Origin of the sequence: Spiroplasma kunkelii CR2-3x, assembly GCF_001274875.1 — a bacterium.
Lineage (GTDB): Bacteria > Bacillota_I > Bacilli_A > Mycoplasmatales > Mycoplasmataceae > Spiroplasma > Spiroplasma kunkelii.
The window spans coordinates 230,686-288,356 of the sequence record NZ_CP010899.1 but is presented as its reverse complement, the minus strand read 5'-3'; the positions used below and the strand labels follow the sequence as shown (position 1 = coordinate 288,356).

Sequence of the window (57,671 nt, the reverse complement as noted above, 5' to 3'; positions counted from 1 at the left end):
TATGTATCGTTATTATGATTTTAATTTTGGGATTTATAATTGACAAGAGATAAATAGCTGTGGTTTATTTCCGGATAAACAATGATGACAAGTGCAATATGTAACGCCAGAGGGTTGGTGAGATTTTGGTACTCATATTAAAAATGCTGTGATTTTAATTGTTAATACTATTCACGGTTTTAAACAAGTTAACGAATTAGCGAGCGGTGTTGGTAAGGTTTTTGAAACAGTATATAGTTTTTTTTAGTCAAATATTTGAGGTATGAAAATTTAATCCAGCATTGTATAGTACAATAACAAATATCTTTTTATTAATTATTTTTATGAAATTTGTGCGATTAATATAAAAAAGAACTGTTATTTAGTTCCTTTTTTGTTCTTTTCAGTCAGTAATTTCACCAGTATTTTGATTAATTGTTGGTATTTGTGGTTCATCAACTTCGTCTCAACTATATAGTGAATGAATATAAACATATCAACGATTATTAATTCTATGTCCTCCATGTTCTCCAACTTTTCAAATTAATTCACTTGAAAAATTAAATTTTATAATAGAAAAATTATCACTTTGCATTTGTTTAGCAATTAAAATATATCATTTATTATTTTTTCATTATTTTCTTTTACAAAATTATCTCTATTAATTAATTTTCAATTACTATTTTCTGGTGGTTGTTGCGGATTATATGATGGATCTGGTTGATTACTTGCCTCGTTTTCATTATTTTTTTCTTTATTACAACTGATTAATGTTGTTGTGCTTGTTGCGATTAATCCGATTGTTCCTATTATGCTAAGTCATTTTTTCATATATATTGTTTCTTTTTATTGTATAATTAATTTTATTATATATCAATTATTCGTATTAAATATTAAAAATTTTATAAGTTAATGAAAGATATATAAATGTTATGTATAGTCATTTAAGTTTTATGTATAAAGTTAAATTATAACAATTATTATTATTAAAAATTTTTTTAAAAAAGAATGGTAAACAAAATATTTCTGTAATTGCTAAATATTTTAATAGACATCCTAGTATGTTATAAACAATAATTTAATTGGGAAAATTAAAGGCGTAATAACTGACAGAGGAAAAGAATTTAGCAAATGACGAGAAATGGAAATCTTTGCTGAAACACAAGTGTATTTTTGTGACGCTGGTTAAACCACAACAAAAACCTTTAATTGAATATATGAATAGTGAATTAAGAAAATGGTTTCCTCCTGGAACTGATTTTAATAATGTTAGTCAACAAAAAATAAATTGAGTAGTTAATAATATAATAAATGATAAACTCCGATCGTGTTTAAATTGAATAAGTGCAAAAGAAATGTTTTTACAAAATATATAAACAATAAATATTTAAAAATGTATATTAAATTATAAAATATGTCATTAATATATTATTTAATTAATAAAGATTTGTTGCACTTCATTTTACATAATTCATTTATAAAAAATTTTTAAATTTAAGTATTTTCTACTATAATTATTAAAACTATAAAATTAATGTTTGATTAATATTTCTAAATAATATAATCATACAAATTTTAAGGAAAGAGAAAGGAACATAAGTAGATGAAAAAAGCAGTTTTTTCTGATTTGGATGGAACTTTATTAAAGGATAATCATCGGTTTAGTCGGTTAACAAAAAAAACAGTTAATTCAATTCAAAAAAAAGGAATCCCTTTTGTTGTTACAACAGGGCGCCTAGCTAATGATGCAATTCGTCAAGCGCGAAAACTAAAAGTTCATAAGTATGATGGTTATGTTTTGGCAAATAATGGAGCAAGTGCTTATTCTTTTAAGACTAATAGTTTTTTATGAATGATGATTTTTACAACAGCAGAAATTAAAACCATTTTTGATTTTACTTATAGCAAATATAAAGTTCATTTTTTTAGTAAAAATAGTACTTATGTTTACGAATATGGTGAAAATTCTTATTATTGATCAAAAATAATGCGAACAAAATATAAAATTATTACCAAGGTCACTGATATTACAGAAGATATTACACATGCTAGTGTTATTGTCCATCAATCCTTAGATGATAAGGGTGCTAGTGAATTAATGACAAAGTTACGGCAATTATTACCACAATTAGATATTACTCAATATAATAATCGTGTTTTTGAAATTGCTTGCAAGGGGATTTCAAAAGGTAGTGCCTTGCAATTTTTATCCCATCATATTGGAATTGATATTAGTCAAACTTATTCATTTGGTGATTCTTATAATGATCTTGAATTAATTCGCCAAGCTGGAATTGGTATTGCGGTTAGCAATGCGATTGATGAGTTAAAAACAATGGCAAATGAAGTAACATTATCAAATCGTGAAAATGGGCCAGCAAAATATTTGCAACAGTTTTTCTTAAAAAAATAGTACTTTTATGATATGATAAAAAAGAAAGAGAATTCAGTAAAGGAGAGAATTAAAATGGCTGTAAATGAAGTAAAAAATATTGATGAATTCGAAAAAAAAATTGGTGATGCAAAGTTAACTTTAGTTGATTTTTATGCTGATTGATGTGGACCATGTAAAATGATTGCTCCAATTATTAATGAATTAGCAAAAACGCGTAGTGATGTTAATTTTATTAAAGTTAATGTTGATTTTTTGCAAGATCTTGCTCAGCATTATGGAATTTTATCAATCCCAACATTAATTATCTTTCAAAATGGAAATGAATTAAAACGTAAAACAGGATTTGTAACTGCTAACGAAATTGAACAAGATTTATTAAGTTAAAAAAGTTTTTACTAATAATTTAAAAAGGAGAAGGTGAATAAAAAATGGCAATGTCAATGAAGAAACGTCGTCGTTTAATGGCAGAGAAAAAAGCGGCGAAAATCTTGGCTCGTAAAGAAGCTGCAAAAAAACAAAAAGAAGAAACAAAAGTTTCAAAGTAAGATATTTAATTTTTAATGGATAATGTTTAATTTAATGAAGATATAGTAATCAACTTTTTAAATCAAAAATTTATTAAATGATCAATTATAATCCTAATTTATCTAAGGATTTTTATAAAATTGAATTATGTAAAATGAAGTGCAACAAATCTTTAGTATTTATTTAATATTCTGTAAAAACATTTCTTTTGCACTTATTCAATTTAAACAGGACCGTATTTTTTCATTAATTACATCATTAACTACTCAATTTAATCCTTTCTGACTAACTTTATTAAAATCAATTCCAGGAATAAATCAATATCTTAATTCACTATTCATATATTCAATTAAAGGTTTTTGTTGTGGTTTACCAACATCACAAAAATACACTTGTGTTTCAGCAAAGATTTCCATTTCTCGTCATTTGCTAAATTCTTTTCCTCTGTCAGTTATTACGCCTTTAATTTTCCCAATTAAATTATTTACTTTAACTAATTCTTTAAACTTTTCAAAAACTTCATTAGCAGTATGATTTTATAATTTTATTGCAAAATATTTTCTACTTTATTGTTCTACTAAAACTAAAAAAGAAGATTGATGATTTTTACCAACAACAGTATCCATTTCAAATCATCCAACATTAGAAAGTTTATTTTCAATGTTTCAAATTGACTTAAAATTAGTTAATTGCCCACGATTTTCTTTTTTCCTTTTGTTTCAATTTTTTTACCACGATATCGTAAATTTTGTTTTAAAAATCCATAAAAACCTAAACAAATTCATTTATACAATGTTTTAACACAAACCGAAAATTTAACACCAAATTTTAAAAATAACGATAAATAAACTCTCTCGGAGAATCGGGATATTTATTAAGTCTAATTTTCATAAAATTAATCTGTTCTTCTGTAAATTACATCTTTTATTATTGTTTTTTTCTTATAAAACATTTTATCTGACTTATAAGCACTATATTCATCAATATTTTTAAACTTTTTAATTTCTCGTAAAATAGTACTACAATGTCTATTCAAACATTTAGCAATTACAGAAATATTTTGTTTACCATTCTTTTTTAAAAACATTTTTGATAATAATAATTGTTCTAATTTAACTTTATGCATAAAACTTAAATGACTATACATAACATTTATATACCTTTCGTTGTTTTAAATTTCATATCCATAATATAATCTCCTAACTATTTATTCATTTTATTTTTCATTATTAATTACTATTTTATTTACAATATTAATAACAATATCTTTTCCATACTTAATTACTAAGGACCGCAAAATAAAATAATGTTTCTTTTCAATAAAAAATCAACTCCTTTCTGAGTTGATTTGTTGCACTTCGATTACACGATGCAATTTTATAAAATTATTTATTTAATTAAAAATTATTTTTTTTAAAAAAGTTGAATTTTTTATAAATTTTGTTATCATTTAAGTCATAATCGAAACTTAATTTGTTTCTAATTACTTAATTTTATTAAAAACCTAAGAATAATGAATACTATAAAAAGAAAAAACTCTTCTTTTTTGAAGAGTTTTAAGGTTGATAAATTAAATTTATTTTTAACATAAATGTACCATTAGCGAATTGGCCAGTTGATGTTTTAACCTTAATATTCAATTCTTGTTGTGGATTATTTTCTGTTGGGAAATTAAATTGTTCAATAAATTCTTCTGATTCTGTATCATAAGATAATAATTCTCATAAAATATTTGGCTGTTGTCCTTTTAAACTTGGATTTTTTATGATTCCATCATATATGATCGCATTAACCATATTTTTTACTAATTCTTTTTTATCTGCTAATGTTCTTGGTAAACTACGAATAAAGATTGGCAAAATTGAACTTGTTAAATCAATATTAAACTTAATTAGGACATTTGGGGTTAAATTTAATTTAAGAGTAACTTGACCTGTAAAAATAGCATTATTTTTATATGAAAACTGAAACTCTAAAGGGATTTTATTATTACTACTTACATCATATTTATTAATCGCTTCATCTAATTGTTGACAAATTGACTTAAAGTAGTTTCAATCCGTTTGAATTTTAGAAAGCCCAAAAGTTGGTTCATCTTCAACAATAAATATTAGATTTTTAATAATATCGCCTCAAATTTGATGAGCTAAATATGGCACTTGGTTATCCGAACTACTTTGTTTTCTTGGCACAAATTGATAAGTTTTATAGGATAAATCAACTACGGGGTTTTCTTCAATTGGTTTATTAACCATTTTAATTTGACCGTGAACAGTAACTTTAAAATCACGACCAGCAACCTCTTGTTTTCCAGAAATATTCATTACATAAGTTTCTCATTTTCCACTTTTTTTAGTTTCTTTTAAAGCATTACTTAGTCTGTCTAGGTCTTGAGGTTCAAAATTCGCTAAATCACCTGATAAATGCGGATTCCATGCCTTATTATTAATCAGTTTATCTCATACTAAATCTAAAACTGAGTTTGTTGTGTGTTTATCATCTTCAGACAATAAAATTGGGTCTAATGCTAATAACCCGGGATCAATTCCTTGATTAATTAATGTTAATCTGATTGTAATATTACCTTTAAACATTGGGTCAGTGTTAAGATTAAGTGCCTGCAAAGTAACTTTTTCTCTTTGCCTAATATTAGGTCAATTCTTATTAAATATTGATTGTCAACTTGTGGTGTCAAAATTAGTTAATGCTGGACCACCATTAATGTTTGCTTCACACATTACTAATTTTCAAATTCAATCTTTATCAACATTTGGTCGTTCTTGTTGAGTTACAACAATTGGAATTGATAATTCTATTATTGGTGGTAATTCAATTTGATCTTTAAAAATGAATCCAACAACTCGCATATAATGATGAATGCTTTTATCAATTGGTGTTGCTAAAAAATTCAAATCTTTATTACCACCAATATTTGGTTTTGTTACAGTACTTCAATCAATTTGATAGTCATTATAATCACTTGAAACTTGCAAATCATCGTTAAACTGTTGTTTAACTTCTTTTCACACTAAGTCATATAACTTTGCTGGTTCTAAGTTATTATGCTGTAATTTCAAATTAACCATAGCACTATAACTAATAATACTTAATTTAATTGTAATTGTCCCACTAAAAAGACTTGTTGGCGTATTTGCTTTGCCATTATATTCAGCAAAAATTGTTACAGGCAATGCTTTGTTATAATCGCCTGGCAATTGAAAACCTGAGATATCATAAGTTTCTGCATCAATTGGAGTTTCTGGTTTAAAACTACCAACGGCCTTTTCTCAAATCTCATTATATAATTCCTCAACATTTTCATATTTTGTGACATCTCATATATTTTCTAAGTTAACATTTTGACTAATATCCATTGACAACTTTTTAACTAAATTAAAACGAACGGTAATTGAACCAATATATGGAATATCTTCATCGTGACGAATTGTTAAAACAACATATCCATTTTGTGGTGTATTAGCAGTAACCGGTTTTACCATTTTTTCCGAATCAGTAATTTCAAAAAAATCTAAAAGTAAATCTTGAGAAATCCTTCCTTCAATTTTTGCTTGATTAAAAATTGATTCTTCTACAGTAATATTATCATCAGTAACAATAACATTATTAGTTAAAGTGAATTCTGTTGAAATATTATCTCTTCCAGCAATTTTTGATGGAGAAGGCGTTCCGCATGATATAACACTAGCTATAGGAGCACTTGTAGTCAGAAATGTTGTTAGGAGTGTTAAAATTTTACGCATGTAAATCCCTTCCTTTTCAAACATTAATACTTATTATCATTATACACATTTTCATCTTTTATACATAAATTTTAAATATAATTAATATTAAAACGGAAAGTAATTGCTTGAAGGTGGTCTGGAACATTTTCTTTTGCTTTTAATTCTAATTTAATATCAAGAACAGTTAAATTACTATATCTTTCTTCACTGCTAATTTGCAATGCATAAAATCAATCATTAAAAGTAGCAGCACTATTATGATAATTATTTAAAGGTGTAAATGTGGTAATATCGTCTGCAATTCCATTAGCATAATCTATTTGTGATACATTATCACTAATGTTTAAATTTTTTCCTACCATTTGACTAATATTTTGTATAAATTCCCATGTACGATTAACAATTTGTTTTTGTAGTATTGCTTTAAATGAAGTTACATCATGTGGAATATTTCGAACATCAATATCAATGTAATTTAATGGTTTTTGTACTCCATATAAATTAGCACTTCAATATTTTGTAAATAAAATATTTCGTTTTTGTTTATCACTAATTAAATAGGCATCATGATCACCAGGATTAACTAAATTAGTAATTGAATGTAATGATGGTTGATCAATTATTACATAATTTGTTTTTACCAATTGATTTTTATTAAAACTAATTGTTAAATCACCATTTTCTTGAATCGTTCTTTTAACAACAATATAATCTGCTTTTTCAATTATTCCATATGATTGAAATGGTAAAATATTTCAATCATAAACTCATTTATATTTTGAACTATTAGGGTTACTCAAAACATCTTCTTGTAATTTTCTAATTGCTGTTGCTAATGAATATTTTCCATTTAAAACATCTTTAATTTGCTCTCCCAATCGATTTGCAATCACATTTTGAATTGTTTCACCTTGTGGTAAAAACATAAAGTAAAATTGCTCTGGTTGGTTAACATTTAAAGTTTTTGGTTTAAGATGTTGATATCAAAATTGTCATTCGGTTGGTACAAATTCTTTTGGTAAGACTAAGCCACGATTTTGTGATGTTTCTAAAATATTAATTAAAAAAATTAATAATTGTGGAATATATTTACCATTAATTTGAGTATCTGTTTTTGCAAAACTTTGCTCTGAATCACCCTTTTTATATGCTGACTGAATTACCCGATTAATATCAAGCATGTAATGCGTACTATCAATAGCAGCTCCTGGAAACAGTTGATCATTTTGACTAACACTTGAAATAACAAAATTACTATATGGGTTATAATCACCAATAAATTCTTTATCCTTTCCTTTATTTTCTGCATAAAAAGCAGCAAAACGTTCTTTATAGGCAGCATAAACTTGATCTGCTAACGCCAAACTATCATTAGTACCATTAATTATAATATTATTAGCTTGTTCACCTAGAACATTTGTTTGTTTTTCTCAAACTATTGGTTTTAAATCATCTTTGTTTCTTGTTTCTCCTAATTTAAAACTTAAAAAGTTTGATAAAAATCCTTGATTTCCAACAAATAGGGTGGGCATTCAAACCAAATTTTTTTGGATTACGTATTCATATTTGATTTTTAAAAATAATAAATTTTTCATCAAATTAAATTGGTTTTGTTGCACATCAGCAAGACTTAATTGTTGTGTTCCTAGTGGATCAGTATAAATATCTAAAATTTGAATTTTCTTAGGATCTTTGTATTTATTCTTAAAAAAGATATTTTTTGTAATGTATAAACTAGGTGCTTTTTCAAAAATTAAATTATAAGCATATTCTAATCGTAATGATCTCGCACGAGCACGAGTTTGTGCAACTTGCCCAGTATTAGGGTCGGGAGGAATTTCATAAGATTCAAAAACCGGAGTTGTTGTTGTATTATCGCGTAGTTTTGTTTTTGCAAAGTTAACTTCAAAATAATCCCCATAATTAACATCAGGCAAGGATCCATCAGTTTTAATTCCACCATAATTTAAAATATTTGCTAAAAATGACACACCAAAATAAGCAGAGGGAATTAAAGCACCAAGATATAACACAGCACAAATTGCGGCAAGTCACCCTTTTTTACGTGATGCTAAAGTAACATTCTTTGTTAAGTTATTAAGTTTATGTCAACTACCTGGTTTTCTTGCCATTGAAATCTCCTTTAGTGAGCTTAAAAATAGACCTATTGAATGGGTTTATTATAACAAAATTAATATTAAATGCAAAACAACCTTTTTGAACAAAATTAAGCTTTTTAATTGTTTTTTTAAAATAAAAAAAGTTACTTCTGTAAATTTAAATATGAATTGCATGGCCTTCTAAACCATTAGCACAACTTCCATAATAATTTCTTATAGGATTGGATATGGGTGAACTGTTTTTGCCAATTCATGAATTGTTCCTTCTGTTTCCATACAAGCAGTAATTCCATAAATCATATCTGTTGCTGTTGCAGCAACAATATGTACTCCTAAAATTTCGCCATATTTTGGGTCACATAAGATTTTAACAAAACCATCAGTTTCACCATAAGCTATTGCTTTACCATTTGCTGATAACAGAAACTTAAATGCTTTATAAGCAATTTTAGCTTTAATTGCTTGTTCTTCAGTAATTCCAACTGTTGCTACCTCTGGGAATGAGTAAATACACGAAGGAATTCGATTATAATTCATTTTTACATTTTTTCCTTTAATACTATCAATTACTAAAATTCCTTGTACTGAATCAACATGAGCCAGCATCGTACATCCTACAACATTTCCAATTGCATAAACACCTGGCAAGTTTGTTTTACATTGCTCATCAACTTCAATGTTTTTTCTTTCTCAGATTTTTAACCCAATGTTTTCAAAACAAGTTGTTACTGGTGTTTGACCAACTGAAACTAAACAATAATCTGATGTTAGTTTTACTTCTTTACCATCACTATTATCATAAACTACTGTTTTACCTTTAATTACTTTAATTTTCACTGAAGTCTCAATTTTTACCTTATTTTTAATCAACAATTTTGTTAATTCTTCGCGAATATCTTATCCAATAACTCTAAAATAGTGTCTAAACCTTGCAAAATTGTTACTTTGGTTCCTAAACGATGATATAAGCAAGCAAATTCAATGCCAATTACACCACCATCAATAATAATTAATTTTTTTGGAATTGCTGGTAATGCTAAAGCTTCTGTTATATATTAATTATTCGTATTAAATATTAATTTTATATATTTTTGATGATAAGTGTAAATTAATGAAATATATTATTAATAATTTTAATTTGTTTGATTTACAGGCAAAATTAAAGAATTTTTTAAATAAAAATTATAAAAATAAATATTATAAAAAAATAAAACAAAAAATATTTTCATATATTAATTTATGTAATGATTATTATGTTAATAGTGGTAAATTTTTATTGAAAGATTTAATTAAAAAATATTTTAAAAATAAATTTTCAACTTTTTATTATTGAGCAAATAAAATTTTAATTACATATAAAAATAATGATTTTGATGATTAAAATCAACGTTACCACATAATATTAATTATCAATATAGTAATCATATTCGCAAAAATATTTGTGATTTATATTTTGAATATTGTAATAAGTGTGCTGGTGGTGTTTTATCTTTGTTTTATAATTTAAAAAAGGAATTCATGGAGAAGAATTAAAAAATAAAGCACCAAAAAATTTAAAAACATTTTTTCGTTGACTTAAAAAAGATGAAAGATGATTAAAAATAAAAAAGAAAATTAAATAAATTAAAAAACAACATTCAAGATATGAAGTTAAAGAAATAGGTTTATTACAGATGGACGCTAAATATTTTGTACCAAGTAAATTTTCATTTGATAAAAAGTATTATGTTTATAATTTTATTGATGAAAAAAACAAAATTAGCATTAGGATATGTTTATGATAAATTAAGTATTGATAATGTTATTGCTGCTGTTAAAAAAGCAATTAGTGATTTTAAAAATATATTTGGTGTTAAAATAACATGAATTAGAACTGATAACGGTTCTGAATTTATTAATAATTATCAGAATAATCAAAAAATTAGTGTTAAAAAAAACTAATTTTACTCAATTTTTAGCAGATAAAAATATTTTTCATCAAACAACACCGTTTCGTTCTCCACAGTCAAACGGTAAGATTGAAAGATTTCATCAAAATTATACTAAATTATTTGTATTCGAAGAAAAAATATTTAATGCAATTAGTTTACAGAATAAATTAAATGATTATTATTATTTTTATAATTTTGAAAGAGTGCATAAGTCTTTAAATTTTCAGACACAATTTAACTTTTTGAATAGTTTAATTAAATAATTTTAAATTATTAAGTTTTTGTATTTAAACTAATTTTTAGTTTGTTTAATTTTATATTTTTTATTTATTTATTTTATGATATTTTTATAATTATAAATAAATTATAAATAAATATTTTTATTATTTTTATTATTTTACTGCCGCAATAATATCTGATGGTAAATCTAACACTGGTGTTCCTTGTGCTAAAAACTCATTAGTAATAAATAGCATAAATTCATCAATTGTAATATCATTTATTAATAATGATCGAACATTAGTTACTCATTCCGGAATTGATTTAATTCCTTTTGAAATAATTTTATCTTGACTAACATTTAAGTATTTTTGCATTTTACTTAAATCAACATCAAATAAAAATGTTCCATGTGTAGCAACCGATTTTTATACTTTATTTGTGCATTACCAGATATTTTTTTGCCATCAATTTCAATATCATTTTTACCAGCAAACTTATCATTTAAACCAAGTTTTTGTAAAACATTAATAATAGGTTATAAAATAATTTCATAATTTTGCGCAATTTTATCATTTTTATTAACAATAATGGAAAACACAAATTACCATCATCTTGATAAACAGCCCCACCACCTGTTATTCGACGAGCAACATTCACCTTATCAGTTTCAACCGCTTGTAAATTAATTTCTTCAATTGTATTTTGATTTCGACCAATAACAATTGTATTAAAATTTTTTAACAAAAAATGTTGTCTTTAATATCACTTTTTAAAAAGATACTCATCTAAAGCCAAATTAAAATAAACATCTGTAGAAGAATTTTTAAAACAAATTATTTTTCTTATTTTTTAAAGTAATTTAATCCTAATACTTCTAAGCCTGTTAAAGTAATAAAGTTATATGGCTTATTAAAATGTGGCAAGAAGAAAATATCAATTAATGGTAGTTCATCAATTGTAACTTCCTTCATAATTGCTAATGAAAACATATACATAACTTCGGTATGATTAGCCTCTGAAGCTATTTGTGCACCAATAATTTTTCTTGTTTTTTTGTCTCAAAGAATTTTAATTAAAACTTCTTGATATGTATCCATAAATTCTGGACGATCATTATCCATAAATGTAATTTGATCGTAATCAAATCCCAAATCTTTTGCCACCGTTTCTGTCATTCCTGTTGAAGCTAGCGCTCAACCAAAAACATTAATTGCATTTGAACCTTGGAATCCTGGTGATGCTAAACCTGCTGGTTTTAAAGCATTAATAGCTGCAATAACTCCTGTTCGGACAGCATTTGTTGCTAAAGCAATATATGCTGCCTGTTTCTTAGCATTATCATAAACTTCAACACAATCACCAATTGCAAAAATATTTGGGTCTGATGTTTGCATATATTGATCAACTTTAATGGCTGCATTTTTGTCTAAATCAATAACACCATTTAAAATTTCTGTTGCAGGTTTAAAACCAACTGACCAAATTACTAAATCAGCATCATATGAACCTTTATCTGTTACTACTTTTGTTACTTTATTATTGTTACCCTCAAATTTAATAACTTTTTCGCCACCACGTAAATTAACAACCGCTTTACGCATTGCTCCTTCAACTTTATCAGTAAAAGGTTTGTCGTAATAACGTTGCATAATGCGCTCTGAAATATCAACTAAAGTAACATTTTTTCCTTTTTGATGAAAAGCATAAACTAATTCAACGCCAATGTATCCTGCCCCACATACAACAACATTTTGAATATTTTTGTCATCATTTGCTTTTTTTACTAATTCCCCATGTTGAAATCATTTAACAATATGAACACCTTCCTGCTTAATTCCTTCAATTTGTGGAATAATTGGTCAAGAACCAATCGCTAAAATCAATTTATCATAATTATCATCAAATTCATTTCCTGATTTTAGATTTTTTACACGAATTTTTTGATTTTTATTATCAATTGATAATACTTCATGCTCCATGTTTACTTTAATACCTTCATTTTTTAATACTTCTGGTGAAGCATAAAATAAACCGTTTGGATCTTTTACCTCTCCTGAAACTCATAGTGCAATTCCGCATCCTAAAAATGAAATATTGTTGTTTTTATCATAAGTAACAATTTCTACTTTCGGATCTAAACGCCTTAAGGTTCTAACAGCAGTTGTACCTGCATGGTTAGTTCCAACTACAATAATCTTCATGTTATATTCTCCTTTTCTATTCTTAGTAGTATTAATAGTTCTTTCAATATAACTAAATGTGCCAATAGTTATTTTGTTATGGCATTTATTCCTGAAAATTAAATTATACCGTAATGTTATTATATACCTGTTACAAAAAAATAAAAAAGAAAAATCATAATTAAAAACAGAAAAAATTGTAAAAAATATAAAATTTTTTTAAAATTTTATATTTTTTACAATTAAATTAACCATTATTTTTCAAAATGTTTTAAAAATCAACGACCTTCAACAGATAACAAGCGTTGTGTTTGCTCATTAAGCAATGTTTTTTCTATTTCTTTATCAATACGATAAATTCGTGCATCTAAATTATCTAAAAATGATAAGATTTCTGCTTCTAATAAGTGTGGTTCAATAGGTGAACCATATTCCAATCGACCATGGCTAGATAAAATCATATGTTCTAATAAAACAATTTTTTCTGAATTTAAATTATTACTTTGGGCAAGATGATTTAATTCATTTGCCATAATTGAAATATGACCAAGTAATTTTCCTTCAAATGAAAAATCATTCGTAGCACCACTTGTAATTTCAATAACTTTTCCTAAATCATGTAAAATAACACCACAATATAATAGTTCCGCATCAATTAAACGATCATGATAAACATTGACAACATTTTTTGCCATTTGCAGCATAGTTAAACTATGCCAAATTAAACCTGATTTAATTTCATGATGATTACGAATAGCAGCTGGTCAAATTTTAAATTGCTCAGCATATTTTGCTAAAATTAAAGTCATAATTTCACGATATTCAGTTGTTTTCATTTTTTTTACTGTTGTAATAATTTCATCATACATTGCATCTGCTGGAAGCGGCGCAACTTCAATAAAATCATCTAGATTAATACTGGCATTATCAATAATATTATAACTATTAATTTTTGCTTGTAAAACTTTTCGATACTCAATAATATTAATATTTACTTTGTAACATTTACCTTTAATTCAACTTTCAATGTCAGCAGGACGAGCATCTCATAACCTTGCTTCAATTGTTCCAGTACGATCTTTCAAGGTTATTAATAAATAAGTGCTGCCATTAGATGCTGTCCCTTGGGTCACCTTATCAGCAATTACGATTAATTCTACATTATTAACTTCTTTTGTTAAATCTTTAATATTCATTTTTCCCCTCCTAGAAATAAAAAAGTGAGTAATAACTTTTTATCTTATAATAAAAGCCCTGGATTTGATAATAAATATGCAACATAATGGATAAATTTACTTGCTTCAGTAATATCAATTACAGCTTCATTATACCCCAATGTAATTACCATAATATCACGAATTGCAATATCATTTTTTTCAACCACAACAGGTTTTTTAAAAATAATACCCATTGCAATTCCGGCAACATTATCATATGGAATTGTAAATGTTCCCCGTGTTATTCCATATTCACCATAATTTATAATTGAGAATGAGGCATTTTGACAGTCCTTTTCTTTTAATTCATTATTAATACTTTTACTTATTAATTTTGTTACCTTTGAAGCAATTTCTTTAATTGAAACATTTTTTAAATTATATAAAACAGGCATTTTTACTGCAGTATAACTATCTACACTAAAAGCAATATTATAAAATCATTTTAATAAAATTTTATTTTTCTGACTAATAAAGGATGCATTTAAAACAGGGAATTTTTTTAATCCATCATAAACTGCTTTAACATAAAAAGGCAATAATGTTAATTCAATATCATTTTGTGAATATGCTTCACGCATAATTAACAATAAACTAACTAACTCACTAACATCAACTTCAACATCAATAAAACCATTAACAATATTTTTTTTACTTTCCATAATTTCTTTTGCACGAATAATTGCTTCTTGATTTAATTTTATCTTATCAACTTGCAAAGTTTGTGGATTTTCTTTTATTTTATGTTCTGAAGAAATAGAATGTTCCCTTGACGTTATATCTTCTGACTTATGCTTTTTAAGATGAGAGGAAACAGACGAATGAACCGTTGAATGTGACTTTGAATGTTCACCATGATGTCCCTTCGACTTATCCTCTACTGGCTTATGCTTTTCATAATGCGACGAAACAGACAAATGAACCGTCGAATGTGACTTTGAATGTTGGCTATGATGATCCTTCGGATTATTTTCCACTAATTTATCTTGTTCTAAATTTATAATAGGTTCGATTTTTGAATCATCAACATTATTTATACTTTGAGAAAAATTACTTTTTAATTCTTCTTTTGTATAATTTTCTTCTTTGTATTCTTCTCTATCAAAGGGTTGATGATGTAAGGGGTCTATTTTTTTATAATCAACTTGTTTTCTCGCAGCCATTCCTGCTGTAAATGATAAATCACGTTCTAAATTTTCAAGTTCTTCAATAACTTCTTCTTCTTCAATTCTTATTGTTGCTAAATCATCTTTAACAATTGCCAAATCTTCTTTTAAATCACCCAAATCTTTTTGCAATGTTTCAATATTTTCTTCACTAGGAATATTCTCAAGAACATTTTCAACTTTATTTTTAAACAGAAATGTCTTTGAATCATTATTCTGGCTAAAAAATGGGGTTGAATCTTGTACTATATTTTCTTCTGATAAATCAATTTCAATTGAATCTTCAAAATCATCTTGTGAATTTTCACCAGCTACTTCACGTGCTAATAATGTTTCAATTAATTCTTCGCGAAAAATTTCTGTTTCTGATTTTTTAACATCAATTGGTGGCCGATTTTGTACATTATATTTTCCAGAACCATTAAAATAAATAGTATTATAGGGTTGCTCAAAATTATTGTCATGTTCATTAAGGGTTGCCTCAAATGGCAATAAATTTAATAAAACATCACCACTATTAATAACTTTATTTTCATAAACAATAATATTTAACACTTCACCAGTAATTGGCGCTTTAATTTCATAAACTTTATTTTGTGTAATAATGTTAGAAAGTTTATCCCCCTTTTGGACAACTTGTTTATTTGTAACAAAAATTTTATCAACAATTCCTTTGCAATTATCATCCGCTTCAAAAATAATTTTTGTCATACCCAAACTTCCCCCTATTTTCTAACTATATATTAGCATAACTTTTATTCTTTTAAATAATTAGTTTCTAATTCTTGGTACATTGCTTCCATTTTTCTTTTTGCTTCTTCATTTGTTTTATCAACACAAACAAAATAGAATTTTATTTTTGGTTCTGTTCCACTTGCACGAACTGCAAATCAACTACCATCTGCAAAATAAAACTTTAGTAAGTCTTGGCCTGGCATTTCATATAAACCATACAAATAATCTTCTTTTTTAATACATTTAATTTTTTCTAAACTAGTAATTGTTTTTTGTCGTAATTTTTTTAACATATTATTAATAATTTTTTTACCATCAATTCCATCACGAACTAAATTAACTGTTTTACAATAAAAAAAACCAAATTTATTATATTGTTCAACTAAAACATCATATAATGTTTTTCCTTGATTATGATAATACCAACAAGCTTCTGCTAAGACTAATGATGATTGAATTCCATCTTTATCACGAGTTATGTCTTTTAAAACATAACCATATGCTTCTTCAAATCCAAATAAAAATTCTAGCCCTTTATCTGCTGCTTTGCTCATTTGATCCCCAATTCATTTAAAACCAGTTAATGTTTTAATAACTTGAACACCATAACTTTCAGCTACTTTATCTGATAAATTTCCAGTAACAAAAGTATTATACATAACCCCATTTTTAGGTAATGTTTTTTGACGTTGATAATGGGAAAATAAATATTCAATTAATACCGGAGCTGTTTCATTTCCAGTCATTAAATAATATTCATAATCTTTAATTTTAACACCAATTCCTAAACGATCAGCATCAGGGTCATTTAAAATGATAACGTCAGCATTAATTTTTTTCGCATATTTTAATGCTAAATCATAACATTCTGTTAATTCTGGATTCGGATTAGGGGCAAAAGTAAAATTAGGATCATTATCAAATTGCTCTTCTACAATCGTAACATCATAGCCACATTCTTTTAAAATTCGTGGGGTTCATTCTTTACTTGTTCCATGCAAATTAGAAAAAACAATCTTAATATTACGTTTTTGATTTGGATAAAAATGCATTGCTTTAACATCGCTGACATAATTATCCTCGACTTCTTTTGCAACATATGTAATTAAAGTTGAATCTGGATTTAAAGTTAAAGTAAAAACTTCTTCTTTAATTTTTAAGTAATTTTCACCAATGATATCAGTTGCGACTGGCAAAAACTGTGAACCATTATGATCATAAATTTTATAACCATTATATTCACGCGAATTATGACTTGCTGTAATAATAACACCCGCTAACGCTTTTATTTTTCGAATGGTATAAGAAACGATTGGCGTTGGGCGAAGGTCATTATTAGTAAATAAAATTGCTTTAATATTATTACTAGCAAAAATATTTGCTACTTCTTGTGCAAATTCAGCTGAAAAATGACGGTTATCATGCCCAATTACAATTCCTTTTGATTTTAAATCTGTCGCAGAATAAATTGTTCTTAAATATTGCATAAAAGCTAATGTTGCTCTTCGAATTGTATATAAATTCATTTTTCCGGTTCCTGGACCTAATAATCCTCGCAATCCAGCAGTTCCAAATTCTAAATCATCTGAAAAAGCAGCAATTAAATCTGCTTCAGACATTTGTTGAAATTCAGTGGCTAATGTTGGATCTAAATTTTTAGCATCTTTCCATAATTTTAAATTATCTAAATATGACATCTTAATTCTCCTCTTTTTTTAACAAGCAACAAAGTTTTTGGTTTTAACCATAAAACATTCTTGTTTGCTACAACCAATAATTCTACCTTATATAGTAAATTTTTCTATTTTGATTTTATCTATTTTATTGTCTTCATATTATTTAATGAGATATTTTCTCTATATAATTTTATAGATACTTAAATTAGCACTTATTACTATTGAAACAATAATTAAATACCAACTATAATTCAATATTATTTTCTTTTTTTTTTTTTTTTTGATTAAAACAATCTTTGTAAAGATTGTTAATTTGTTCATTTCCTATTAACAATTTCATTAAGTGTAATTCTTCATTTTTAACATTTCATTGTATTTATTACAAATTTTCATATCTTTTTGTAACCTTCTTTATTTTTTATATTCATTATAAATTATACTTTTATTTTTAACTATTTATCAATAAATTTAATTATATTAAATATAAAACTACAAGTAATAAAAATTCATTGATAATTTTGCATTAAAAATAATCTTCATTATGAAGACCATATTAAATTGGTAATTCAAAATCATAAATTTTTCCTTCAATAATATAAATTAATGTTTCGGCAATATTAATAATATGTGTTCCAGCCCGTTCAATTGAACGTAATTGTTGCATTGTTAAAGTAATAACTTTAATTTCTTCTTTTGATTTTGCTTCACGAATTTTTTCAATTAAAGCATCATTTTCAACTTTATAAATCTTGTCTAATTCAGTATCATATTTTAAAATATTATATGCTGACTCAATTCGTTCTTCCTCAAAAATATTTGATACTTCTGTTAGCATTTCAATGACTTTTGCAACTAATTTTTTTAAAAAATTAATTAACTTTGTTGAAGGTTTATATTTGATATAATAACGACAAATACTTTTTGCATAATCTGCAATACGTTCAACTTCTTTAACAATCAAAATGAAACCAACTATTCGTCGTAAATCTTTTGCAACCATTTGTTGTTTTGCAATTTTTCATAGTGAAACTTCAATGAAAGCCTCTTGCATTTTATTAATTGTTTCATCAGCGGAAATAACACTTTGAGCAAGCTCAACATCATTTGTTTCTAAACATTTAACCATATCATCATATTGATTTTTTGTCATTGCAATCATATCAATAATCATTTGTTTTGTTTGTGCTAAATCATTTTCAATTTTTATGCTCATATTTTGTCCCCCTCGTTTCATTATTCAAAACGCCCAGTAATATAATCTTCTGTTTTTTTATTAGCCGGACGAGAAAAAATAATCTTAGTTTTATTATATTCAATTAATTTCCCTTTTGCAAAAAAAGCAGTATAATCAGCAACTCGTGCGGCTTGTTGCATATGGTGGGTTACTAAAACAATTGTAAAATCTTTTTTTAGTTGGGTAATTAATTCCTCAATTTTTGATGTTGAAATTGGATCTAATGCACTGGTTGGTTCATCCATTAACAAAATTTTAGGTTTCATCGCAATTGCCCGGGCAATACATAAACGTTGTTGTTGTCCCCCCGATAATGCAAAAGCAGAATCTCGTAAATTATCTTTTACTTCATCTCATAATGCTGCTCGTTTTAAATTTTCAACAACAATACTATTAACTAATTTTCGATCACGAACCCCTTGATTCCGTGGTCCATAAGCAACATTATCATAAATTGACATTGGAAATGGTGAAGGTTTTTGAAATACCATCCCAATGTCTGTTCGTAATTTAACAATATCTGTTTCAGGACTATAAATATTCTTCCCATTAATTAAAATTTCACCTTTAAAAATTGACTTTGGCTCAACATCATTCATTCGATTAAATAAACGCAATAATGTTGATTTTCCTGATCCTGAGGAACCAATAAAAGCAGTAACAGTATGTTCTTTAATTTTCATTGAAATATTAAAAAGAGCCCTCTTGTTTCCTTTGTAAAAAAAGTCAACATTTTTTACTTTAATTAAATCTGGATTATTATCTGATGAATCAAATGTTGGATTCTTAATAATTACTTTTGGATCCATTATTTTTTTCCCTTCTTCTTCGTCTTATTTTCTTCATGGCGTTGTTTTTTCTTTGGTACAAATTTTTTTCAAAAATTATTAAAACTTTGCTTTTGATGAAGATAATTTTCTTTTGAAAAGAAAAATTTCAAGTTATTAATTCGATTTTTTCACTTCGCTTTAAATCCAATATTAACATAATTTGGTGCAAATTTCTTCCCTAAAATATGGGCCAAACTATTTGATAACCAAATTAAAACCATAATCGCAAAAGCTAATTCAAACATAATTCGAATTGCTCCTGCTGTTGTTCCTTCTTTTGAGAGCATTAGAATTTGTGTTGTCATACTTGCACCTGGTGACATAAATCCAGCAATTGGTAACCGTACCGCGGTTCCTAATGTTAAATAAACTGGCGCTGATTCACCAATAACACGTCCAATTGCTAAAATAATAGCAGTAATAATACCTGGCATCGCATTTGGTAAAACAACTTTCAGCGTTGTTGATGTTTTATTAGCTCCTAATGCTAATGAGGAATGTCGCAATGAGTTTTCAACACCTGATAAAGCATCCTCAATACTACGAATCATAATTGGTAAAATAACAATTGTTAAAGTTAAACCAGAGCTTAAAATGGATAATGGTAAATGACAAACACCAATAAAGAAAGCTAATCCAAAAGTTCCATAAATAATACTTGGTGTTGATGATAAAACATCAATTGCAAAACGCACCACTTTTACAAAAATGCTATTTGGACGAGCATATTCATTTAAATAAATGGCAACCATTAATGATAATGGTATCGCAAAAATTATTGAACAAATAACTAATAACAAAGTAACTAAAAATGTTGAAAGAATTCCTGCTCCGTCATCAAAGATTGATGTTGAAATTATATCACTTCATACCATTCCAAATAATCCTTTTCAAATAATTGTAGCTAAAATAACTAATGTAAATGATACAACAATTACAGTTGAAGAGATTAAAAAAAACATTCCGATTCCATCTTTAAACTTTTTCAAACCCCTTGTTTTTTCAATATGTTCATAAAATAACTTATTAATTTTATTAGCATTATATGATTTACTTAATCGTAAACCTTTTGTTGTTTTACGAGCATGATAGTTTCGTTTTCGATTATGAAATGCTTGTGATGAAATAATAAAAATATTAATAATACAGACGATAATAAATAATACTAGTCCAATTGCATATAATGCTGATTCATGCATTGGGCCTGAATTTTCCAACATTTCTAATCCAATTGTTGATGCTAAAGTTGCTATTGATAAAAAAATAAAATTAATAAAACCATTTCCAAGTTTTAAACCATCTGGTACGTTTCCAGCAATCATCATCACCGCCATTGTTTCTCCAATAATCCGTGCAACTCCCATCATAATAGCAGTAATAATTTTAAATCAAGCTGAACGTAAAACAATACGATAAGTTGTATGGGTTTTACTTAATCCTAATGCTAATGAACCAAAGCGATATGAATCAGGAACATTTTCTAAAGCATTGATTGATAATGAAATCATAATTGGTAAACCCATAAAAGCTAAAGTAATTGATGTTACTAATAAGTTTGAGGTTGAAGGAGCGCCCATTAACATGAAAAGCGGTCCTAAAATTGCTAAAGCAAATAATCCAAAAACAACAGATGGAATTCCAGCTAGCAATTGGATAATACCAATCACTTTACGTTTAATCCTTGGACTTAAATATTCTGAAATATATAATGATGAAAAAATAGTTAACGGAATTGCAAATATTAAAGCAATTAATAAGACAAAAAATGTTGAAATAATAATTCGTAAAATACCAAATTGATTATTATTAGCATTTCAAGTATTACCTGATAAAAAGCCTCAAAAACCACCAGGATAATGCTGGAAAAAATAAATTGATTTATAAATTATAAAACCAACTAAAGTTAATAAAATTAAAATTGTTAAAATCGCAAAACAATAAATAATAATTTTTGAAGTAAAATCAATAATTTGTTTTCGTCCACGAAAATTATTTGTAAAACGAATTTTTCATAATGTTATTTTTTGGGAAAACGGTTGTTTTTCTTTTATGACTTCTTTCTTGGCCATAGTTAATTCTCCATTCCGTTATATTCATATTCAGAATATGCTTGATATTTTTCGGGAAACTTTTTCACAATAATATCTCAAATACTTTGATAATCTGATTTAAAATTTCAAGCTACTTTTTCATTATAAGTTGTTCTTCCACTTTTTGCAAAAGTTGTATTATTATTATACTTTCGGAATAAAAAGTCATCAATTGATAATGGTTCTTCGCCTTCTTCCATATATCAATATGCAGGATCATGTGGACTTAACTTAAAATTTGGATCATAATAAGGATTATCTTTCCCATTCCGTAGTTTTGGTTTTGTTTTTGAATATGGTAATGGATTTAACATTCATGCAATAAAAGGTAAGGCATTATTGAATTGTTTTCCTTGATAATTAATAATTCCAGTAAAGGGTCTTGTTAAAGAATAAGCTGGATTAAATTCATAATTATTATTAATAACTTTATATGGTAATTCTGGTTCTGTAGTTCCTTTACTAATAACACTAGCAATTGCTTTTGATCCTAAATCTTCATTGCTAATAATTCTTTTAATATATGAAAAAGAAATATAACCAATTGACCCAGGAGTAGTTGAAATTGCTTGATACATTGAACCATTTGATGAAGCTACTTGATTTGTTTTATATTTTTTGCTTTTAATTACTGCTGATTCAAAAAAATCTCTTGTCCCACTTCCAGACTCACGTGTTAAAGTATAAAATTTATTGCTACCACTACTACAAACTAATTGAGAACCAAAAGCTTGTTGTCAAGTAAAATTTGGATCAGTATAAATCTTACGAATTAATTCAGTTCCTTCTCCACCAAAAAAACTTTGAAATTGTAACGAATCTTGGTGTAGTTTAATTTGACAACCATTTGGTAAATGATATACCAAGATAATATAATCACGGGCAAAAACAAAACGACCAGTATGATAATCTGATAATAGTTGTTGAACATTAGAGCGGTTATCCCCTGGTTTAGGTGTTGAATTAACATCTTTTGATAAAAAACCAAAAGCATAACTACCATTTTTTACACCAACTAAGGAAGCAGCACTTCCTAATGAATTATATAAAATATCTTCTTTGTTATCACGTTTATATTGTTCCGTAATATTTGCCATTACTTGGGTAACTGATGTACTCCCTCCAACAACAATTACATTACTTGCCGATGCAATTGTTCAAATAATAATTGATATTACTAATACCAAAGCATAACCAACTAAAGTAAACATTTTATGATGGCTAATCTCTCCTACTACACTCTTAAGAAAATGTTTTTTTTCTTTTTTTTCCTTAACAGCCTTAGTAGATTCGTTTGGCTTCATTTGTTAAGTTTCCTCCCCTTTATATGGTTTTATTTCTTTAAAACTTATTTATACTAATTGTATCAAAAAAATAAAAAATCATAAATAATTTATGCTTTTTTATTTTCAAGTTTATTCTCAAATTCTTTAATCATTTCAGCAGCTTGTTGTAATTTAATTCCAACAATTTTTGTAACTCCTTTTTGTTGCATTGTTGCCCCATATAATACATCACAATGTTCCATTGTTCCAACGCGATGGGTAACAACAATAAATTGAGTGGTATCAACAAAACTACGAATATACTTAGCAAATCGCTCAACATTTGCTGGATCTAATGGTGCTTCTGCTTCATCTAAAATTACTAATGGAATTGGTCGGACTTTTAAAATCGCAAAAAGAACTGATAAAGCAACCAATGATTTTTCTCCTCCAGATAATAAATTTAAATTAGCAATATTTTTTCCTGGTGGTGATACTTTAATATCAACTCCTGTTTCTAATAAATTTTCTGGTTCAGTATAAATAATTCTTGCTGAACCACCCCCAAATAATACTTCAAAAGTTGAAGGTAAATTCTCATTTACTTCTTTAATTATTTTATCAAACTGTTCTTTCATAATACTATCCATTTCATCAATTGACTTTAACAAGTTTTTAACCGAATCATTTGCATCGTTATATTCATTATTCATAAATTGAAAACGATCATTTTCCTCTTTATATTCTTCAATTGCTTCTAAATTAACATTGCCAATTTGAGATAAGTCACTTCGTAACTGTTTAATTTCATCACGAATTAAATCTTCATTATCAATTACTTTTAATTCCAATGTCTTAGCATGGTCATATGTCATTTGATATTCTTCTGTTAGTCTTGTTAGATTTTGCTGAATTTTAACATTAATAATCGATAAATCAGTATTCATTTTGCTAATTTGTTCTTGCAAAGCTGAAATATAATATCGTTTTTCTCCAATTTGATTATTAAGCTCATTGATTACTAATGACTGCTTATCTTTTAAATTACTGGCAACATTTAATTGTTGTTCAATTTTTGTTTTTAAAAGTTCTTTTTGTTTAATTTGATCTGTAATATTAAGCACTACTTCATTTTCAACTATTTTTGTTTCATTAATATTTTTTGATGTTAGTAACTGATATTCATTTTGCAACTTTGTTTGGTCATAAATAATAATTTCAATTTGTCGTTTCCCTGCCCCAATTGAAGCTTGATTTTCAGCAATAACTTCATTAATTTCATCTAATTGTCGTCGAAGCATATTTAATTGTTTTAAAATATTATGATATTCTTCAGTTTGCATTGCTAATTTTTCATTAAGAATTCTTAATTCTTTTTCTGGATTAACAATGGTCATCCGTGTTCGTCTAGAACCCCCTGTAACAGCTCCTTGCGGGCGAAGAATTTCGCCATCTAATGTAACAATATTATAACGATATTTTGTTAACTTTCCAATTTCTTGTGCACTATCAAAATTAGTACAAATCAAATAGCGACTTAGTAAATAATCAACTGCAATTCGAAATTCTTTTTTTACTTTAACTAAATTATTTCCTAAGCCTAAATATCCTCGCACTGATTTAATTACAAATTCTTCATCACTGTTAAGATAGAATGGCGATATTACATCTAACGGAATAAATGTTGCTCGTCCAGCACGGTTTTGTTTTAAATATGAAATTGCTCGTTTTGCACTATCAACATTTTTAACTAAAATATCTTGTAAACGCCCACTTAAAGCAGTCACAATTGCTTGCTCATATTTTTCATCAACATTAATAATATCTTGAACTAATCCCATAATTCCAGGCAAAACATTTTTATTATTAATAATATTTTTAACACCTTCATGTAAATTATCCTGATTTTCAAAATTATGTTGTGCACGTTCTAATTCACTTTCTAAACGAATAATTGTTTTATTAATTGCTCCTAATTGCTCATTTAGCCCAGCTTGCTTTGTATTAAAAGTTTCACGTTGAGCACGATATTCTTGTTGCTGTGTTTCTAATGTTGCCAATTTTTCACGTTCATTTTGAAAGTTAACAGTTAATTCATTATAATTATTAACCATATTAGTAATAGTAATATCATTATTAGACATTTTTAAAGCTGCTTCTTTATTATCTAATTCAATTTTATGTACTTTTAAATCACTAATTTCTGAAACTAAACTTTGAAATTCTTTAGTTAAAACATTAATTTTACTATCCAAATTAAAGTTTTCTTTGTTTAATTCATTATATTCAATTTCTTTATTTTTTAATTCTCGATCAGCATCTTGTTTTGTACTAATATTTTTTTTCTGCTGTAAGCGTAATTCTAATAATTTGTCATTAAAAAAAGTAATATCTTTTACTAAAACAGCTAATTCAATTTGATTTAATTTATCTTTTAATGTTTTATATTTGATTGCTTTTTCACTTTGCCGTTTCAAACTTGGTAATTTACGTTTGATTTCATTTAAAATATCTTTTAAACGTGCTAAATTCTCATTTGAACGGTCCAATTTTTTTAAAGCTTCTAATTTACGACGTTTATATTTTGCAACCCCAGCAGCTTCTTCAAATAAAGCACGTCGTTCTAATGGCTTTGCTTCTGCAAAAGCATTAATATTTCCTTGTGAAATAATTGCTAATGATGACTTTGTTAAACCACTATCCATTGCAAAATCCTGAATGTCTTTTAAACGAACTCGCTGTTTATTAATAAAATATTCATTTTCACCATTTCCTCGAAAAACACGACGAATAATTTCGATTTCATCATAGTCCATTGCAAAAATCCGGTTTGTATTATTAAAAATTAGTTTAACTTCTGCTATATTTAATCCTGGTTTTGTTTCTGACCCATTAAAAATAACATCTTCACTATTATTCCCACGAAGTGATTTAATTGATTGTTCACCTAAGCATCAACGAATTGCATCATTAATATTTGATTTTCCGCTTCCATTTGGTCCTACAATTCCTATCATTTCATGATCAAAATTGACTATTAATGGATCAGCAAAAGATTTAAAACCAAATGCCTCTATTTTTTTTAAAAATAACACTACTCATCACTTCCTTAAATCTCAAAATTAACAACCAATTTATTCTTTAATAATTATTCTATAAAAGTTTATTATTTGCAACTAAAATTAATAAAAACATTAAAATAAAGTTTACTAATGAAAAATGAAAGTAAAATTTATTCTTATTTTATTCTCATTTATAAATACTTACTTTTTCTTATTTTTTTCTCTTTTTTTACTATTTTTTATTCTTTTTGTGTTTTAATAAATAACTTTAATTTTTCTCATAATTGAAAACCATTATTTTGATGATCTGATAACAATAAATTTAAGAAAATTCCAGCAAATGCTACTAGTGCAACACCTGTAAATTGTAAATTACCAGTCCTTAAATTAAAATTAAAAACCACCCCTCCTAAGCCTAACATTAACATAATTGCTGTTACAAAAACATTTTTCATATTTGTTGTATAATCAATTTGATTATTAATTAACACTCAAATTCCGTTTGTAGCAATCAAACCAAACATAATCATACTAATCCCGCCCATTACTGGTGCTGGCAACATTTGTACTAATTGATTCACTGGAGCAATAAATGATAATCCAATTAAAAACAAGGCAGCCAATCCTGTTACTCATACCTAAGCAATTCGTGTCATCCCAACTACTGAATCATTTTCACCATATGTTGTATTTGCTAGTCCACCAACTAAACCATCAAAAATAATTGAAACTCCATCAGCAACTAATGTCCGATGCATTCCAAGGTCTTTAACAAAATTTTTTCCCATCATTTGCCCCATACTAAATATGATCACCAATATGTTCAGCAATCACAATAATTGACAAGGGACTAATTGCTAAAATAGCTGGCCCAATATTACTTGCTTTTAAATCTCAAATTTTTTTAAACGATGTATATCATCGTCATTGACTTGGGTCAATAATTTTTGATGTATCTAAAATTTGATATTCTGTTCCAATTGCTAAATGAAGAATTACACATAATAAATATCCTGCGACAACACCAATAATGACTAGAACTACCTTAGCAAATCCTTTACATTTCAAAGCGATAATTGCTGTTACTAAAAAGGTAAAAATAGCAATTCCAATCCCAATCCAATGTGAATAAGGTTGCTTTCAAGCAGTTGGATTAAAACCAGCATTATTAATTGCACTTGGGGCAAATGACATTCCAATAATAATTAATGGTCCAATAATTACTGCTATGAAAATTCGTTATATAAATTTATTACCAATAAAATATACTAATACTCCAAAAGTGATATAAATAATACCAACCATCATTACGGCAATAAAAACCGCATTGACATATAAAGGAAAACACACCCCCATTACTCCCATATATGCAAACGAACTTACCAGAATTTATTGGTCATACTTTTGCAGTGGTAATTGCAATATAAATTAATGTTCCAACCCCTGAACAAAAACAATGCCATTGCAATGTTCATAACTTCAACTCCAGCTGTTTGATTAATAATTAATGGTACTAACACCGTAGAACCAAACATAGCAAAAATATGCTGTAATGCTAAAATTGACCATTGCAAAAAGTTTTTTGGGCAATCATGTGGACCTAATAATAATTTAATATTATTTTCAATTAAAGTAGTTTATTATTTTTCCATTATTTTTTATCCTTCTTTTTTAAAATTGCATAAAAAACTAGTTTGTAAATTATTAATAACTAGTAAATTGCATTATTAACATTAATTATTGTTTTATTTTGTAGAATATTAAAGATATAAAAAACAATCTTCTTTTTTGTAAAAAACTTCAAATTTTTTCATCAAACCAATTTGCATTTTGTACCTCAACATTGCTGGAGATAATTATAACATTTTTTAATATTAATGTAAAAAATTACTAATATTTTTTTATTCCCATTCAATTGTTCCTGGTGGTTTTGATGTAATATCATAAGTAATTCGATTAATTCCATGAACTTCACTTACAATTCGAGCTGATACTTTTTCCAATAATTCAAATGGCAGCCGACTTCAATTTGCTGTCATAAAATCAGTTGTATCAACACTGCGCACAACAGCAGTATATCCATATGTTCGTACATCGCCCATTACACCAACTGACTGAACAGGTAATAAAACAACAAATGCTTGTGCAACTTGATCATATAAATTTGCCTGATATAATTCATCAATAAAAATTTGATCAGCTGCTTGTAATAAAGCTATTTTTTCTGCGGTAATTTCACCAATAATTCGGACTGCTAAACCTGGTCCTGGAAACGGATGCTTATACACAAATTTAAAATCAATGCCCAATGCTTCACCAGTTCGGCGAACTTCATCTTTAAATAATTCACGTAATGGTTCAATTAATTGAAATGGTAAATCCTTTGGTAATCCCCCAACATTATGATGCGATTTAATTGTGGCAGATGGTCCCTTCACTGAGACAGATTCAATCACATCTGGATAAATTGTTCCTTGTCCTAATCATTTAACATTTTGAATTTTTATTGCTTCTTCATTAAAAATTTCAATAAATAAATTCCCAATAATTTTTCGCTTTTCTTCTGGATTAGTAACTCCCTTTAAAGCAGTTAAAAATCTTTCTTGCGCATTAATTTTAATAATATTTAATTTAAATTTTTCTTGAAATTTTTGTAAATCATTTCATCCACTATTTTGGCGTAATAATCCGGTGTCAACAAAAATACATGTTAATTGTTTTCCAATTGCTTTATGTAATAAAACTGCACAAACACTAGAATCAACACCACCTGATAATGCTAAAACAACATTATCAGTTCCAACTTTATTCTTAATCTCAGTTATTGCTGCTGAAATAAACTCTGTAATTTTTCATTTTGGCTGACAACCACAAATGTTAAAAACAAAATTGCTTAATAATTGTTGTCCAATTAAAGTGTGGGTTACTTCTGGATGAAATTGTAAACCATAAATTTTTTTTTCTGAATGTTTAATTGCACTAATTGAATTTTCACTATGAGCAATTTGAATAAAATTTGTTGGCATGCCTTCAATATAATCGGCATGACTCATTCACACTTGTGATTTAACAGGGATGTTCGCAAATAAATCTTCTTGATTATCAATAATTAATTCTGAAAAACCAAATTCTTGTTTTGTTGCTCGTTGTACTGTCCCTTCATGTAAATGACTTATTATTTGCATTCCATAACAAATTCCTAAAACAGGAACTTTTAATTCAAACAATTGTTTATCAATTAAAAATGCATCTTCTTCATAAACAGAAGCAGGCCCACCTGATAAAATAATTCCTTTCATTGATGTTGTTTTAATTTTTTCTAATGCTGTATTATATGGTCATACTTCACAATATACTTCTAAGTCACGGATACGACGGGCAATTAATTGAGTGTATTGTGACCCAAAATCTAAAATAATAATTTTATTTGTTGTTTTCATTTATTCACCTCTCCATATGTATACATTTGGTAATTGTCGAAATTGGTCATTATAATCAAAACCATAACCAACAATAAACTCATTTGGAACAATAAATAGTGCATCATAGGGATAATTAAAATTTGGATGCATAGCAATTTTATCTGCTAAGCAAACTACTTGTAAACTATTTGGTTTTTTTGCTTGAATTTGTTCAATGACAGCCGATAAAGTTTTACCAGTATCAATCAAATCTTCAATTAATAAAACATCTTGTCCAGTAATATCTTTTGAAATATTCTTATGAATAGTAAGTTTATTTGTTGAATGAGTTCCAATGTAACTTGAAATACTCATTGTATCAATCACAATTTGAATTTTAAGTTGTTTTAACAAATCACTCATAAAAAATAATGCTCCATTTAGTAAACCAATACAATATAATGTTTTGCCTTCGTATAATTTATTTAATTTTTCCGCATAATCCTTAATTTTATTTTGAATTTTATCCTCTGGTAGATATAATTCTAATTTGTCTATTTGCACAATTGTTATTCTCCTTTACAAAATAAAAAAATAAAAGCATAAACTATCATTGCTAATGTGCAAAATAGGTTATGCAAATTATTTTTGTTAAATTTACTAAAATAAAACAAAAAAAATTATGCCATATAGTATCTTAATGACGATAAGATGTATAAACATTAGTCCATAATACTAATATATATCAGCATTTTATCTTTTTATCACACGTTAACTATAACTTATTCTTAAAATTAATGCAAGATAATTTATAAAACTTTAATGTGGAAACCATATACATTTAAGACCAGTTCTATCGTTAGATTAAAAGTATACTGCTTTTTTATTAATTTTTAAATCAACTAAATTAAATTTAAAAAATGACAAAGTACATTCAAATGCATTAGTAGCAGCCAATTTATTTCAGCCAGGACGTTCGTCTCTAATATTCGTTTTTTCGTAATTAAGACATTTATATAATTCATCATATAGGTAACCATATTTTTTTGTAACTATATCTTCACCATTAATATTTTTAGTAACAGTTAAATTTTTTGAAAAATATATTCTTCCAGAAGATAAAAAGCGTTTTATCGTAAAATGTCGATCAACTATTTTTCATCCTTTTTCACCCGTAACCAAAATCCAACTAATACTATTTTCAAAACTTTTTTCATCTCAATTATGATTAATAATTAATTTTCTCGAACAAAATCGTCTGCTGTTCGTGCATCATTCCCAATTCTATATTTTAAATTTTCTTTTAATTTATTGTATTTTAAAAATCAATCATTAACTTTATTTGCCATACTATAAACCTTTTTAGTCATATCTTTAAATTCAGTAGTTGAAATTGATTGTTCTTCTAAAATATAAATTTCAGTTTGAACATTATTTTTGTTTATTCTACCCCAACTAAAATTTGTACAGCATCGTCTTTTCCTTGAATACTACTATCTGCATAATAAGACCCAACAGCTATAAAACTAAATCAATATTTATTAATATCTTTTCATCAAAATTCAGTTGGATCAATTCATTCTGATAAAGAAAAACTTGGTTTTTCTGTTATATAAACTCTAATTTTTTACCCTTATAAATTTGTGTACAACAAATTGTAATTTTATCAGATTAAGCTCTAATTACATTTTTAACATTATTTCCTGTTAACGATAATAACGGATAAATTCAATAATCTTTTACTTCGGCTTCGTAATATATTAAATCATTGTAAATTTCCTCACGTGCCTTTAATTTATATGTAAAAGCTTCATTAAAATTTTAATTTAATTTTTTATCATTAATCATTGTCAATTTTTTCCTTTTCAATTGCCTTTTTGCTCATCATTTGAATCGATGAAGCAATATTCTTGTCAGTTGTTAAATCAATTGTTACTTTTACTTTTCATTTTGAAAAATCAATATCTTTAATATCATTTTTTTCTGAAATATTATATTAATTCAAAAACATTAAAAATTTTTTACCAAAATTCGACAAAAAATTTAAAAATAACATTTTTTCTCGTTCAATAGTTGGCCATGTTAAAAATTGTTTTGAATAAATTTCAGCTGTTATTTGTTCAGCGGATTTAATTTCATCAATATTAGGAATTCCTAAGTCTTCTTTTATTTCATTTAACATATCAATTCTAGTATTTCACATAGTTTGCATTATACTACGTGGTTGTCATGTGACAATTTGTTCTTATAACGTATTCGAATATTGATCAACAGCATTAGGTTTGATGTCGCTAAATTTTTTTAAAAGTAGTTTTTCCGGAAATTTATAATTCTGCTGAGTAACATTTTCTGGTAAAACATCTTTACCGTTTCGCATAATTCCCCCACGTTCTCAAAATGGCAAAAATACTAATGATTAATCATATGCTGTTAAAATAACTAATTTATTATCTATCGATATGTTTTGTTCGTGGTAAACCTTCTTTATTAATTTTTAAAATTTCTATTGGTAAAAATTTTTGATTTTTTTCATTTTTTTATAATTTTAAACTGTTAATTGTATCTAAAGTAAATATTTTTTTATATTTTTAGAATCAACTTGTTTATTATTGGTTAAATATCATATATTTCTTGTTATTGTTGTTTCATTTTGAAAGATAGAAACTATTTCATTTAAACTATAAATTAAATCTTCATAAGTAATTTTTTCTTTTGTTTCTAAGGTTTGATAAATTTTAAGTCAGCCCCCATCATATTTTAATGCAAAAAAAGTAAAACTTTACGCATATTAATTCCTTTCTATTTAATAATTATAATTTTCTTAATATAAGAAATATAACATTAACAGTTTTTACTTTTGTTATTTTTATTTATAATTAACATTATTTTTAACATAGCTTCACGAACAGGGCGATAAGTTTTACGATGCAATGATGTAATTCCAAATTCTTGTAATGCTAATAAATGTTTTTTGGTTCCGTACCCTTTATTATTTTTAAAATCATATTGTGGATAATCTTGATTAAATTTGAGCATTAAATTATATCTTGTTACTTTTGCTAAAATTGAAGCTGCCGCAATTGATTCTGAAAGACTATCTCCTTTAATAATTGCTTGGTGATGTCAGTTAAAATTATATCTGGTTTAATCATTAAATTATCAATTGCTTGTTGCATACCAATAATACTTTCTTGCTTAGGATTAAAATTTTCAACCATTGCAACAGAAATAATCTCAATCGTATAACTAATTGCAATAGACATAATTTCATCTGCTAATTTATTTTGTTACTTTACTCTTAATTTTTTACTATCCTTAATTTCATCGTTAACATAATTTAGCGGTAAAATAACAGCGCTAACAACTAAAGGACCTGCCAAACACCCACGGCCAGCTTCATCAGTTCTTTCCATAATTGTTGTATTAGGATATGACATTAAAATCTCTTGTTAAAATTTATTCATAATTAATTGTTCGTTTTCCAGGTGGAAACTCAAAAGACATTAAACCAAACTTATTATTTCATAAATTATTTAAAAAATCAGTAACAATATTATTAACATTATCTTCATCAACTTTATGAAAACGATTTTTTTGCATTACTAATAATAATTCAAAAAGTTTTTGTTCATCTGTTACATCAAAATTATCACTTGGTAAAAGATGATATTGCTTCACTAACAAAGAAAAATAATATTTATGCATTCATTTTATTGCAGCTAAGCAAATTTCTTCTTTTGGTAAAATATCTTCTTTGATTGACCGTATAAAAGCTAAATTTATTGCTACTTGTGGGTCATTAATTTTAGGCCATAAAATTCCCGGAGTATCAACTAAATCAATTTGATGATTTAATTTTAATCATTGTTGGCCTTTTGTTACACCTGGTTTATTGCCAACTCGAGTTGAATTTCGTTTTATTAAAGCATTAATAAAAGTAGATTTTCCAACATTAGGAATACCAATTACCATTACTTTTAGTTTTGGTGATTTAATTCCTCTATTTTGATTACGTTCAATTTTACCAGCTAAAACAAAATAAATTTTTTCAATAATTAATTTTGTAATATTGCCATGCTTACTATCCAATGGTAAAACAGCAATCTGTTGCGATTGGTAATATTTAAATCATGCCTTGATGGCAACTGGGTCCGCTAAATCTTTTTTATTTAAAATAATTAACTTTGGTTTTAAACCACGTAAGTTATCAACCAATGGGTTTGAAGAGGAAAACGGAATTCGACTATCAACAATTTCAATTATCAAATCAATTAATTTACTTTGCTCATCAATTTGTTTAATTGCCTTTGCCATATGGCCAGGAAACCAATGAATATTTGTTGTCATTTTATTTTCCTCCTTTTAATCTTTTTTTAATAATTTTTATCATTTTAAATAAAAATTATTTAACATAATCTTAAACTCATTCCAATGAAATTGCGGGAATTTTCTTCCCTTTTTTAATATCTTCTAAAAATTTAGCACATAGAAGTAAATTATCAATTATTTCACTATCAGGTAAAGATAAATTTGTTGTCATTAATTTAATAAATTCTTTAACAATTTGTTTTACTGATGATTTTGGTTGAATTTGAACACTATATGCTGTTTCTAATTTTTTTTTAATATTTTGTTAATAACAATTGGAATGCTTTAATTGCTACTATTTATGTATTATCCTCTATTTTAAATAAATTCAACATTATTATAACGATAATTTTTTTCACGGGTAAAAATATTCCTCTTCCTTTTTCAAATGTTTCATTATTATCAAATATTTTTTCTAATAAAAGTTATTTATTACTATATGGTAAACTAATAAATAATATCTTCTTATTAGCATACTTTTTTAAAAGTTTCTTAAAATTGGCTAAACACCGCTGATATTCTTTACTAGTTTTCTCTTCATGACATAATAACATTTGACAATAAATTTCTTTGCTATGATAATATTCCATTCATTTTTTTGTTTGCTCAACATCAGATTTTTGTGTATTTGAAAATAAAATTATTCTTTTCACATCATTTAATTTCACATAATTTAAAAGATTAGCACCAGAATGTGCAATTCTTGCATCAACTACTTCAATAATAACATCAGCTGTTTCAGCAAGTTTATAAACCCTCTTATTATTTTTAATAAATTTTTTGGGAATTGAAAATTTCTTATCACACATAATTATGTTTGCTCCTTGTTTTATTATTTTAATACAAATTAAAAAGACTTTATCAGTCTTTTAGGGTTATTTTGTTTTAATAATCTCTTTAATTCGAGCAGCTTTACCAGTTCGATTACGCATGTAATAAATTCTAGCACGACGAACTCGTCCATATTTTACAATTTCAATCTTATCAATTAATGGCGAATGTAAGGGGAATTTTCTTTCAACGCCAGTTCCATTACTAATTTTACAAATTGTAACTGATTCTACAATTCCGCTACCTTGTAACTTAATTACTACTCCTTCAAAAGCTTGAATTCTAAACTTATTTCCTTCCTTGATTTTATAATGTACTTTAATTGTATCTCCTGAAGAAAATTGTGGCAAATCACTACGAAGTTGATCTTTTGTAATTTCTTCTGTTAAATTCATCTTCATAACTGTTTTTTTCCTTTCTACGGTCGTTAAAACTTTTTTCGTTTTTAATTTTTTCTAAAAATATTTGTTGTTCTGTGGTTAAAATTTTTTTTTCTAAAAGGTAGGGACGTTTTAATCAAGTTTTTTTTAATGCTTCATATTCTCGTCATTGGGCAATTTTCTGATGATGACCACTTAATAAAACTTCAGGAACATAATGGCCACCATATTCAACTGGTTTTGTATAAACAGGATAATCTAATAGATTCTTAGAAAAAGAATCATTGAGATGTGATTGTGTATTAATTACATTTTCACATAAACGAGTAACACTATCAATTACAACCATACTAGCTAATTCACCGCCAGTTAAAATATAATCACCAATTGATAATTCATAATCAATATAATATAAAATTCTTTCATCAAACCCTTCATAATGCCCACAAACTAAAATTAAATCATTATCATTCGCTGCAAATTGTTGCACTTGTTCTTGCACATATTGCTTACCTTGTGGTGTTAACAAAATTGTTACACTGTCTCTTGTTTGTTGAGCTTTAATCGCCGCTACTAATGGTTCAATCATTAAAACCATTCCTTCACCACCACCATATTGGTAATCATCAACTTGATAATGTTTGCCAATGCTATAATCACGAATATTAATAATTTTAATTGCAATTAATTTTTCATAAAGTGCTTTTTTAATAATTGATGTTGTCATAAAATTATTAAACATTTCTGGAAATAAAGTTAATACTGTAAATTTTTTCATTTTAAATCACCTTTTTTAAAATAATTTCTTGTTGTTGCAGATCAACTTGTTCAACATATACATCAACATTTGGAATCATCATTAATGTACCATCTGTTGTTTTAATTTCAAAAACAATATGTGCCTTGGTTTCAAATTGATTTACTAAAATCCCAATTTTTTTTTGATTATGAAAGACTGTAAAATTAATTAAATTTTCCTGATTAATAATTTCTATATAATTCAAATCTGCTTTTTGAGCAAATAAATAGCATTCTTTAAAAGCTATTACCTCATTAATATTAGTAAACTCTTTAAATTTTAAAATATAATCTTGCTTAGTAGCAGTAATTTTAATTAATGTTACTGGCATATACATCATTTGAACTTGAATAAACATTAATTTATTAAGTAATTTATTTATATTTTTAATTTTTATTAATAAAGTTGCTTTAAGTTCACCTTTAATTGCATGGGGCTTTTTAAGTTTAAAAATTTTTAACAAAGTTTCCATCTATAAAACCTCAAACTTAATATTAACTTTATTTTTATCAACATGTGCTCTAATATTTAATAAAGTTCTTAAGCTATTAGCAATTATTCCTGCTTTACCAACAACATATCCTAACACTTCTTCATTACACATTACTAATAAATTAATTTCTCCTACATTTGTCGATGGCATTTGACGAATTTCATAATATAATTCATTATCATTTTGACAAATTAACGGATTAATTAAATTTTTAAGTTCAGTAATATACATTAATTAACACCACACTTAATTACAACTATTTTTTGACATCTGTTGTTGTCTTTGTCTTAGGTTTCTTTGTTACCTTTGCTTTTTTATCTGTTGCTGCCTTTTCTTTTGTACTCTTTGTTGTTTTAGCAACATATTTTTCATTATGCAATTTATTCATTAAGCCTTCTTTACTTAACAAATTACGAACAGTATCGGTTGGTTGTGCTCCTGTTAGTAATCATTTGTAAGCAAGATCATAATTAATTTTTACATAACCATTAATAGGATTATATGTCCCAATTAACTCAATATATTCTCCATCACGTTTGACACGAGCATCTGTTGCAACAATTCGGTAGAATGCTGCTTTCTTTTTACCTATTCTTTTTAAACGTAATTTTACCATTAATAATTTCCTTTCTAATTCTGCGTTCATGTTAAACTATAAAACTTAACATCCTTTATATAATATCTGAAATTAAAAAAGAGTCAAGTTTTTTAACTTAACACTTTATTTTTTGCTAATCATATTTTCCTTCTTCATAAAAATCATTTTTAAAAACATTTAACAATAATTGTGGGATAAAAACATCTTTTTTATGAATTTCATCCCTTTTCCACTAATTCCAAATATTTTTTCATTTACCCGTTTGTTTAATGTTTCGCCTTGAAATTTAGAATGTAACTTATTATTTAAAAAAATATATAAATATTGTAAACCAATGAATAAGATTAAAATACAAATAAAAGAAAAAGTTAAAATTAATCATCCCCATTCTTGATACACATTAAGAAAAAATAATAATATCAAGTATCGGGTGGCCTCTTATCTAAATGACGCAATGTTTGATGAATTAAAATTACAATAAAATAACAAACTAGATAAATTAAAATTAATCATAATGCTAATTTATAATGTTGTTTTAAATTATATTCAAAAGTCCTGGCTGTTAAAATATAACTAATAATCATACTAATTGAAATTACTAAGTGCAAAAAAATTGTCGATATTCAAACATATACATTTTATTGATTAGTATCTTGTGTACTTGTAAAAATTCCAAGTCAAAAAACTACCATTGTAATTGTAATATATGTTCTCACAGCTAATTTAATTAAATAACTAGGGCTTTGAATTTTAAACTTGTTTTCAAATAAATAAATGAAAAAATAAACAGCAACAATATAATTAGTTTGCTTTGTAAAAAAACAAATAATAATTTGATACTCGTTCTGCATATTCTAAATGACGAAATTAAGGTTTTGGACTAATTATTACTAACACTAAATCAGTAATTAAAAAAATAAAATTAAAAATAAAACACTTAATTGTACATAAAATAAAATTTTAGTATTTCACTTTAACATAAAAAAATTCCCTAATAATTAATATTATTTTAATATTTTGATGGTATCTTTTTACTAAAATTTTATTTCTTAAAAGAACTATTTAACATTTAAATTTTGTAATAATATTTGTGAACATTCTTGGCAAGCTAAAGAGGGAAAAACATCACCATTTGAAACAAATTTAATCCCAATTGGATTAAAAAAATTATGACAAACTCCACATTCTTTTAAACCTTGTCTCACTTGCCCTAAACACTCATCACACATATTGGCATTATTTTCTCGTAAAAAATATTGATGACATTGGATACAATTACCAACCATATTTTTAAATTGAGTTGTTTCTCATTTTGAATATTCATAAGAATCATTAGATTCAACATAACAATACACTTTTAAAATTCATTTATTATCCTTTGTATTTTTTTTTCCATTTAAATTAACTTTTGTTAACAAATATTTTCTTGCTAGTTCACTATCAGTAAAAACTTTAACAACTTTCCCTTGGTTAGGAGTATAAGCATTATCAGTGTAAAAAACAATATATAAATTTTTAATTGTATTCACTATCTTTTCATCCCTTCTGTTTTTGTATACTTTTGAAAATTTTGTGCAGCACATTTAAAACAAATTATATATTCTTTATTATTTACTAATAATTTTCCAAATAATTCGCGATTAAAATCATCTCGAACAAGACGATGTTTTTTACATAAATCACATTGAAAAGTTTCCAAACCAACTAATTCACTTTCACATTCTGAACAAAGTTGATAACGGTCTAATTTGCTTTTAACACGATTACATTGTTGACAAATCGGCAACTTTTTAATAAAGTCTTCTGTTCCTTGTTTGTTTAGTTCATAATTATCAGTTGTACTATCAAATGTAAATATTAAACAAAATGAAATTGCTTTAATAATATCTGCATTATATTTGTTATCTAAATAACAATCTTCTAACGCTCGTTCTGCATCAGTAGCTGTTTTACAAATACATCGTAAATTTTGTTCTTTACCGTTACCATCAAAGATAAAATAATAATCTCAAATCAATTTTTATTCCTCACATAGTATCATTATATCATTTTTTTATTAAACCGTTTATTAAAACGCAAAAGACCTATTAGGTCTTTATTTTATTTTCATAGTTAATCCAACTGCATGGTAAGACAAAATTATCTAACTTTTTTTTAATTAGTAAAAATTCGTAATACTTTTAATGCTAATAATCGTGTATTTTGATCAAGCTCTTTACGAATTTTGGGGTTATAAATAATTAATGATAAAAATTCATATACTTTGTATTCATTGTATGTATATAATTTGTCAATAAATTTTTTAACACTAATTTTAGTGCAACAAGTAATTTTAAAATTTTATTTCAACTTGTTTTTGAACAATCTTTTTCAATTCGACAAATAGTCGATTGTTGTAACCCTGACATTTTGGCTAATTCACATTGAGTTAATCCTTTATGAATTTGTAATTGTTTAATAACTTCGTTCATTTATATATGCTCCTTTCATATTATCATAAGTAACTAAGTTAAATATTTTATGTACCCGTATCTATGCAATGATAAAATTATAACAAAAAAAATTATAATTAAATAAAATTTTTATATGCATCAAATTAAAATAATAAGTTTCGTGGCGTACGTGGAAAGGGAATCACATCACGAATATTTGTCATTCCTGTCACATACATGATAAAACGTTCAAACCCTAAGCCAAAACCTGCACTTTTATAATAACCATATTTTCGTAAATCAATATATCATTGTAAATCTGTCGTTGGAATTTTTAGTTCATTACAACGACTAAAAATTTTATCATAATCATTTTCACGAACACTACCACCAACTAATTCTCCAATTCCTGGTACTAGTAAATCACACGCAGCAACTGTTTTATTGTCATCATTAATTTTCATATAAAATGCTTTAATTTCTTTCGGATAATTAAATAAAAAGGTTGGTTTTTTTGTTTCTATTTCACACAAATATCTTTCGTGCTCAGTTTGTAAATCCATTCCTCAAAAAATATCTGGATTTTCAAATTTTTGACCTTTTGTAACAGCTTTCTGCAAAATTTCAATTGCTTTTGTATATGATAAATGAGCAAATTCATCATTTAAAACACTTTTTAATCTTTCCAATAATTTATCATCAACATTATTATTTAAAAAGTCAAGTTCATAATGGTTGTTAATAAATAAATAAATAATAATATGCTTAATCATTTTTTCAATTAATGTCATATTTTCTTCAAGGTCAATAAAAGAAATTTCAGGCTCAATCATTCAAAATTCAGCAGCATGTCTTGTTGTATTAGAATTTTCAGCACGAAATGTTGGACCAAAAGTATAAACATTTCGAAAAGCTTGTGCAAATCCTTCAGCATGAAGTTGACCCGAAACAGTTAAACTAGCTTTTTTCCCAAAAAAATCTTCATTATAATTATTATCAGTTCTTGTTGTTACAATAAATGATTCGCCAGCACCTTCAGCATCATTTCCGGTAATGATTGGTGTATGAACATAAATAAAATTGTTTTTATTAAAAAATTCATGAATTGCAAAAGAACTACTACTACGAATTCGGAACACCGCATTAAAAGTATTTGTTTTTGCACGTAAATGAGGAATTTCACGTAAATATTCATAAGAATGCTCTTTTTTTTGTAATGGATAATCTTCACTTGCATCGTCAAGAATTTCAATTACGGATGCTTGAATTTCAAATGTTTGTTTGGCAGATGGTGTTACACAAAACTTTCCAACTACTTTAATTGCTGATGAAATTCGTAAACTACTAATTGCTAAAAAATTAGCAAGTTTCTCCGCTTTATAAACAATTTGCACATTATTAAAAAATGTTCCATCATTCATAACTAAAAAACCTAATTTACCACTACTGCGATTAGAACGAACTCACCCCAAAATTGTAACTTCACTTTGATCTTTAACTTGATCTTGATATAGTTCTAAAACTGTTGTCATATGTTTTCTCCTTTTTTCTTTTATAATTTAATTGCACTTTCTAATACTAATTATACAGTTTGGTAAAAATTATTTTTCCACTCAGCTACTGTTGTAACAGCACCAGTAATAAAGGAATTAGAAATTGTTAATAATGTTGCTGCATTTTATTTAATGCTAATGCATTTGCAAACAGAGCAAATGATTCAATTTCAACACATACTGTCTTATACTTGGCTTTAATTTTTTTCAATCATCATCATTTTTACGATAAAAAAAATCAAATGAATAAACAATTCCGGGAAAAGTTTTAATTTGTTTTTCTTTAGCAACTTCTTCAATTGTTGCAAAAAGATGTTGTAAAGAATTTAAAACATCATCTTCTATTCCTGCTACAATTCTAGCATAATTATTTTCGCCATAAGCTGCTGTTGCGTTAACAATATCATAAATCTTTAGTGCAGCATCATAACTACATGCTGAACCAATTCTAATAATATTATCAACATTATAAAATTTAAATAATTCATATGAATAAATTCCAATGCTAGGACATCCCATTCCACTTCCAGCAATTGTAATTGTTTTATTTTTATAAGTTTCGGTGTACATAAAAATATTTCGAATTTCATTAACTAATTTTATATTTTCTAGAAAATTTTCAGCAATAAAATTTGTTCGAAATGGATCTCCGGGCATTAAAACTGTTTCAGCAATTTCTTCTTGTTTAGCATTGATATGTGGTGTCATTTTCATTCCCTCTTAACATTTTCTATATTTAATTTATATTGTACTATAAAAAATAAAAAGGAACATTAGTTCCTTTAATTTTAACAATATTTTTTTAAAATTTTATTACTTTTAATCCGATTTTCTAAATATTGGTGCTCTTTATCAATAGATAAAAGCGCTTTAATTAAATTATCATTTCAATATATTGAATTATGTAAAATCAAGTGCAACAAATCTTTATTAATTAAATAATATAATAAAATTTTAAAAAATTAATCATAAATTTAAAAAAATTAAAAATATTTTAATTTTTCTTTTATTTTATCCATATTTAAACATACTAAAAAATAATTTATTAAATTTTAATTAATAAATTTATTTAATATTCTGTAAAAATACTTCTTTTGCTGTTCTTCAATTTAAACACGGTCAAAATTTATCATTTATAACATTAACTACTGAATCTATTCTTTTCTAACTAACATTAATAAAATCAATTCCCTTAGAAAATAAATATCTGAATTCACTATTCATATATTTAATTAAAGGTTTTTGTTGTGGTGAACCAACATCACAAAAATATACTTGTGTTTCAGCAAATATTTTCAATTCTATTCATTTACTAAATTCTTTACCTCTATCAGTTATTATTCCTTTAATTTTTCCAATTAAATTATTACTTATAACAATATCTTTAAACTTTTTTTCTACTTCCCTAGCAGTATGATTTTCTAATTTTATTGCAAAATATTTTTTTACTTGATTATTATACTAAAACCAAATTACTAGATTGACGGTATTTTCCAATAACAGTATCCATTTCAAATCATCCAACATTAGAAACTTTATTTTCAATGTTTCAAATTGACTTAAAATCAGTTAATTTACCACGATTATCTTTTTTTCCTTTTGTTTTAAATTTTTTACCCCTATATCGTAAATTTTCTTTTTTTAATACAAATTTGCCTAAACGAACTCATTTATAAAAAGTTTTAACACAAGCAGGAAATTTAACACTAAATTTCAAAAAATAACGATAAATTAATTGCTCAGGTGTATCACGATACTTATTAAATCTAATTTTAATAAAATTTAATTGTTCTTCTGTAAAAAAAATATTTCTTTTCTTTCTTTTTTCTTTTCTTATAATACATATTATCTGACTTATAAGCACTATATTAATCAATATTTTTAAACTTCTTAATTTACCGTAAATAGTACTACGATGTCTATTCAAATATTTAGCAATTGTAGAAATATTATGCTTACCATTCTTTTTTAAAAAAATTTTTGATAATAATAATTGTTCTAATTTAACTTTATCAATAAAACTCAAATAACTATACATAACACTTATATACCTTTCATTAACTTATAAAATTAATAATTAATACAAAATAATTGATATATAATTAATATATGATAAAATTAATTATATATAAAATAATAAAAAAAACAATATATATGAAAAAATGACTTAGCATAATAGGAGCGATCGGATTAACAGCAACAAGCACAACAACATTAATCAGTTGTAATAAAGAAAAAAATAATGAAAACGGGGCAAGTAATAATCAATAACCATCACCAGAACCATCATATAACACACAACAACAACCAGAAAATAGTAATTGAAAATTAATTGCTTTAACAAATCGCGGAAGACAATTAGAAAAAAAGAAGATAAATGATATTTTTTAATATATTCTGCTTGAAATTTACAAACTCTCTCTGCCTATAAAACTGTTTTAAAAATTAATTCCAAATGAGACGTTCTAAATTTAGCTGGTAATAAAAAATTTGATAATTATAATTTTTATCTTAAACGTGTTGAAGTAATTTATCAATGAAATGGTGATGGTGAACCAGAAATCCCAACCATTAACAAAAACACTGGTGAAATTACTGACTGAAAAGAACAAAAAGGAACTGAATAACAGTTCCTTTTTTATATTAATCGCACAAATTTCATAAAAATAATTAATAAAAAGATATTTATTATTGTACTATACAACGCAGGATTAAATTTTCATACTTCAAATATTTGACTAAAAAAACTATATACTGTCTCAAAAACCTTGCCAACACCACTCGCTAATTCGTTAAATTGTTTAACACCGAGAATAGTAGGCATACTGTAATCGAAGTGCAACAAATAAACTCCTTTCTGAGTTTATTTGTTGCACTTCGATTACAGTATGCCTTTTGGGGACTTCCTTAGCTGCTGCTATTACAGCCATTGTTTTTCCTTCTAAACTTACACAGATTAATAAATCATCTGGTTGAATTAAACTGGCACGAGTAATAATATTATTTTCATTTTCTACCAACAAACTACAAGTAAAGCCAAAACCAAATAAACGGGTAGCTAGTTCTTTTACTGCTAAAGATGAAATTCCTAAACCTGCTAAATAAATTCCTTTCACTTTTTTTAATAAAGTAACTGTGTTTAAAAACTTAACATCATCAAAAATTTGCTGATTACGCTATAGCATATCTTGATAATATAAAAAAATACTTTCTGTTTCATCTAAATACAAATTATTGGTTTCTAAACGTTCTTGTTCTACAACTAATGCAATAATAAAATCACGATAACCAATAAATCCTAACTTTTTAATTAAAGAATAAATTGGTGAATAACCGTTTCCAATCGCTTTTGATAAATCTTCAATTTTAAGATTTCGAATATTATGAATATTTTCACGAATATAGTTTGCAATTTTAATTTCTTTTTTTGTGCAAGTTCCTTGAATCATTGATAATTTTAAGATAATTGAGATATTATCCATTGTTTTAATAATCTCAACGATTATCTTGTTGAGACATTACAAAATCTTTATCAACAATATCTGATGACCAGACTTTATTAATTAAATCATCAGTAAAATACATTCAAGGTAATAATTTATTAACATAAATTTTATGATCATTTACTCGTTGATTTGGGGTTGAAATAATATGCGACAAATTTGCTAATTTAACTGCTTTTGACATATCTTTCCCGGAAATTACTACAATCGTTACTCCTTTTTCTTTTGCAATTGTTAATGCTTTGTTAACTGATTCATTATCACCAAATAATGAATAAGCTAGAATTAAATCATTTTTATTCATAATCCTAGAACGAACCATTAAGTCTTCTTCATTTTCATTTAGATTAAAAGCATTAAAACCAAAACGATATAATTCTAGCGCTAATGTTTGTGACAATGCATTTGTTGAACCCATACCAATTACAAAAATTCGATATGCTCCTTTAATTGCATTAATTGTTTGATTAACCTTCTCATTATCAATCATCGTATCATTTTGATTCAAAATATCAAAATATGTTTTCTTCATTAAACTCTCCATATTTTCAAAATCTAATGATTTAATTTCAATATCAGCAGCAATCGCAATTAAAAAGTCTCGATAACCATTAATCTGCATTTTTCGTAACAAACCATATATTGCACTATAACCAGTATTTACTTGTTGCGCTAAAACTTCAATATTCTTTGTTGTTACTTCCTTCATATTTTCTTTAATATATTTAATAATTTCATTTTCTTTTTTAGTAAAATTCTTTGAATCGAATGTTTCTAATTTTGATAAAAATGATGCCATTTTATCTAATCTCCTTTTATATTATTTTCCAGTAGTTCTTGTGCTGCTAAGCGAGCAATCATTGCAGCATTATCAGTACAATATTCTAATTTTGGAATAACTATTTTTAAATTTGGTGTTGCTAAATTTAAAATTGCTGCTCGTAATGCGCTATTAGCTGAAACTCCACCGACTAACGTAACCATTTGCGGCTGAAAATTTTGAATTGCTAATATTGTTTTTCGCATAATAATATCAACACATGTTTTTTGAAATGTCGCACAAAAATTAGACAAGTTAATTTTAGTATTACGTTGTTCTTTTGCAATTAAATTAGCTACAGCTGATTTTAATCCGCTAAAAGAAAAATTATAACTTTGATCATTTAATGGTAGTGGTAAATTATATTGTGTTGTTGTTCCTGTCGCTGCAAGCTTATCAATAACAGGTCCACCCGGATACCCTAAGTCCAGCATTCGAGCAACCTTATCATAACATTCACCAATTGCATCATCCAATGTTGAACCTAAAATTTTAAAATTCAAATGTTTTTTCATTAATATTAACTGAGTGTGGCCACCACTAACTAGCACTGCTAAAAGAGGAAATAAAAAATCATTATCGATTGCACTAGCATAGATATGACCATATAAATGGTTTAAAGGTAAAATTGGAATTTCTAAATAATTAGACAATGTTTCTGCTATTGTTTTTCCAATATGTAGTGCTCCAATTAAACCAGGTTTTGCTGTGTATGCAATGTATTGTAATTCTGTTATATGAATATTAGCTTTTTGCAAAGCTTCAAGTAGAACATAAGAAAAGTTTTTTAAATGTAACCGCGAAGCAAGTTCTAGCACAACTCCACCGTATTTTGTATGTTCCTTAATTTGTGATGAAATAATATTTGCTAAAATTTTTCGATTCTTAAAAATAGCAATACTAGTTTCGTCACAGCTTGTCTCAATTGCAAGAATTACCATTTCATTCACCTCCTCATTATTATATAATAATTTTTCCTTAAAAAATACTAAGAAAGAAACAAGTAACAAAAATATACAAAAAAATAATAGATTTATCTATTATTTTTTAATTTTTGTATATTTAATAAAATTACCCTAAATAACCTTGTTATCCTTCATTACTTTTTCAATCCCTGCAATTGCAGCGTCTTCATCAGAACCACTTGCAACAATTTTTACTTCTGCACCTTGATGAATTCCCAATGCAATAATAGTCATGATTGATTTTAAGTTACCATTTTTTCCTCCTGAGAAAATAGTAATATCTGATTGGTATTTTCCTGCTTCTCCCACAATTAATGCCGCTGGGCGTGCATGCATTCCAACAGGATCAGCGATAACAGCTTTAAATGATGCCATTAAATTTCCTCCTTTAAAAATATACTAGCTCATTATATCAAAAAAACAAAAATAAGTATATTATCCCTTAACAATTTTTTATGTTTTTAAATAAAAATTTCAATTATTTGGTATTGTTATTTTCTTTTATGATTCCACTTTTTTAATTGCTTGACTATCTACTGAAATAATCTTGACATTATAAGGATGCGGAAAAACAATTTGGACATTTTGTGCAATAATTTTAACAACAACTCCAATTCCAAATAATTCATGACTAACCGTATCATTTACTTTTCATAGATTAGTTTTAAAAGTTGATTCAATGTTTTTATTAAGATTAAAGACAGTTCGTGATTGTTTTTCACTTTTATTATTATAAGAAATAGTAATTGACTTTGGCTTACTAAACAATCTTTCGCTATTAACTTTTTCATAAAAATCGTTATCTAACTCTTTAATAAATCGTGATTCAAAGCGTTCATTACCTGTAATATATGAATAACCATCAGCATAACTAATAAACAATAATTCTTCTGATCTTGTAATGGCAACGTATAAGGCTCGACGCTCTTCTTCTAATTGTTCAGTTCCCATCTTAATAGCTTGTGTCGTTGGAAAGATTCCTTCATTTAAGCCAACAATAAAAACAACCTTTTTTTCTAATCCCTTTGCATTATGAATTGTCATTAAAGAAATAGTATTATCAGTTAAATTATCACTATCAGTTTGTAATGAAATTAATTGTAAATATTCACTTAATAATTCTGTTCCTGCTAATTCCTTATTTTGCTGATCAAATTTACCAATTGAGGCAATTAATTCTAAAATATTTTCTTCTCGTTCTTCTTCATAGTTATCTCGTAAACGCTGCAAATAACCTGTTTTATCTAAGAGAAGAACTAATAAACTTTCAATTGATTTAACAGTTGGTAATTGTGCTAATGCTAGGACAATTGCTTCTCGCACTTTATTTAAACTATGTTGAAGATTTAATGGTAATAAATCAAAATGTTGCTCTAGTAATGTTGTAAACATTATTTGTTGATCTTTTAATATTTGCATAATTTGTTCAAATGTTTTTGGACCAATTTTTGGAATTAACAACAAAATCCGTTCAATGGCTAAAAAATCATTATTCATAATTATTTTTAAAAAAGCAAGTGCATCTTTAATTTCTTTTCGTTCATAAAATTTAAAAGCCCCAAAAATACGATATGAAATACCATAATCAGCAAGGGCCGTTTCTAAATCACGTGATAAGTAATTGGCACGATATAAAATTAAAATATCATTATAATCATAATTTTCTTCTTTAATTAAAGTTTTAATTTTACGAGCTACAAAATCACTTTCATCACTACTATTAGCACCGTGATATAAAATTGGTAATTGCCCTGAAGCTTTGATAGTAAATAAATTTTTTTCAATCCGATTTTTATTATGAATAATCAAATTATTAGCTAATGATAAAATGCTTTGTGTTGACCGATAGTTTTCATTTAAAACAATTGTTTGTGTATGCGGAAAATATTTATCAAAATTTAAAATTAAATTAATTTTTGCTCCCCGTCACGAATAAATTGTTTGATCAGGGTCCCCAACAATAGTAATATTGCTATTATCACCGACTAATCATTTAATAATATCAAATTGTAATTCATTGGTATCTTGAAATTCATCAACTAAAAAATAATCAAAACGATTTTGTCATTTTTTTAATACTTCCCCATTATTTTTAAATAACTTATATGTTAATAAAATTAAATCATTAAAATCAACGCTATTTATTTCTCGTAAACGTTTTTCATAAGTGTCATAAACTTCTGCTCATCGCATTTCATCACCATTTACTGATGTTTTTGCGCTATTAGGGCTAATAAAGTCATTTTTTAATTTCGAAATAAAATTCTTCACCATTTTTGCTTCTTGTGCGTCATATTTCATAGGTAATCTTTTATAAATATTACGAATGATACTATCTTGGTCTGCCATATCAATAATATTAAAATAACGATCATAATTTAAATGAATAATATCTTCTCGTAAAATACGAACACATAGGGCATGATAAGTTGCAATCATACAACGCTGGCCACTATTTCCAATCATCTCAACAATACGGGTTCTCATTTCATTAGTAGCTTTATTAGTAAATGTAACAGCACAAATGCGTCATGGTTGCAAATTAGCATATTTAATTAAATATGCAATTTTATTAGTAATAACGCGTGTTTTACCACTTCCAGCTCCAGCAATAATTCGCACTGGTCCAGTAATTCTTAAAACAGCTTCACGTTGATTTGGATTTAAACTTTCAATAAATTCATTGACCATGATATTCTGCCTTTCTTTACAAACAATTACATTTTACCCTATAATTCATCAATTTCTTTTAAAATTTCATCAGAAATATTTCCCGGTTGGTTTTCTTGTAAATGAATATGTTTTGTTTTTCTTGTTATTAATTCTTTTGGTATTGTTGGTGTTTTTTTAGGAATTGGTTTTTTATTGACAATAAATAAATGAAAATGACGATCAAATAAAATTTGATGATTTGGATTTAACACTAAACCAAAAATTAAACCAAGGTATCATAAAAAATAAATTGTTGTGATAGTTCGAATAATAATTAATGCAATTGGATTTTTATTAGTTGTTCGAAACAAATTACTTAAACTAACTTCAAAAATTAAATTTAAACTTAAATTTGTCAATAAAACAACAAATCAAGGTAAAAATGTAATAAATAATTCACGGGTAAAAATAACTGCTAACTTTAATTTTGCCTCACTCGTAACTAATTTAATTTGAAAACAAAATTTTCCAATTGTTTTACCATCTCAAAAATAAGGAATAAAAACAAAATAAAGAAAGAAAAGAACAAAAGTAACAGCAATAACTAAAATAGGCGCTCAAATTGTTCGAGCTTGATCTCAATACTTCATCGTTAAAGTTAATACTAGGGGAATTAAACTCGCTAAAATAATATCAAATAAACGAACAAAAATCACACGAACTGGACGCGCTAATTGATGAAGCTGATATTCTTCTTCTGGTTTTGACATCATCGTAGCAGCTGAATTTTTATTGTTTGCTAATTCTTGCATTATTTATTTTGTATTTTCCAGTTTTCAATGTTTAATAAAACCTTTAATATCAGCAACAATCATTTTAAATTGTGGTTCTTTTACATTTTTAAGATATTTATTTTTCATAAAACTTTTATAACGACGTTCTAATTTATTTTCGGCACTATGGATAGCTTTAATTGATAATCTTTTATTGTTTTGTAAACTAACAATTTCTAAAAATGTTACTAAGCAAAATCGAATAAAAGCATACTCTAATTCTTCTTGATATTCACGATATAAATTTAAATCACGATATAAATTAAAAATATAAATTCATTGTTTAATTAAATCAAAAACACTATAATTGACAATTCCTAATTCATAATCAACTAGCACATCTTTAATTGCAACATATTCCCCAGTATAAACTAATGCGTTATAAATAAAGAAAGTATCAGTACGACGATAATTAAGTAATGTAATATTTTTTTGTAAAATAAGGTTTCGACGAAATATCTTTGTAAAAAGTGAACAATTAACATATGCTAACACTTCTTTATTAGTTTTAGGCGACAGTAAAACATTACATTTATTTCAAATTTCACTTTTTTCTTTTGAATTCGTATAATGTAACCGAAATTCAAGCATATCAACTTTTTTATGTTCAACTTGATATGCTTCAACTTTTTCTTTTAAAACTGCAACTGCTGTTTTATGAATTGTCTGTCCTTCATCAACAATCATAAAAAAATCTCCTTGTGCAATTGAAATAGCAGTATTAATACCATATGAAAAGCCTTGACTTCGTAAATTTGTAATTACTTGAATTTGTTTACCAATATTATTATAAAAGCATTCATTCATAAATTCTAAGAGTGGTGATTTTGGTTGGAATCCACTATCATCAATTAAAACAATTTCATAATCGTCACTTGTTTGTTCCTTAATTGAAAGTAAAGTCTTCATTAATTTTGTCTGATTATTTTGTACTACAATAAGAAATGATAAAAACATTCTAATCCCCTCTCTCAATCAATTCTTGCCATAATTATAACATTTTATATCTTTTTAGCATAATTATTATATTATAAAAGTAAAATAATTTACAAGTTTAAAAAGAAGTGTTCATCAAATGACAAATGAAACATTACAAAAAATTTTGCAAAAAAGAAATTACAACTGATGATAAAATAATATTTTTAACAATTTTTGATGTCTTGAGCACATTATTTACTAATGAAAATCAGCTTTCAACTTTAACAAGTGGCTATAATATTAATCATTATCAACAAGTTTGATTTCCTAATATTATTTTTCTCACCCAAAAAGCATTAGCAATTAAAGGGATATGCAAATTATATGTCAAATGACTGAAATTATATTTTTTATTTTAATGACACAAATAATAAGACAAAACAACAAAAATTAGGCGAAAAAAATAGAACGTTAAACACAATTAATTACTTTTTCAAAATTAAATGAAAAAAAATTAAGTATTGGCTATCATTTTGTTGGTGTTTTTACATTTATTATCTTTCTTGATAAAGATTACAAAACAATTATTTATCAAAAAACTAAAAATAGTTATCAACTTAATAAATAATTTAAAAAACTATGCTTTCTTAGTATGGTTTTTTAAAATTGATAATTATTATTTTTATTTGCTTTTGCTTCTAATCGTTGTTTTCTAATTAATTCTCGAGTCATTTTTTTTAACTCAGACATAATCAAACGGATTTCGTTTTCCTTCTCCAGCTTTAATATGTTTGACAAAAATATTAATTTTTCAAACTAAATTTATTTGTTTAAATCGCATAATAGCTCCCTTCATGTTAAACATAAAGCCCTACTCATTTATGGTACACAATAATTACCAATTTTTCAATTCATTCACCAGAAAATTAAAAAACGAGTCAAATACTTTATTAAGTATTTCTTAAGATTATTATTTTTAAAAATAATTAAGTTAAAACTTCATATCCAGTCGGAGTAATTAAAATTGTATCTTCAAAATGGGCACTACATAAATGTAACGCTGACACTGGTGTTGAATTATCATCTAACATTTTAATTGCTTTAGTACCAATTTGAACCATTGGTTCAATACAAATTGTCATTCCAGCTTGTAAGCGCATTCCTTTCCCCCCTGTTCCAACATTAGGAATCATCGGTTCTTCATGTAATTCACGCCCAATTCCATGACCAGTAAATTCAGTTGGTATGAAAAAACCTTCTCCTTCAACATATGTTTGAATTGTTTCACCAATATCACCAATTCGTACTCCTGGTTTTAAAATTGCGATTGCTTTTGCTAGTGCTGTTTCAGTGACAGTTAATAACTTCACATGTTCTGTTGTGCGCGGTTTTCCAACAATTACAGTAAAAGCGCCATCACTATTATAACCTTCATATGAACAACCCGCATCAACAGAAACAAGGTCACCTTCCACAAATGGCGTATGATTTGGAATTCCATGCACTAAAACTTCATTTAAAGAAACACAAATAGTAGCGGGAAAATCATATAAACCTTTAAAATTTGGTTGGCAATTATTTGCTCTAATAATTTCTTCTGCGCGTTGATTAAGCATAACGCCTGTTACTCCTGGTTTAATCATCGCTTTTAATTCTTGATGAATTTGTTTTAATGTTAAACAAGCTTTGCGCATATATTCAATTTCTTTATCTGTTTTAATTGTAATCATAGTTAAATTCCTTTCAGATTTTATTTTATCATAAAAAGAAAAAAACTAACGACACAACAGTTAGTTTTTTGGTTATACTAATTCAATAATCACCATCGGAGCATTATCTCCTTTACGATTATCTAATTTTAAAATGCGTATATAACCACCATTACGAATTTTATATTTTTTGGCAATGCCATTAAATAATTTTTGTAATGCGGTTTCCTTTTCATTTGCATCAATATCACGTAAAAAACTAGCAGCACGACGACGAGCATGTAAATTTTGTCGTTTTCCTAGTGTCACTAATTTTTCAACATGACGGCGTAATTCTTTGGCGCGTGTTTCTGTTATTTCTAACCGTTCATTAATAATTAATTCGGTTGCTAAATTACGCATTAAGCCATTTCTTCATGCAGTATTTTTTCCTCTTTTTTGTTGGTATGACATCCTTTTTCACCTCTCTTAATCACGTCGAAAGTGTAAACCTAATTGGGCCACTTTGTCTTTAATTTCTGTTAATGATTTTTTCCCTAAGTTTCTAATTTCTTGAATTTCATCTTCTGATTTTGAAACTAAATCACGTAAAGTATCAATTTTTGCTCTTTTTAAGCAATTTTGTGAACGTTGCGTAAACTCTAGTTCATCAATGCTACGATCTAATTCATCTTCTTCCGCTTCTGCTTCAGATGAAATAATTTGGGTTGCTTTAATTGCTTCATTCAAGTTAACAAAGAATTCTAAATGCTCAGTAATAACTTTTGCTGCCATTGCAACAGCGTTAACTGGCGTAATTGAACTATCAGTTTGAATTTCTAATTCTAATTTTTCTAAGTCAGCATTTTTCCCAACCTTTGTTGGTTCAACATTATATGCCACACGCTGAATTGGACAATAATTTGAATCAATTACAATTAAATCAGCATATTTTTTTTCTTTTTTATTATCTGTAAATGATTTATACCCACGTGAATTACGAGCATGTAGCTCCAAGTCTAATTCTCCACCTTTAGCAATTGTTGCTAATAATAAATCACCATTGATAACTTCTACTCCAGTTGGGACAACTAAATCTCTTGCATAAATTTCTCCTTCTTTTGAAGAAAATACTTTTAAAATTACTGATTCTCCATCTGGAATAATATCTTGATTAATTTTTAATACTAAATTTTTAATATTTAAAATTATTTTTGTAACATGTTCAACAACACCGGGAATAGCAGTAAATTCATGAGAGGAACCTTTAATTCGAACAGCAAAAACAGCGGCTCCTGGTGTTGCTGATAGTAATGTTCGACGTATGGCATTTCCTAATGTAACACCAAATCCTCGTTCTAACGGTTCAACTAAAAATTTTCCGTAATTATTGGCTTTATCTTCTGCTTGTAATTTAAATTCTGGTCTAATAAATTGTTTCATCGCCTAATCTTTCTCCTATCCTCTTGGTCTTTTTGGTGGACGTGCCCCATTGTGAGGAATTGGCGTTACATCTTTAATTGAAGTGATTTCTAATCCAATTGCTTGAATGCTCCGTACCGCAGCATCACGCCCTGGGCCTGGGCCTTTTACTTCAACTTGAACACTACTCATTCCGTGTTCTTGGCTTGCTTTTCCAGCTGCTTCAGCAACCATTTGGGCGGCATAAGGAGTTGACTTCTTACTTCCTTTAAAACCCATTGCTCCTGCTGATGCTCATGAAATTACATTACCCGCTTCATCAGAAAGGGTAACAATTGTATTATTGAAAGTTGAATGAACATGTGCAATTCCTTTTAGGATATTTTTTTTAATTTTTTTCTTATTCGTTTTTTTTCTAACAACCATAATTGTTCTCCTTATCTACTATTTTTTCTTATTAGCAACTGTTTTACGTGGTCCTTTAACTGTTCGTGCATTTTGCTTTGACGACTGTCCGCGTGTTGGCAAACTTTTACGATGACGCATTCCACGATAACTTCCAATTTCCATTAAACGTTTAATATTCAAGGCAACTTCACGTCGTAAGTCTCCTTCGGTTTTTAATTTGGCAATTTCATTTCTAATTGTTGTTAATTCATCTTCTGATAAATCTTTCACACGAATATCTTCTGATATTTTTGCTTCTTTTAAAATTTGTTGTGATTGTGGTTTTCCAATTCCATAAATATATGTTAATGCAATTACTACGCGCTTATCATTTGGAATATCTACTCCGCCAATACGTGCCATATTCTTTTCCTCCCTTTTTAACCTTGTCGTTGTTTATGTTTTGGCTGTGAACAAATTATCATCACACGCTTTTTTCTTTTAATTACACGACATTTGTCGCAGATTTTTTTAACTGATGATCTTACTTTCATCGTGTATTCTCCTTTACCAAAATTTTTGTTATTTTGTTTATTTATGTCTAAAAACAATACGCCCACGTTCTAAGTCATAAGGTGACATTTCAACAACTACTGTATCGCCGGGTAAAATGCGAATGTAATTCATCCGAATTTTACCCGAAACGTGAGCTAAAATAGTTGCACCATTTTTTAATTGCACCTTAAACATTGTATTTGGTAATACTTCTAAAATTGTTCCTTGTACTTCTAATAAATCAGTTTTGGCCATTTTATATCTATTACCTCCAATCTCCGTTATTTTAAAACTGCCATAATTTGGTCTCAGACAGCATTTCCTTCCATATCAGCATCAATAACGGTTAATACTTGCTGATTTAAATAATATTCAATTAGCGGTGCAGTATCAGCATGATATGCCGCTAATCTAATTTTAATTTTTTCTTCATTATCATCTTTACGTTGTACTAATGGCGTTTGATCATCATCACAAACTCATGACACTTTTGGGGGCAATGCTGTTTTATGATATGTTCGTCCACAAGTTGAACAAGTTAAACGTTCCGTAATTCGTTCGATTAACTTTGCTTCATCAATTTCAAAATATAATGTATGATCAACCTTACTATTTAGTTTTTGCAATAATTGATCTAATTTTTTTGCTTGCGCAATTGTGCGCGGAAAACCATCTCAAATTAAATCACCAGTTACTGTTTGTAAATGATTTTCAACCATTTGAATCATAATATCATCAGGAACTAATTTTCCCTGGTCAGCATACTGTTGGCACAAAATACCTAATGATGTATTTTGCTTAGTATTATCACGAATAATATTACCGGTTGAAATATGCGTAAAACCAAACTTTTTAACTAAATGGTCTGATTGGGTTCCTTTTCCACTACCAGGAGCTCCTAACAAAATAAAATTTCGCATTAACTTTCCTCTGGCTTTCTATCATAAATATGAATCTTTAGTATCATCCGTTAATTGTTGCGACTTTTTATCAATAAATGCTTGTTGCGTAATTCGTCCTTTAACTTGACGCATTGTTTCTAATGCGACTGATACCATAATAATTAATCCTGTTCCTCCAATTGCTAATGCACTTGGTAAAGCTGTTAATTTACTAATTACATAAGGTAAAATTGCAATTGCAGCCAAAAATACTGACCCTAAAATACTTAAACGGTTAATTGTTCCCTTAATGTATTTTTCAGTTTCTTTCCCAGGGCGAACACCAGGAATAAAAGTTCCGGCCTTTTGAAAATTCTCAGCAATTTTTTCAGGATTCATTTGTACTTGTGAATATAAGAAAGTAAATAAAATTGTTAAAATCGCATAAATAATAATTCCTGGTCATGTACTAAACGATAAATAATTATTGGTAAATTCCACAAAACCATTATTTGGATTACTTACACTAATAATCTGTGCAACAGTAATTGGGGCTGAAATTAATGCTGAGGCAAAAATTACGGGAATAACTCCAGCGGAATTAATTTTTAATGGTAAGAAGGGACGGGTTTCTTCATTTCCAGTTACAAAACCACTTCCTGTTTGCTGAATTGGCAATTTCCGTTCTGATTCATTTAACATTACAACAAATAAAACCACTAATAAGAACATTACAACATACACTAAGAATTTTAAAATTCCATCAAATAATAAGTTAATGTCTTCTTGTCCTGAAATTCAGAATTTAAAAGTTGTTTGTAAATTATTTGGTAATTGCGCAATAATTCCGGCAAAAATAATTAATGAGACCCCATTACCAATCCCTCTAATTGTCATTTGATCTGCTAATCAAAGCATTAACATTGTTCCTGCAATTAAGGCGGTTGGAACTAATGTATAATAAAAGATTGGACTTCCCGTTCCAAAATCAGATGAATCTCATTTTGGAGAAATAATGCCTTGGTTTGCCATAGTAAAAATTGTCGCAATTCCTTGCATAATTGCAAATGGAATTGTTAATCACTTTGTTAAGCGATCTAATTTTTTCCGCCCACGTTCTCCACTTTTAGCTCAGCGTGATAAAGGCGGAATTACATCAGTTGATAATAACTGTACAATAATTGAAGCAGTAATATATGGTGATACTCCTAAAGCTAAAATTGAAAACTTTCCAAGCGTTCCTCCTCCTAACATTGAAATCAAACTAAAGAACTGATCATTGTTTGATAAATCTTGAAAGTTAGATGAAATTTTTACGCCTGGGACTGTTAAATAACTACATAAACGAATTAAAACTAAAATTAATAAAGTAAAACAAATTCGTTTAATCAAATCTTTATTTTTAACAAAAAAGTTTGATGATTTAACAATGTCAACCTCGCGATTATGGCGAGTCATTTTTCTTTTTTTCGCTTTAGTTTTCACTATATTACCTCCACTTTTCCTCCAGCTTTTTCAATTGCTGTTTTTGCAGTTTGCGAAACTTTGTTAACTTTAACATTAACACTCTTAGATATTGTACCATTACCTAAGATTTTAATTAATTCTTTTTCATTTTTTAGCACTTTTTTGGCAACTAATGTTTGATGGTTAATTTCATTCAATCCTAATTTTTCCAAATCACTTAAGTTTAATAAGACATATTTTTTGGTTGTTAAATTAGTAAAACCAACCTTTGGTAAACGACGGAATATAGGAGTTTGTCCCCCTTCAAATCCAGGTCTAACACCACCACCGGTGCGAGCATTTTGCCCTTTATGTC

The 57,671-nt window shown here is 26.7% G+C and carries 65 protein-coding genes and 9 pseudogenes (2 of these 74 only partly in view); 11 read left to right on the top strand and 63 right to left on the bottom strand.

The annotated features are described in order from the left end of the window. Nucleotides 1-347, top strand: a pseudogene (locus tag SKUN_RS11720) (spiroplasma phage ORF1-like family protein); its annotated part reaches 338 nt to the left of the window's first position; the annotation flags it as partial. A gap of 14 nt (nucleotides 348-361) precedes the next feature. Here the strand turns inward: SKUN_RS11720 and SKUN_RS01490 are convergent. After that, the gene (locus SKUN_RS01490) at nucleotides 362-574 is read right to left on the bottom strand and encodes a DUF3688 family protein (RefSeq protein WP_053390567.1); all 213 of its coding nucleotides are present in this window, start codon (nucleotides 572-574) and stop codon (nucleotides 362-364) included. Between the two features lie 11 nt (nucleotides 575-585). Beyond that, on the bottom strand, nucleotides 586-810 hold the full coding sequence (locus SKUN_RS01485; RefSeq protein ID WP_053390566.1) for a lipoprotein: 225 nt from the start codon (nucleotides 808-810) through the stop codon (nucleotides 586-588). Between the two features lie 232 nt (nucleotides 811-1,042). Between SKUN_RS01485 and SKUN_RS08185 the strand changes: the two are divergent. From SKUN_RS08185 to trxA, 3 genes and pseudogenes are all read left to right on the top strand, one after another. Beyond that, nucleotides 1,043-1,355: pseudogene (locus SKUN_RS08185) on the top strand (transposase); the annotation flags it as partial. 227 nt (nucleotides 1,356-1,582) lie between these two features. Next, complete coding sequence (locus SKUN_RS01475) at nucleotides 1,583-2,392, top strand: Cof-type HAD-IIB family hydrolase (RefSeq protein ID WP_053390564.1); 810 nt, start codon at nucleotides 1,583-1,585, stop codon at nucleotides 2,390-2,392. A 54-nt stretch (nucleotides 2,393-2,446) separates the two neighbouring features. After that, the gene (gene trxA, locus SKUN_RS01470) at nucleotides 2,447-2,758 is read left to right on the top strand and encodes a thioredoxin (RefSeq protein ID WP_053390563.1); all 312 of its coding nucleotides are present in this window, start codon (nucleotides 2,447-2,449) and stop codon (nucleotides 2,756-2,758) included. 320 nt (nucleotides 2,759-3,078) lie between these two features. Here the strand turns inward: trxA and SKUN_RS01465 are convergent. The 6 genes and pseudogenes from SKUN_RS01465 to SKUN_RS10210 form a co-directional block, all read right to left on the bottom strand. Further along, nucleotides 3,079-4,046: pseudogene (locus SKUN_RS01465) on the bottom strand (IS30 family transposase). Between the two features lie 69 nt (nucleotides 4,047-4,115). Beyond that, the gene (locus SKUN_RS09060; protein WP_158500733.1) at nucleotides 4,116-4,274 is read right to left on the bottom strand and encodes a hypothetical protein; all 159 of its coding nucleotides are present in this window, start codon (nucleotides 4,272-4,274) and stop codon (nucleotides 4,116-4,118) included. Between the two features lie 181 nt (nucleotides 4,275-4,455). Continuing rightward, a complete protein-coding gene (locus SKUN_RS01460) occupies nucleotides 4,456-6,660 on the bottom strand; it encodes a hypothetical protein (RefSeq protein ID WP_053390562.1) in 2,205 nt (734 codons plus the stop codon). A gap of 71 nt (nucleotides 6,661-6,731) precedes the next feature. Then, nucleotides 6,732-8,774, bottom strand: a complete 2,043-nt coding sequence (locus SKUN_RS01455; RefSeq protein WP_053390561.1) for a hypothetical protein — start codon at nucleotides 8,772-8,774, stop codon at nucleotides 6,732-6,734. A gap of 201 nt (nucleotides 8,775-8,975) precedes the next feature. After that, nucleotides 8,976-9,299 carry an NAD(P)/FAD-dependent oxidoreductase gene (locus SKUN_RS10215; protein WP_235511368.1) on the bottom strand — a complete coding sequence of 108 codons (324 nt, stop codon included), beginning with the start codon at nucleotides 9,297-9,299 and terminating at the stop codon, nucleotides 8,976-8,978. A gap of 111 nt (nucleotides 9,300-9,410) precedes the next feature. Beyond that, nucleotides 9,411-9,751, bottom strand: a pseudogene (locus SKUN_RS10210) (FAD-dependent oxidoreductase); the annotation flags it as partial. Between the two features lie 122 nt (nucleotides 9,752-9,873). Here SKUN_RS10210 and SKUN_RS09710 point away from each other — a divergent pair. The 3 genes from SKUN_RS09710 (at nucleotide 9,874) to SKUN_RS09700 (ending at nucleotide 10,956) form a co-directional block, all read left to right on the top strand. Continuing rightward, complete coding sequence (locus SKUN_RS09710) at nucleotides 9,874-10,143, top strand: hypothetical protein (protein WP_200903005.1); 270 nt, start codon at nucleotides 9,874-9,876, stop codon at nucleotides 10,141-10,143. A 362-nt stretch (nucleotides 10,144-10,505) separates the two neighbouring features. After that, nucleotides 10,506-10,703: a hypothetical protein gene (locus tag SKUN_RS09705; protein WP_200903004.1), complete on the top strand. Its 198-nt coding sequence runs from the start codon at nucleotides 10,506-10,508 to the stop codon at nucleotides 10,701-10,703. Beyond that, nucleotides 10,687-10,956, top strand: a complete 270-nt coding sequence (locus SKUN_RS09700) for an integrase core domain-containing protein (RefSeq protein ID WP_200903003.1) — start codon at nucleotides 10,687-10,689, stop codon at nucleotides 10,954-10,956. The genes SKUN_RS09705 and SKUN_RS09700 overlap by 17 nt, the downstream gene beginning before the upstream one ends. A gap of 129 nt (nucleotides 10,957-11,085) precedes the next feature. Here SKUN_RS09700 and SKUN_RS11715 read toward each other — a convergent pair. The 30 genes and pseudogenes from SKUN_RS11715 to rpsP form a co-directional block, all read right to left on the bottom strand. Then, nucleotides 11,086-11,659: pseudogene (locus tag SKUN_RS11715) on the bottom strand (lipoate--protein ligase family protein). A 98-nt stretch (nucleotides 11,660-11,757) separates the two neighbouring features. Then, nucleotides 11,758-13,116, bottom strand: coding sequence for an FAD-dependent oxidoreductase (locus SKUN_RS01435; RefSeq protein WP_053390560.1), 1,359 nt, complete (start codon nucleotides 13,114-13,116; stop codon nucleotides 11,758-11,760). A 233-nt stretch (nucleotides 13,117-13,349) separates the two neighbouring features. Beyond that, complete coding sequence (locus SKUN_RS01430) at nucleotides 13,350-14,291, bottom strand: 3'-5' exoribonuclease YhaM family protein (protein ID WP_053390559.1); 942 nt, start codon at nucleotides 14,289-14,291, stop codon at nucleotides 13,350-13,352. Nucleotides 14,292-14,335: 44 nt separating this feature from the next. Further along, nucleotides 14,336-16,189, bottom strand: coding sequence for a 2-oxo acid dehydrogenase subunit E2 (locus tag SKUN_RS01425; protein ID WP_053390558.1), 1,854 nt, complete (start codon nucleotides 16,187-16,189; stop codon nucleotides 14,336-14,338). A gap of 44 nt (nucleotides 16,190-16,233) precedes the next feature. After that, nucleotides 16,234-17,910 (bottom strand): phospho-sugar mutase, encoded by a 1,677-nt coding sequence (locus SKUN_RS01420; protein WP_053390557.1) that lies wholly within the window; start codon nucleotides 17,908-17,910, stop codon nucleotides 16,234-16,236. Nucleotides 17,911-18,442: 532 nt separating this feature from the next. Then, the gene (gene phoU, locus SKUN_RS01415) at nucleotides 18,443-19,102 is read right to left on the bottom strand and encodes a phosphate signaling complex protein PhoU (RefSeq protein ID WP_053390556.1); all 660 of its coding nucleotides are present in this window, start codon (nucleotides 19,100-19,102) and stop codon (nucleotides 18,443-18,445) included. Nucleotides 19,103-19,122: 20 nt separating this feature from the next. Beyond that, nucleotides 19,123-19,932 (bottom strand): phosphate ABC transporter ATP-binding protein PstB, encoded by an 810-nt coding sequence (pstB, locus tag SKUN_RS01410; RefSeq protein WP_053390555.1) that lies wholly within the window; start codon nucleotides 19,930-19,932, stop codon nucleotides 19,123-19,125. Further along, complete coding sequence (gene pstA, locus SKUN_RS01405; RefSeq protein WP_053390554.1) at nucleotides 19,932-22,022, bottom strand: phosphate ABC transporter permease PstA; 2,091 nt, start codon at nucleotides 22,020-22,022, stop codon at nucleotides 19,932-19,934. Before pstA ends, pstB begins: the two co-directional genes overlap by 1 nt. 2 nt (nucleotides 22,023-22,024) lie before the next feature. Further along, nucleotides 22,025-23,347 (bottom strand): phosphate ABC transporter substrate-binding protein, encoded by a 1,323-nt coding sequence (ptsS, locus tag SKUN_RS01400; protein ID WP_053390553.1) that lies wholly within the window; start codon nucleotides 23,345-23,347, stop codon nucleotides 22,025-22,027. Nucleotides 23,348-23,436: 89 nt separating this feature from the next. Then, on the bottom strand, nucleotides 23,437-26,403 hold the full coding sequence (locus SKUN_RS01395) for a chromosome segregation protein SMC (RefSeq protein WP_053390552.1): 2,967 nt from the start codon (nucleotides 26,401-26,403) through the stop codon (nucleotides 23,437-23,439). 206 nt (nucleotides 26,404-26,609) lie between these two features. Continuing rightward, nucleotides 26,610-27,128 (bottom strand): annotated as a pseudogene (locus SKUN_RS11180) (solute carrier family 23 protein). Between the two features lie 43 nt (nucleotides 27,129-27,171). Beyond that, complete coding sequence (locus tag SKUN_RS11175) at nucleotides 27,172-27,564, bottom strand: solute carrier family 23 protein (RefSeq protein WP_268794856.1); 393 nt, start codon at nucleotides 27,562-27,564, stop codon at nucleotides 27,172-27,174. A gap of 185 nt (nucleotides 27,565-27,749) precedes the next feature. Then, entirely contained in the window at nucleotides 27,750-27,905 is a 156-nt protein-coding gene (locus SKUN_RS10195; protein WP_235511367.1) for a hypothetical protein, read from the bottom strand. Nucleotides 27,906-28,271: 366 nt separating this feature from the next. Next, nucleotides 28,272-29,810: a glutamine-hydrolyzing GMP synthase gene (guaA, locus tag SKUN_RS01385; protein WP_053390551.1), complete on the bottom strand. Its 1,539-nt coding sequence runs from the start codon at nucleotides 29,808-29,810 to the stop codon at nucleotides 28,272-28,274. Continuing rightward, the gene (locus SKUN_RS01380; RefSeq protein WP_053390550.1) at nucleotides 29,811-30,335 is read right to left on the bottom strand and encodes a phosphoribosyltransferase; all 525 of its coding nucleotides are present in this window, start codon (nucleotides 30,333-30,335) and stop codon (nucleotides 29,811-29,813) included. It lies immediately after the preceding gene. A gap of 300 nt (nucleotides 30,336-30,635) precedes the next feature. Continuing rightward, nucleotides 30,636-30,953 (bottom strand): hypothetical protein, encoded by a 318-nt coding sequence (locus SKUN_RS01375; RefSeq protein WP_053390549.1) that lies wholly within the window; start codon nucleotides 30,951-30,953, stop codon nucleotides 30,636-30,638. Nucleotides 30,954-31,006: 53 nt separating this feature from the next. Next, nucleotides 31,007-31,141: a hypothetical protein gene (locus SKUN_RS11170; protein ID WP_268794854.1), complete on the bottom strand. Its 135-nt coding sequence runs from the start codon at nucleotides 31,139-31,141 to the stop codon at nucleotides 31,007-31,009. A gap of 626 nt (nucleotides 31,142-31,767) precedes the next feature. Continuing rightward, nucleotides 31,768-31,983 (bottom strand): hypothetical protein, encoded by a 216-nt coding sequence (locus SKUN_RS01370; protein ID WP_053390548.1) that lies wholly within the window; start codon nucleotides 31,981-31,983, stop codon nucleotides 31,768-31,770. Nucleotides 31,984-32,016: 33 nt separating this feature from the next. Next, nucleotides 32,017-32,148, bottom strand: coding sequence for a hypothetical protein (locus tag SKUN_RS11165; RefSeq protein ID WP_268794853.1), 132 nt, complete (start codon nucleotides 32,146-32,148; stop codon nucleotides 32,017-32,019). A 464-nt stretch (nucleotides 32,149-32,612) separates the two neighbouring features. Continuing rightward, nucleotides 32,613-32,834 carry a ribonuclease H family protein gene (locus SKUN_RS10190; RefSeq protein ID WP_235511366.1) on the bottom strand — a complete coding sequence of 74 codons (222 nt, stop codon included), beginning with the start codon at nucleotides 32,832-32,834 and terminating at the stop codon, nucleotides 32,613-32,615. After that, nucleotides 32,831-33,034: a hypothetical protein gene (locus SKUN_RS10185; RefSeq protein WP_235511252.1), complete on the bottom strand. Its 204-nt coding sequence runs from the start codon at nucleotides 33,032-33,034 to the stop codon at nucleotides 32,831-32,833. Before SKUN_RS10185 ends, SKUN_RS10190 begins: the two co-directional genes overlap by 4 nt. 24 nt (nucleotides 33,035-33,058) lie before the next feature. Beyond that, complete coding sequence (locus SKUN_RS10180; RefSeq protein WP_235511251.1) at nucleotides 33,059-33,208, bottom strand: hypothetical protein; 150 nt, start codon at nucleotides 33,206-33,208, stop codon at nucleotides 33,059-33,061. A gap of 19 nt (nucleotides 33,209-33,227) precedes the next feature. Continuing rightward, complete coding sequence (gene ylqF, locus SKUN_RS01360) at nucleotides 33,228-34,118, bottom strand: ribosome biogenesis GTPase YlqF (protein ID WP_053390547.1); 891 nt, start codon at nucleotides 34,116-34,118, stop codon at nucleotides 33,228-33,230. Nucleotides 34,119-34,188: 70 nt separating this feature from the next. Then, complete coding sequence (locus SKUN_RS11160; protein ID WP_268794851.1) at nucleotides 34,189-34,311, bottom strand: hypothetical protein; 123 nt, start codon at nucleotides 34,309-34,311, stop codon at nucleotides 34,189-34,191. A gap of 253 nt (nucleotides 34,312-34,564) precedes the next feature. Further along, the gene (locus tag SKUN_RS10175; protein ID WP_235511250.1) at nucleotides 34,565-34,948 is read right to left on the bottom strand and encodes a P-loop NTPase family protein; all 384 of its coding nucleotides are present in this window, start codon (nucleotides 34,946-34,948) and stop codon (nucleotides 34,565-34,567) included. A gap of 66 nt (nucleotides 34,949-35,014) precedes the next feature. Next, nucleotides 35,015-35,371 carry a 50S ribosomal protein L19 gene (rplS, locus tag SKUN_RS01350; protein WP_053390546.1) on the bottom strand — a complete coding sequence of 119 codons (357 nt, stop codon included), beginning with the start codon at nucleotides 35,369-35,371 and terminating at the stop codon, nucleotides 35,015-35,017. Further along, entirely contained in the window at nucleotides 35,325-36,128 is an 804-nt protein-coding gene (gene trmD / locus SKUN_RS01345; protein ID WP_235511248.1) for a tRNA (guanosine(37)-N1)-methyltransferase TrmD, read from the bottom strand. The genes rplS and trmD overlap by 47 nt, the downstream gene beginning before the upstream one ends. A 1-nt stretch (nucleotide 36,129) precedes the next feature. Beyond that, complete coding sequence (locus SKUN_RS01340) at nucleotides 36,130-36,621, bottom strand: ribosome maturation factor RimM (protein ID WP_053390545.1); 492 nt, start codon at nucleotides 36,619-36,621, stop codon at nucleotides 36,130-36,132. Continuing rightward, nucleotides 36,622-36,873: a KH domain-containing protein gene (locus SKUN_RS01335; protein ID WP_053390544.1), complete on the bottom strand. Its 252-nt coding sequence runs from the start codon at nucleotides 36,871-36,873 to the stop codon at nucleotides 36,622-36,624. It abuts the gene before it with no gap. Nucleotides 36,874-36,898: 25 nt separating this feature from the next. Next, nucleotides 36,899-37,258 carry a 30S ribosomal protein S16 gene (rpsP, locus tag SKUN_RS01330; protein WP_053390543.1) on the bottom strand — a complete coding sequence of 120 codons (360 nt, stop codon included), beginning with the start codon at nucleotides 37,256-37,258 and terminating at the stop codon, nucleotides 36,899-36,901. Between the two features lie 316 nt (nucleotides 37,259-37,574). Between rpsP and SKUN_RS09055 the strand changes: the two genes are divergently transcribed. Next, entirely contained in the window at nucleotides 37,575-37,721 is a 147-nt protein-coding gene (locus tag SKUN_RS09055; protein WP_158500732.1) for a hypothetical protein, read from the top strand. Nucleotides 37,722-38,298: 577 nt separating this feature from the next. Here SKUN_RS09055 and SKUN_RS01320 read toward each other — a convergent pair. The 6 genes and pseudogenes from SKUN_RS01320 to SKUN_RS08180 all read right to left on the bottom strand — a co-directional run bounded on the left by SKUN_RS01320 (nucleotide 38,299) and on the right by SKUN_RS08180 (nucleotide 43,263). Next, nucleotides 38,299-38,769, bottom strand: coding sequence for a hypothetical protein (locus tag SKUN_RS01320; protein WP_053390542.1), 471 nt, complete (start codon nucleotides 38,767-38,769; stop codon nucleotides 38,299-38,301). Further along, nucleotides 38,769-39,257, bottom strand: coding sequence for a hypothetical protein (locus SKUN_RS01315; RefSeq protein WP_053390541.1), 489 nt, complete (start codon nucleotides 39,255-39,257; stop codon nucleotides 38,769-38,771). The genes SKUN_RS01320 and SKUN_RS01315 overlap by 1 nt, the downstream gene beginning before the upstream one ends. A 223-nt stretch (nucleotides 39,258-39,480) precedes the next feature. Further along, complete coding sequence (locus tag SKUN_RS01310) at nucleotides 39,481-39,711, bottom strand: helix-turn-helix transcriptional regulator (RefSeq protein ID WP_235511247.1); 231 nt, start codon at nucleotides 39,709-39,711, stop codon at nucleotides 39,481-39,483. A gap of 125 nt (nucleotides 39,712-39,836) precedes the next feature. Next, on the bottom strand, nucleotides 39,837-41,204 hold the full coding sequence (gene asnS, locus SKUN_RS01305; RefSeq protein WP_053390540.1) for an asparagine--tRNA ligase: 1,368 nt from the start codon (nucleotides 41,202-41,204) through the stop codon (nucleotides 39,837-39,839). Nucleotides 41,205-41,254: 50 nt separating this feature from the next. Beyond that, nucleotides 41,255-41,933: pseudogene (locus SKUN_RS01300) on the bottom strand (phosphorylase family protein). A 357-nt stretch (nucleotides 41,934-42,290) separates the two neighbouring features. Then, nucleotides 42,291-43,263, bottom strand: a pseudogene (locus SKUN_RS08180) (IS30 family transposase). Nucleotides 43,264-43,379: 116 nt separating this feature from the next. Between SKUN_RS08180 and SKUN_RS09050 the strand changes: the two are divergent. Both SKUN_RS09050 and SKUN_RS01290 read left to right on the top strand, forming a co-directional pair. Then, nucleotides 43,380-43,496, top strand: coding sequence for a lipoprotein (locus SKUN_RS09050; protein WP_158500731.1), 117 nt, complete (start codon nucleotides 43,380-43,382; stop codon nucleotides 43,494-43,496). Between the two features lie 50 nt (nucleotides 43,497-43,546). Further along, a complete protein-coding gene (locus SKUN_RS01290; protein ID WP_053390538.1) occupies nucleotides 43,547-43,852 on the top strand; it encodes a spiroplasma phage ORF1-like family protein in 306 nt (101 codons plus the stop codon). An 11-nt stretch (nucleotides 43,853-43,863) separates the two neighbouring features. On the opposite strand, the pseudogene SKUN_RS01285 reads toward SKUN_RS01290, so the two are convergent. The 9 genes and pseudogenes from SKUN_RS01285 to SKUN_RS01250 form a co-directional block, all read right to left on the bottom strand. Beyond that, a pseudogene (locus SKUN_RS01285) lies at nucleotides 43,864-44,040 on the bottom strand (spiroplasma phage ORF1-like family protein); the annotation flags it as partial. Beyond that, the gene (locus SKUN_RS10170) at nucleotides 44,027-44,341 is read right to left on the bottom strand and encodes an SIS domain-containing protein (RefSeq protein ID WP_235511244.1); all 315 of its coding nucleotides are present in this window, start codon (nucleotides 44,339-44,341) and stop codon (nucleotides 44,027-44,029) included. The pseudogene SKUN_RS01285 and the gene SKUN_RS10170, both read right to left, overlap by 14 nt. Before the next feature lie 60 nt (nucleotides 44,342-44,401). After that, nucleotides 44,402-44,707: a MurR/RpiR family transcriptional regulator gene (locus tag SKUN_RS10165; RefSeq protein WP_235511243.1), complete on the bottom strand. Its 306-nt coding sequence runs from the start codon at nucleotides 44,705-44,707 to the stop codon at nucleotides 44,402-44,404. Between the two features lie 4 nt (nucleotides 44,708-44,711). Continuing rightward, nucleotides 44,712-45,527, bottom strand: coding sequence for a MurR/RpiR family transcriptional regulator (locus tag SKUN_RS01275; RefSeq protein ID WP_053390536.1), 816 nt, complete (start codon nucleotides 45,525-45,527; stop codon nucleotides 44,712-44,714). 5 nt (nucleotides 45,528-45,532) lie between these two features. Next, the gene (gene tsaD, locus SKUN_RS01270; protein WP_053390535.1) at nucleotides 45,533-46,489 is read right to left on the bottom strand and encodes a tRNA (adenosine(37)-N6)-threonylcarbamoyltransferase complex transferase subunit TsaD; all 957 of its coding nucleotides are present in this window, start codon (nucleotides 46,487-46,489) and stop codon (nucleotides 45,533-45,535) included. Nucleotides 46,490-46,624: 135 nt separating this feature from the next. Beyond that, on the bottom strand, nucleotides 46,625-46,888 hold the full coding sequence (locus SKUN_RS01265; protein WP_053390534.1) for an HPr family phosphocarrier protein: 264 nt from the start codon (nucleotides 46,886-46,888) through the stop codon (nucleotides 46,625-46,627). Nucleotides 46,889-47,014: 126 nt separating this feature from the next. Next, nucleotides 47,015-49,204 carry an ATP-dependent helicase gene (locus SKUN_RS01260; protein WP_053390533.1) on the bottom strand — a complete coding sequence of 730 codons (2,190 nt, stop codon included), beginning with the start codon at nucleotides 49,202-49,204 and terminating at the stop codon, nucleotides 47,015-47,017. A 38-nt stretch (nucleotides 49,205-49,242) separates the two neighbouring features. Then, nucleotides 49,243-49,977 carry an RDD family protein gene (locus SKUN_RS01255; protein ID WP_235511242.1) on the bottom strand — a complete coding sequence of 245 codons (735 nt, stop codon included), beginning with the start codon at nucleotides 49,975-49,977 and terminating at the stop codon, nucleotides 49,243-49,245. A 3-nt stretch (nucleotides 49,978-49,980) separates the two neighbouring features. Further along, a complete protein-coding gene (locus SKUN_RS01250) occupies nucleotides 49,981-50,955 on the bottom strand; it encodes a glycosyltransferase family 2 protein (protein ID WP_053390531.1) in 975 nt (324 codons plus the stop codon). 442 nt (nucleotides 50,956-51,397) lie between these two features. Here SKUN_RS01250 and SKUN_RS10160 point away from each other — a divergent pair, with 442 nt between their 5' ends. Next, on the top strand, nucleotides 51,398-51,544 hold the full coding sequence (locus SKUN_RS10160) for a hypothetical protein (RefSeq protein ID WP_327196282.1): 147 nt from the start codon (nucleotides 51,398-51,400) through the stop codon (nucleotides 51,542-51,544). Between the two features lie 358 nt (nucleotides 51,545-51,902). Here the strand turns inward: SKUN_RS10160 and map are convergent, their stop codons facing one another. The 10 genes from map to rplO all read right to left on the bottom strand — a co-directional run. Then, the gene (gene map, locus SKUN_RS01235) at nucleotides 51,903-52,646 is read right to left on the bottom strand and encodes a type I methionyl aminopeptidase (RefSeq protein ID WP_053390530.1); all 744 of its coding nucleotides are present in this window, start codon (nucleotides 52,644-52,646) and stop codon (nucleotides 51,903-51,905) included. Between the two features lie 72 nt (nucleotides 52,647-52,718). Next, nucleotides 52,719-53,078, bottom strand: coding sequence for a 50S ribosomal protein L17 (rplQ, locus tag SKUN_RS01230; protein WP_053390529.1), 360 nt, complete (start codon nucleotides 53,076-53,078; stop codon nucleotides 52,719-52,721). Nucleotides 53,079-53,093: 15 nt separating this feature from the next. Beyond that, a complete protein-coding gene (locus SKUN_RS01225) occupies nucleotides 53,094-54,047 on the bottom strand; it encodes a DNA-directed RNA polymerase subunit alpha (protein WP_053390528.1) in 954 nt (317 codons plus the stop codon). A gap of 15 nt (nucleotides 54,048-54,062) precedes the next feature. Continuing rightward, complete coding sequence (gene rpsK / locus SKUN_RS01220; RefSeq protein ID WP_053390527.1) at nucleotides 54,063-54,452, bottom strand: 30S ribosomal protein S11; 390 nt, start codon at nucleotides 54,450-54,452, stop codon at nucleotides 54,063-54,065. 18 nt (nucleotides 54,453-54,470) lie between these two features. Beyond that, nucleotides 54,471-54,836, bottom strand: a complete 366-nt coding sequence (rpsM, locus tag SKUN_RS01215; RefSeq protein WP_053390526.1) for a 30S ribosomal protein S13 — start codon at nucleotides 54,834-54,836, stop codon at nucleotides 54,471-54,473. A 17-nt stretch (nucleotides 54,837-54,853) separates the two neighbouring features. Then, complete coding sequence (rpmJ, locus tag SKUN_RS01210) at nucleotides 54,854-54,967, bottom strand: 50S ribosomal protein L36 (protein ID WP_053390525.1); 114 nt, start codon at nucleotides 54,965-54,967, stop codon at nucleotides 54,854-54,856. A 37-nt stretch (nucleotides 54,968-55,004) separates the two neighbouring features. Then, on the bottom strand, nucleotides 55,005-55,223 hold the full coding sequence (infA, locus tag SKUN_RS01205) for a translation initiation factor IF-1 (protein WP_053390524.1): 219 nt from the start codon (nucleotides 55,221-55,223) through the stop codon (nucleotides 55,005-55,007). Nucleotides 55,224-55,249: 26 nt separating this feature from the next. Then, nucleotides 55,250-55,888 (bottom strand): adenylate kinase, encoded by a 639-nt coding sequence (locus SKUN_RS01200; protein ID WP_053390523.1) that lies wholly within the window; start codon nucleotides 55,886-55,888, stop codon nucleotides 55,250-55,252. An 18-nt stretch (nucleotides 55,889-55,906) separates the two neighbouring features. Next, on the bottom strand, nucleotides 55,907-57,307 hold the full coding sequence (gene secY / locus SKUN_RS01195) for a preprotein translocase subunit SecY (RefSeq protein ID WP_408640740.1): 1,401 nt from the start codon (nucleotides 57,305-57,307) through the stop codon (nucleotides 55,907-55,909). Nucleotides 57,308-57,333: 26 nt separating this feature from the next. Continuing rightward, nucleotides 57,334-57,671 carry the 3' portion of a 50S ribosomal protein L15 gene (gene rplO / locus SKUN_RS01190; RefSeq protein ID WP_053390521.1) on the bottom strand. It continues 100 nt past the right edge of the window, so only the last 338 of its 438 coding nucleotides appear in the window; the start codon falls outside the window, past its right edge; it ends in the stop codon at nucleotides 57,334-57,336.